Here is a 57,671-nt window from a genome sequence, read left to right on the forward strand (position 1 = left end):
CCGCTGGCCGGCAACCAGGCGGCCCTTCCCGGGCAACCGGAGGAGCCGGCCAGCGGCCGGCACTACCGGCATCGCTTCCGGTCAGCCACACATGGTGTGGCTCTACCCGTCATGCACCGCCCACAAAAAAGCCCCGGCTCGCGCCGGGGCTTTTCCGTTTCAGGGCGTCACCGCCGGATCAACGATCCGGACGGTGCGCCGTGTTGGCTTCGCCCTGGCGCTCCAGGAACTCCTTGGACGGTTCGTCCAGCTTGTCACCCAGCATGCGGCGGACCACCACGAAGAACACCGGGATCATCAGCAGACCCAGGAAGGTGGCGAACACCATGCCGCCAATCACGCCGGTACCGATCGCGTGACGTGCGTTGGCGCCGGCACCGGTGGAGATGGCCATCGGCACCACGCCCATGATGAAGGCGAACGAGGTCATCAGGATCGGGCGGAAACGCAGGCGGGAGGCTTCGATGGTCGCCTCGCGCAGGTTCTTGCCCGCCGCCCGTTGCTCCACCGCGAACTCCACGATCAGGATCGCGTTCTTCGCCGCCAGGCCGATCACCGTGATCAGGCCGATCTTGAAGTACAGATCGTTCGGCAGACCACGGGCGAGCGAGAAGGCCAGGGCGCCGAGGACACCCAGCGGCACCACCAGCAGCACCGCCACCGGGATCGACCAGCTTTCATACAGTGCGGCCAGGCAGAGGAACACCACCACGATGGACAGCACCAGCAGCAGGGTCGCGGCGTTGCCGGCCAGGATTTCCTGGTAGGACATGCCCGACCAGTCGTAGCCGAAGCCGGCCGGCAGGTCGTCGTTGACGATCCGTTCCATCGCCTGCATCGCCTCGCCCGAGCTGCGGCCTTCCGCCTGCGAACCGACGATGTTGACCGCCGAGTAACCGTTGTAGCGGCTCAGCGACGGCGGGGCGGACACCCACTCGGACTTCACCACGGTGCTCAGCGGAATCATCGCCTGCGTACCGTCGGCGTTGGTCTGCAGCGTGCTGGGCGTGTAGAAGCTGTTCAACGACTCCGCACCGGTGCGGTACGGACCATCGGCCTGCAGGGTCACGCGCTTGATGCGGCCTTCATAGAAGAAGTCGTTGACGTACACCGGGGCCAGCATCAGCTGGATGGTGCTGTAGACGTCCGAGACCGACAGACCCATGGTCTGCGCCTGCACGCGATCCACGTGCAACTGCAGCTGCGGGGCGTTTTCCAGGCCGTTCGGGCGCACGCCGGTCAGCAGGTCGCTTTCCTGCGCTGCCTTGCCGAGCAGGATGTTGCGGGCCTGCGTCAGCTGCTCATAGCCCACGCCGCCACGGTCCTGCAGCCACATGTCGAAGCCGCCGAACTGACCCAGGCCCTGCACGGTCGGCAGGTTGACCACGAAGATCTGCGCTTCCTTGATGCCGAAGAACGCGCCGTTCATGTTGTTGATGAACTCGGGCACCGTGATGTCGCGGTCCGCCCAGGGCTTGAGGCGGATGAAGCCCATGCCCACGTTTTCACCGGAACCGACGAAGCTGAAACCGGCCACCTGCAGCATGCCTTCGAAGCCATCCTGCTTTTCCAGGATGCCGCGCATCTGGGCAAAGGCGTGGTTGGTCTGCGACTTGGTCGAGCCCGGCGGCAGCTGCACGATCGCCAGCGCATAGCCCTGGTCTTCTTCCGGCAGGAAGCTGCCCGGCATGCGCGTGAACAGGAAGCCGCACAGCGCGGTCAGCACCACGAACAGGATCATCCAGCGCGGGGCATGCTTCACCGCCGAGGTGATGTGGCCCACGTAGGTGTTGCTGACCTTGTCGTAGTACTTGTTGAAGGTGCGGTAGACGATGTTCGGGTTGTCGTTGTGCGTCGGCTTGAGGAACGTCGCGCACAGCGCCGGGGTGAAGCCCAGGGCCAGGAAGGCCGAGAAGGCCATCGCGATGGCGATCGTCAGCGCGAACTGCTTGTAGATCTCACCGGCGGCGCCGCCCTGCAGGGCCGACGGAATGAACACCGCTGCCAGCACCACGGTAATGGCCACCACTGCACCGGTGATCTGGGTCATGGCCTTCTGGGTGGCGGCCTTGGGCGGCAGCTTCTCCTCGGTCATGATGCGTTCGACGTTCTCGATGACCACGATCGCGTCATCGACCACGATGCCGATTGCCAGCACCATCGCAAACAGCGTCAGCTGGTTGATGGTGAAGCCGATGATGCTCATGCCCAGGAACGTGCCCAGCAGTGCGACCGGGATGACTAGGGTCGGGATCAGCGTGGCGCGGAAGTTCTGCAGGAAGATCAGCATCACCAGGAAGACCAGCACGACCGCTTCGATCAGGGTCTTGACCACTTCCTCGATCGAGATCTTCACGAAGGTGGTGCTGTCGTACGGCGAGAACCAGCTGACACCGGCCGGGAAGCTCGGCTTGAGCTCGTCCATCTTCGAGGTGACCGCATTGGCCACGTTCAGCGCGTTGGCGCCCGGCAGCAGCTGGATCGCGAACGCACCGGTCGGCTTGCCGTTGTACTGGGTGTCAAAGCCGTAGTTGTTCGCACCGAAGGCGATCCGGGCGATGTCCTTGAGCAGCACGCGCGAGCCGTCTGCATTGGCGCGCAGGATGATGTTCTCGAACTCTTCCGGCGAGCTGAAGCGGCCTTCGGCCGACACGGTCGCGGTGAAGTAGTGCCCCTCGGGCGAGGGATCCGAGCCCAGCGAACCGGCCGCGAACTGCACGTTCTGGTCCTTGATCGCGGCCAGCACCTGCGTGGCCGACAAGCCATAACCCTGCATCTTTTCCGGGTTGAGCCAGATGTTCATGGCGTACTCGGAACCGAACTGCTGGGTGCTGCCCACGCCGGGGATACGCGAGATCTGGTCGAGCACGCGCGAACCGACGATGTCGTTGAGCGCATCGCGGTCGATCGAGGCGCTGTCGGACTGCAGGGCCACTACCATCAGGAAGCCGGCGTTGGCCTTGGCCACCACCACGCCCTGCTGGGTCACTTCAGTGGGCAGGCGAGGCGTTGCCAGCGAGACCTTGTTCTGCACCTGGACCTGGGCGATATCGGCATCGGTGCCGGTTTCGAAGGTCAGGGTGATGGTGACGCGGCCGTTGGAGGCCGAGGACGAGCTGAAGTACAGCAGGTGATCGATACCGGTCAGCTGCTGCTCGATCACCTGGGTGACCGACTTTTCAGCGGTGTCGGCGCTGGCGCCGGGGTAGGTGGCGCTCACCGTCACCTGGGGAGGCGCGATGCTCGGGTAGGACTCCACGCCCAGACCCAGGATCGAGATCACGCCCGCAAGCGAGATCAGGATCGCGACCACCCAGGCGAATACCGGGTGTTCAATGAAAAATTTAGGCATGACGGAGGCTTCCCGTTATTGCTTGTTCGGTTCGGCAGCCGGAGCGGCGTCGGACTTTGCGGCGGCGGCATCGGCCGGGGCGGCCGCGGCATCAGGCTTGGCGGCAGCCGCCGGAGCGGCCCCTGCCGGAGCAGCCCCCGCCGGGGCCTGGCCATTGCCGTTGCCGGCGGCCGGGTTCCACGGGGCAGCCTTGGCCGGTTCGCCTTCCTTGACTTTCTGTACGCCGGCCACGATGACCTGATCACCGGCATCCAGACCGCCGCTGAGCAGCCAGTTGCTGCCCTGCTGGCCTTCGCTCTTCACATTCTTGCGGGCGACCTTGCCGTCCTTGCCCACCACCAGCACGTAGCCGCCGGTGGTGTCGCGCTGCAGCGCCTGCAGGGGCACCAGGTAGGCGTTGTTGCGCTCACCCAGGGTCGCCTGGAAGCTGACGAAGGCGCCCGGCAGCAGGATCTGCTGCGGGTTGGGCAGTACCGCGCGCAGCGAGACCGCGCCGGTGGCCGGGTCGACCGTGGTCGAGGAGAAGTCCAGCGTGCCCGGCTGGTCATAGACCGTGCCGTCGGCCAGCTTCACCTGCACCGTGGATTTGCCGTCCCCGCTCAGCGCCAGGGCGCCCTTGGCCTGGGCCGCGCGCATCTGGGTCAGTTCGTCCACGCTCATCGAGAAGTTCACGTACAGCGGGTCGAGCTGATCCACGGTGGTCAGCAGGGTCACATCGCCCTGGCCAACCAGCGCACCTTCAGTGACCTGCTGCTTGCCGGCGCGGCCGCTGATCGGCGAGCGCACTTCGGCATAGCCCAGGTTGATCCGCGCGCTGGCCAGCGAGGCCTGGGCCTGCTGCACGGCGGCAGCGGCAGTGCGCTCGGTGGCTTCGGCCGCATCCAGGTCGGACTTGGAGACGTAAGCCTGCGGGGCCAGCGAGCGGGCGCGGTTGGCGGCGGCCTTGGCGTTGGCGGCGGTGGCCTGCGCCGACGCCAGCTCGGCCTGGGAGGCATTGAGTGCTGCGCGCAGCGGCGCCGGGTCGATCAGGAACAGCACCTGGCCTTCCTTCACATCCGAGCCTTCCTGATAGACGCGCTTGAGCAGCACGCCCGGGACGCGGGCGCGCACATCGGCGCTGCGGAACGGCGACAGACGGCCGACCAGCTCACGCTGCAGCGGCAGGGTCTGCGGCTTGGCCTCGATCACGCCCACCTCCGGCGGCGGCGGGGCCTGCTGCTCTTCCTTTTTGCAGGCGGTCAACGCAAGGGCGACTGCGCACGTCAGGGCAAGGGTGCGGAGTGGGGCGATCATCAGGAGAAGCTCCGGTGTTGGTTTGAATACGAAGCCGTGGCCGCATCGGGCGCAGCGAATGCGCGCAGGAAGCTGTCTACGGAGAATTCTGCCCAGCGGCGGCGCACGGCGGCGTCATCGCGGTGGGGGATGTGGAAACGCTGTTTCTCGAAATCCAAGCCGGCGATCATGCTCAATAGCAGTTCAGCCATGAAGTGCGGGTCGTCATGCCTCAGCTGACCCTTGGCGGAACGCGTTGCCAGCCATTCAGAAACATGAAGTGCCAAGGCTCCGGCCCCGTTCTGGTAGAGCGTACGGGCTTCCTGCGGGAACTGACTGGACTCGGCGGCGATCAGGCGGCGGGCCTGGACCACATGCGGCTGGTTGAAGTGATCCAGATAGTCGTTGGCGAACCGCAGCAGACTGCCGCGCAGGTCGTCACCGTCGAGTGAGCGCAGCCCGGCGGTGGCGCGGCAGACGTGCCGCTGCATCACCCGCTTCAGCAGTTCCTGTTTATTGCCATAGCGGCTGTAGAGGGTCTGCTTGGAACATCCAGCGTGCTGTGCCACCGCGTCCATGCTCAGTTGCATGCCCTGGCTGGCAAGCAGTTCGCGCACGGCATCGAACACGCGGTGATCGCGCGCGTCCAGGGTGCTGGCGGCGGGGGGTGGGGGAGTCACGGGGTGGACTATACCGTCCAGTTCAGAATTGTAGAAGCCTTGTTTTTCAGCGGCGTTTGATAGCCAACGTCAAGTGGCAACGGAAGCGGCCGATGCTGCGTCGGAGGAAACCCCGATGCGTTGATCCGTACTCGGCCGAATTGATCGTGCCGATGTAAACGGGACCCAACCCGAAAGACCTTATTCCGTCCTGCAGCAAGGTATTTCTGTGCGGTAGGCCTACAATTTCATTTTCCCAACTGAGCATCACGCACCGCTCCGTCATGAAACCGCAAAAACCAGCAGCCAAGACCGTGAAAAACAAATCCAAACCAGCCGATACGCAGACTGTTTCGCCAGTGGGCTTCTCGCTGGAGCCGGTGTACACGGCCTTGCGCAAGCGCTACCCGGCGGCCGGGCAGGCCGAGGCAGTGGCTTTTGCCGCCGACTTCTACAAGCGCATGGAGGCGGACGAGTTCCCGCACCACAGCGCCGAGGAGTGGGCCGCACTGGCAGCGGACACGCTGGAATTCGCGCGTGTGCGCAAGTCCGGCAAGGCCAACGTCCGCGTGTTCAACCCGACGCTGAAGAGCAACGGGTGGGAGTCGCCGCACACGGTGTTGCAGATCGTCAACGACGATATGCCGTTCCTGGTCGACACGGTGACGATGTCGCTGGCCGAGCATGGCGTGGGCGTGCATGTACTGGGTCACCCGGTGATCCGCTTCGCCCGTGACAAGGCCGGCAAGCTGACCGGTGTCAGCGACGGCACCGCCGAATCGGTGATGCTGCTGGAGATCGACCGCCAGCCGGCCGAGGCCATGGCCGACGTCGAGAAGGCCATCATCAAGGCGCTGGACGAGGTGCGTGCCATCGTCCGCGATTGGGACGCGATGCGTGCCAAGGCGCAGAGCCTGGCCGACGACCTGGGCAGCCGCCAGCTGCCGGTGGATGCCGCCTCGCGCGCCGAAGCGCAGGAATTCCTGCGCTGGGCCGCCGACAACCACTTCACCTTCTTCGGCTACCGCGAGTACCGCGTGGAGAAGCAGGGCAAGGAAGACGTGCTGGCGCCGCTCAACGACACCGGCCTGGGCCTGATGCGCGGGCAGGACAAGTCCGCCGCCCGTCCGGTCAAGACGCTCGCTGCGCAGGGCCTCAATGCCACCACCGGGTTGAAGGACGCGCTGATCCTGACCAAGACCAATGCCCGCTCGCGCGTGCATCGCGCCGGCTACATGGATTACATCGGCGTGCTCGAATTCGACGCCAAGGGCAAGATCATCGGCGAGCAGCGCTTCCTGGGCCTGTTCACCTCCAGCGCGTACAACCGCCGCCCGTGGGAGATCCCGCTGGTGCGTCAGCGCCACGAATACGTGATGAGCAAGTCCGGCCTGGCACCGAGCAGCCACAGCGGCAAGGCCCTGCGCCACATTCTGGAAACCCTGCCGCGCGAAGAGCTGTTCCAGTCCAGCGAAGATGAGCTGTTCCGCACCGCCATGGGCGTGCTGGGCCTGCAGGAGCGCGTGCGCAGCCGTCTGTTCCTGCGCCGTGACAAGTACAGCCGTTTCATCTCCGCGCTGGTGTACCTGCCGCGCGAACGCTTCAACACCGATGTGCGCCTGCGCATCGAAGCCATGCTCAAGGATGCCCTGCAGGGCGAGTACGTGGACAGCTCGGTCGTGCTCGGTGAGTCGCCGCTGGCCCAGGTGCACCTGATCGTGCGCCCGAAGGCTGGCCAGACCCTAGAAGTGGATACCAGCGCACTGGAGCAGAAACTGGCCCAGGTGCTGCGCAACTGGCAGGACGATCTGCGCGAAGCGCTGGTGGCCCGTCACGGTGAGGGCGAAGGCCTGCGCATCGCGGCGCGTATCGGCAAGGCGTTGCCGGCCGGTTACATCGAAGACTCCAGCACCGAGATCGCCGCCAACGACGTCAGCCAGCTCGACGCGCTGACCGGTCCGGACGACCTGCGCCTGAGCCTGCAGGCCGTGCAGCGCGAAGGCGGCGATGGCCTGCGCCTGAAGCTGTACCGCCAGCTGGACGACATTCCGCTGTCCGATGCGCTGCCGATGATGGAAAACATGGGCCTGCGTGTCATCGCCGAGCGTCCGTACCGTCTGACGGTCGATAACGCCCCGGTGTATGTGCAGGACTTCGAAGTGGAATCGGTGGCTGGTGCGATCGATGCGCCGAGCGTCGATGCCGCCTTCGGTGAAACCTTCGCCCGCGTGTGGCACGGCGATGCCGAGAACGACGGCTTCAACCGCCTCGTGCTCGCGGCCGGCCTGCACTGGCGCCAGGTGGCGATGCTGCGTGGCTACTGCAAGTACCTGCTGCAGACCGGCGTGCCGTTCTCGCAGGCCTATGTGGAAGGCACCTTCACCCGCTACCCGCTGCTGGCCCGTCTGCTGGTGGAGCTGTTCGAAGCGCGCTTCGATCCGGCCACCGGCCACGAGAGCAAGGACGCGATCGCCGAGGGCCAGGCCCAGCTGCGCGCGCATCTGACCGTGCTCGCCGGCGGTGACGAAGCCACCCTGAAAGTGCTCAAGACCGTGGTCGATGCGCGCAAGGGCGACCGCACCGTGCAGATGGACGCCGCGCGCGATGCGCTGCTCAAGCTGATGGACCGCGTCTCCAGCCTCGATGAAGACCGCATCCTGCGCAGCTTCATGGGCGTGATCGATGCGACCCTGCGCACCAGCTACTACCAGACCGATGCCGAGGGCCGTCCGGGCCACGTCATCAGCTTCAAGTTCGATTCGGCGCTGGTGCCGGACCTGCCCAAGCCGCGTCCGTACCGCGAAATCTTCGTGTACGGCCCGCGCGTGGAAGGTACCCACCTGCGCTTCGGCGCCGTGGCTCGTGGTGGCCTGCGCTGGTCGGATCGTCGCGAAGATTTCCGTACCGAGGTGCTGGGCCTGGTCAAGGCACAGATGGTCAAGAACACGGTGATCGTGCCGGTCGGCGCGAAGGGCGGTTTCTTCGCCAAGATGCCGCCGGTCAACGGTGACCGTGATGCGGTGTTCGCCAACGGCGTGGCCTGCTACAAGCTGTTCATCCAGGGCCTGCTGGACATCACCGACAACATCGTCAACAACAAGATCGTGCCGCCGGTGGACGTGGTCCGCCACGACATGGACGACCCGTATCTGGTGGTGGCCGCCGACAAGGGCACCGCGACCTTCTCCGACATCGCCAACGGCCTGGCCGTGGCGCACGGCTTCTGGATGGGCGACGCGTTCGCCTCCGGTGGCTCGGTCGGTTACGACCACAAGGGCATGGGCATCACCGCCCGTGGTGCGTGGGAGTCGGTCAAGCGCCACTTCCGTGCGCTGGGCCGTGACAGCCAGAGCCAGGACTTCACCGCGGTCGGCGTGGGCGACATGTCCGGCGACGTGTTCGGCAACGGCATGCTGTTGTCGCGCCATATCCGCCTGGTCGCGGCATTCGATCACCGCCACATCTTCCTGGACCCGAACCCGGATGCGGCCACGACCTTCGTCGAGCGTGAGCGTCTGTTCACCGTGCCGCGCTCCAGCTGGGCCGATTACGATGCCAAGCTGATCAGCAAGGGCGGTGGCGTGTACCCGCGTACGCTGAAGTCCATCGAGATCACCCCGCAGGTCCGTGAGGTACTCGGCCTGGACGAGGGCATCAAGTCGATGACCCCGAACGACCTGATGAGCGCGATCCTGAAGTCGCCGGTCGACCTGCTGTGGAACGGCGGCATCGGTACCTACGTCAAGGCGGCCAGCGAGCAGCACAGCGATGTCGGCGACCGCGCCAACAACGCGCTGCGCGTCAATGGCGGCGAGCTGCGCTGCAAGGTGGTGGGCGAGGGCGGCAACCTGGGCATGACCCAGCTGGGCCGTATCGAAGCCGCCCAGGCCGGCGTGCTGCTCAACACCGACTTCATCGACAACTCGGCCGGTGTGGACACCTCCGATCACGAAGTCAACATCAAGATCCTGCTCAACGATGTGGTGCGGGCCAAGAAGTTGACCGTCGAACAGCGCAACAAGCTGCTGGCCTCGATGACCGACGAAGTGGCCGCGCTGGTGCTGATGGACAACTACCGTCAGAACCAGGCGCTGAGCCTGATGGAACGCATGGCGGTCAAGCGCCTGGGTTCCAAGCAGCACTTCATCCGCACGCTGGAACAGCAGGGCCTGCTGGACCGCCAGATCGAGTACCTGCCCTCGGATGCGGAACTGTCCGCACGCAAGGCGCGTGGCCAGGGCCTGACCCGTCCGGAGCTGTCGGTGCTGTTGTCCTACTCCAAGCTGGTGGCCTTCCAGCAGCTGCTCGAGTCGGACATCCCGGAAGATCCGTACCTGTCCAAGGAGCTGCAGCGCTACTTCCCGACGCCGCTGCAGAAAAAGTACGCCGATGCGATGGAGCGTCACCGCCTGAAGCGCGAAATCATCGCCACGGCCGTGACCAACCAGACCATCAACCGCATGGGCGCCACCTTCCTGATGCGCATGCAGGAAGACACCGGCCGCACCGTGGCCGAGGTCGCCAAGGCGTACACGATCAGCCGTGAAACGCTGGACGCACGCGCGCTGTGGGCACAGATCGACGCCCTCGACGGCACGTTGCCGGAGTCGGTGCAGATCGATGCGCTGGAAGTGATCTGGAAGCTGCAGCGTTCGTTCGTGCGCTGGCTGCTCTCGCGCCCGGGCGCCATGCCGGGCATCACCGAAGCCGTCAACCGCTACCAGGCCGCGTTCAACGACATCCGCGACGCCTCGGGCGTGCTGCCGGATTCGCAGCGCCCGGCCTACGAGGCCAGCGTGCAGGAGTGGAAGGACAAGGGCCTGCCGCCGGCGTTGTCGCAGCAGCTCTCGGAACTGCAGTTCCTGGAGCCGGCGTTCGACATCATCGAACTGGCCCGCACCCGCAAGCTCAAGCCGGTGGACGTCTCCAAGGTCCACTTCCGCCTGGGCGACGCCCTGCAGCTGCCGTGGCTGTTCGAGCAGATCGACGCGCTGGAGGTCAACGGCCGCTGGCACGCCGTGGCCCGTGGCGTGCTGCGCGACGAGCTGGCCGCCCACCATCGCAACCTGGCCGCCCAGGTCCTGTCGATGAAGGGCAGCAGCGCCGAAGCCAAGGTCGCCGCCTGGATGGGCCGCGATGACAGCAGCCTGCGCTTCACCCTGGCGATGCTGGCCGAGCTGGCCGAGCAGAAGACCCTGGACTACCCGACCGTTTCGGTCGCGGTCCAGCGCCTGGGTCAGCTGGCTTCGCATGGTGCGTAAGCATGGTGCGTTGGCGCATTCGCGCTGACGCCCCACGGTTTGCCTTGCAAACCGTGGGCCCCATGCAAACGATGCTTCCAGACCCCCGCGCCTTCGGCGCGCCCCCCTGACTCAGGGGGGCTCTGCTCCAGAGGGATGGGCGGGGGCCGGTAACGGCATTGCATGAGAAACACACGGCTCCGCTTCGGCGGGGCCGTTTTTTCATGTCGGTTCCCGCATGTCGGTTCCCGGCATCCGGTAGGCACCGACCGTTGGTCGGTGCGGACGCCGACATGACCGGCGCCCCACGCCACGACCAACGGTCGTGGCCTACCCGGGACGTGGCGGGTATGCTCTGGCGAACCCGCCCCACCGGATGTTTGATGAGCGCTTCCCCCCGTATCGCCTTCATGGCCAGCTCCACCGAAGCGGCGCAGCTCGCCCTGGCACAGATGCGGGCCCGCTATGGCGACTACACGCCCGAGCAGGCCGAGGTGCTGTGCCCGCTGGGGGGGGATGGCTTCCTGCTGCAGACGCTGCATCGCTATGGTGCGCTGGAAAAGCCGGTGTTCGGCATGAAGCTGGGCACGGTGGGCTTCCTGATGAACCAGTTCCGTGATGATGATCTGCCCGCGCGCCTGGCGGCCGCGGAGCCGGCCAACCTGCGGCCGCTGGAGATGCTGGCGTTGACCGAGTCCGGCACCACCACCGGCTCGCTGGCCTACAACGACGTCTCGCTGCTGCGGCAGACCCGCCAGGCCGCGCATATCGGCATCGACCTCAATGGCCAGGAGCGCGTGGCCGAGCTGATCGGCGACGGGGTGCTGGTCGCCACCCCGGCCGGCAGCACCGCCTACAACTATTCCGCGCATGGCCCGATCCTGCCGCTGGGCTCGCACACGATCGCGCTCACCCCACTGGCGCCGTACCGTCCGCGCCGCTGGCGGGGGGCGATCCTCAAGGCGGACACCGAAGTGCGCTTCCGGGTGCTCGACCCGTACAAGCGCCCGGTCAGCGTCACCGCCGATTCGCACGAAACCCGCGATGTGGTGGAAGTGACCATCCGCGAATCGCGCGAACGCCGCGTCACCATGCTGTTCGACCCGGAGCACAATCTGGAAGACCGGATCCTGAGCGAACAGTTCATGTTCTGACGGCGCACGGCCGTGCTGGCCATGCACTGTGGGAGAATGGCTGGCCGGCCGCTGCGGCCGCATTGGATTGCTGATTGCCATGGGCGACAACACCCCCCGTTTGCTGACCGTTGCCGTGACGTCGCGGGCCCTGTTCGATCTGGAAGAGGGCCACGCGCTGTTCGAGGCCGAAGGCGTCGATGCCTATGCCGAGTACCAGCGCAAGCACGAAGATGATGTGCTGCGCCCCGGCGTGGCCTTCCCGGTGGTACGCAAGCTGCTCGCGCTCAACCAGGGCCAGTCGCCGGAACAGCCGCGGGTGGAAGTGATCCTGCTGTCGCGCAACTCCGCCGATACCGGCCTGCGCATCTTCAATTCGATCCAGCACTACGACCTGGGCATCATCCGCGCGACCTTCACCGCGGGCGAGCCGACCTGGCCGTATGTGAAGCCGTTCGGCACTGATCTGTTCCTGTCGGCCAACCCGGAGTCGGTGCGGCGCGCGCTGCTGCACGGGATCGCTGCCGCGACCATCCTGCCCAAGCCGCCGGGCGAGACCATCGCCGCAGCCGAACAGGTCGATCTGGGCCGTCCGCTGGGCCAGCTGCGCATCGCCTTCGATGGTGATGCGGTGATCTTCGGCGATGAGAGCGAACGCATTTCGCGCGAGCAGGGCGTGGAAGCGTTCGGCCGCCATGAGCGTGAGAACGCCCGTGAGCCGCTCAGTGGCGGTCCGTTCCGCAACTTCCTCTCGGCCCTACACACCCTGCAGGCCGTGTTCCCCTCGGGCGAAGATGCGCCGATCCGCACCGCGCTGGTCACTGCGCGTTCGGCACCGGCGCACGAGCGGGTCATCCGCACGCTGCGCGAGTGGGGCGTGCGCCTGGACGAGGCGCTGTTCCTGGGCGGCCGCCACAAGGGCCCGTTCCTGGAAGCGTTCGGCGCGGACATCTTCTTCGACGATTCCCAGCACAACATCGACAGCGCGCTGCAACACCAGAGCGTGGCCGCCGGGCACGTGCCGCATGGGGTCGCCAACGACGGTTGATGGTGTGTGGGGCCATGTACCCACCAACGGTGGCGCCCATGTACCAACCAACGGTGGCGCCTATGTACCCACCAACGGTGGGTACCTACTGGATCGGCAGGACCGACGGGGCGGTGCTTTCGGGGTTCAATGGCAGCCGGATGTCGACCAGGCGCCAGCGCAGCCCCGAGCGCTGCAGGATGAAGACCACCGGCGCGCCCTGCGGGGTATGGGTGGTGGCGGTGAACCGCGACAGCGACTCGAAATGGTGGGTGGCGTCGTTCAGCGGCCGTGCCGGCCGTGGCGCCGCGTAGGCATCGTTGCTGGGGCTGTCCAGGTCGTTGCTGGCGCGCTTCCACAGGGTGTGGCCCTCCAGCAGCGCACCGATGCCGGTGGGGGTCACCAGTGCGTCCACGGCGGTCGCGCTCAGCCGGTCACCGGCCGAGAGCAGCAACGCACCGAACAGGCTGGACTGCATGTCCGGACCCGCGCGGCGCACCACGTAATCGCTCAGCTGGGCGCGCAGGTTGGCGCGCAGCATCGGGAAATCCACGTAACGGTCGAGTCTGGCGGTGTCGCGCTGTTCGATCGCGCGGCTGAGGCCATGCACGGTCACGTAGGGGCCGCCGAACACGATGCCGGCCAGCACCAGCAGCACGGTGACCAGCAACCAGAGCAGCTTCTTCATCGGATCTGCCTTGTCGTCATGGTGCCCAGCTTGACCCAGCCGGCGTCAGCGCACGTGAAGCTCAGAATTCCAGGTCCAGCGCCGCACACAGGTAATCCACGAACGGGGCCAGCGTGACCAGGTCGGCTGCGATGGTCTGGCGCAGGCGCGGCCCGGTCATCGTGGCGTCGTCCAGCGAGCGCCAGAACACCCAGTTGCGGTGCTTGAGATCGTCGATGAACTCGAACTCCGGCTCGAACCCGCGCGGGGCCCGCACCAGCTTTTCGCTTTCCTCGAAATCGAACTTCTTGCGCAGCACCGGCGAATGCGCGGCGGCCTTCCAGCTGCCCGGGTTGTCGACGATGAAATGCCGCACTTTGCGCTGCGTGACCGGCTCGGGATGCCACAGGCCGGCGCCGACGAAGCTCTCGCCCGGCTGCAGGTGGATGTAGAACGACGGGGCTGGCACCTGCTTGCGCCGCTCATGGAACAGGCGCGCGCCCTGCCAGCTCTTGTAGGGCGATTTATCGTTGGAGAAGCGCGCATCGCGGTAGATGCGGAACAACGACCCACCCACGGTGCGCGGATCGGCGCGGAAGTGCTCGCTGACTGCGGCCAGGTCCGGCTGCAGATCGGTGATCAGGCGCAGGAACGGCTGGCGGACGTGCTCTTCGTACTTCGGCTTGTGCTCGTTGAACCAGGTCTTGTCGTTGTTGCGGGCCAGGCCGCGCAGGAAGGTGAAGGTGGCCGGGCTGAAATATGTACTCATAGGCTGCTCTGCAGGTGGGTGCCCCAGTCGCGCAGGTGCTGCAGCAGGGCGAGCTTGCCGGCATCGTCGGCGTGCTCTGCGGCCAGTGCATCCAGCTGCGCGGTGAACTGCGGCAGGGTCTGTTCGCCCAGCGATGCATCGCCGAGCAGGCGCTGGCGACGATAGTCGTTCCAGCGTGAGCGCTCGGTGGTGTCCAGGGTGTCCGGGTAGTTCCGGGCGCGGTACCGGAACAGCAGCTCGGGCATGCGCGGGTCGCGCAGGCGCTCGGCGAAGCTGGCCAGTTCGGCCGGCGGGCTGGTGCGGATGCGTGCCATCAGGGATTTGTCGCCGTCGGCCAGGAAGCCGTCGTAGAGCGAGGCGTCCACATCGCTCGGCGCCAGCGAGCGCTCACCTGAATACACCTGGCGAACTTTTTCGGCCAGGGCCGGGCCGATCTGTCGCAGGCGCTCGGCGTTGGCTTCGATCGCGGCCGGGTCGATGCCCAGCCGCGCATGGTCGGCCGGGCGTAGATGGTTCCAGGCGACCAGCGCCGGGACCTTGTTGAGGTGCACTTCCTTGAGCGGCACGCGCTGCTCACCCTCGGCCATGTCGGCCGCGCGGGTGTACAGGCGCGCGGCGATGGTTTCCGGTGGCAGATCGAGCAGCGGCTCGATATCGCCCTCCAGATCGAACGCGATGATGCGGTTGTTGATGAAGGGATGGCGCGCCAGTGGCAGCACCGGTGCCGCGCACATGCGCTGGGCCGGGTAGCGCATCGAGATGTGCAGCACCGGCTGCATCGCATCCACATCCAGCAGGCTGCCCACGAAGCGCTTGTCACGCAGCTTCAGCGCGTAGTCCCAGAGCCGCGGCTGGGCCTGCTTGAACAGCTTCGCCAGGCCGATCGTCGCGTGCACATCGGACAGCGCTTCATGTGCATCGCCCTCGCGGACGTTGTTGGCCGTGGCCAGATGCTCGAGCTTGAACGACGTGGCGCCGTCTTCGCGCTGCGGCCAGACAATCCCGTCCGGGCGCAGCGCATGCAGCAATCGCATCATGTCCAGCAGATCCCAGCGCGAATTGCCGTTGCGCCACTCGCGTTCATAGGGGTCGTAGAAGTTGCGGAACAGCCCGTGGCGGACGAACTCATCGTCGAAGCGCAGCGTGTTGTAGCCCAGCGAGCAGGTACCCGGCTGCGCCATCAGGTCGTTGATCCGCGCGAACGCTTCGGCCTCGGTGACGCCGGCGCTCAGCGCGTGCTGCGGGGTGATGCCGGTGATCAGGGTGGCGATCGGCGAGGGCAGCAGGTCGTCGGCCGGTTTGACATAGAAGCTGACCGGCGCTTCGATGATGTTCAGATCGGCGTCGGTGCGGATGCCGGCAAACTGCGCGATGCGCGTGCGGCGCGGGTCTTGGCCGAACGTTTCAAGGTCGTAGAACAGGAAGCTGTCGGCCATCAGTGCGCGCCCTCCAGGACTGGCAGTTGTTCGTGGACCAGTCGCTCCAGTGCGGTCCAGTCGATATTCGCCAGGCTGTCGTGCCCGGCGGTGGCTTCCTCCAGCATGCGCCGCTGCAGCTCGGTGCGCGCCAGCGCAACGGCATACGGGGTGCGCAGGAAGGTGACCATCGTGTAGTGCGGCACGAATCGCGTCGGCCAACGTGCTTGCAACGCCTGCTCCAGTTCACGCTGCAGCAGGAACTGCGGATCGGCCACGCGGTCGCGCATCTCCAGGTAATTCTCCAGCGCCATCTGCTGGATCGCCTCGGCATTCGGCTTGCGGTCGGTCTCGAAGGCGGCGAAGGCCTCGCCCAGCGAATCCTGCTCCAGCAGGTGCGCGGCCAGCGCGATGCAGTCTTCGAAGGCGCAGTTCATGCCTTGGCCGTGGAACGGGACCATCGCGTGCGCGGCATCGCCGATCAGCACCGCGCGGCCCTTCATGTGCCAGTGCTTGAGGTGCAGCGTGCCGAGCAGGCCCGGCGGATGCTGCTCCCAGTCACGGCGCAGGTTCGGAATCAGCGCCAGCGCATCGGGGAAGTCGCGCGCGAACAGGGCTTCGGCTTCGGCGCCACTGTTGGTGGTGGCAAAGCTCGGATCGCCCTCGTTGGGTAGGAACAGCGTGACCGTGAACGTGCCTTCGTCATTGGGCAGCGCGATGCACATGTAGTGCCCACGTGGCCAGATGTGCAGCGCGTTGGCCTCGATCCGGAAGCCGCCATCATCGGTCGGCGGTATTTCCAGCTCCTTGTACGAGTGATCCAGGAAATCGATGCGCTCCTCCAGCGGCTGCTTGCGGTTCATCGCCGCGCGCAGCGCCGAACCGGCACCGTCAGCCCCTATCAGAGTGTCGAAGCGGATATCGTGCGGCTGGTCGTCGCGGTCATCGATGAAGCGTGCGTAGCCGGCATCGAAATCCACTGTGTGCAGGCGGCGGTGGAAGTGCACGGTCGCACCCGCGTCCTCGGCCAGCTGCAGCAGAGTAGTGTTGAGGTCCTTGCGGTGGATCGACCAGATCACCTCGCTGTCATCGCGCCCGTAGCGCTGCAGCTGCGGCTCGCCTTCGCGCGGGTGGATCATCCGCCCGCGCATCATCACCGCTTTGGCCATGACCGCGTCTTCGACCCCGGCCTGGCGCAGCGCATGGCGGCCACGCTCGGCCAAGGCCAGATTGATCGAACGGCCGGACTCATAATCGCTTACGCGCGGATCGCCGCGTCGCTCATACAAGGTGATCTGCCAGCCCTGACGGGACAGCAGGATGGCCAGCAATGAACCGGCCAGGCCAGCGCCGATGATGCTCAGCGAACGGGAGGGGGTAGCGATCAAGGCGATGTCCGTGGGGGCGGGGAGGGCGGTCGGGTCAAAGACCGGCCCAGGCTTCCACTTCCTCGACGAAGTGGTGCAGGTCGAGGTAGCGGTTGTACAGCGGTGTCGGCGAGATGCGGATCACGTCGGGCTCGCGCCAGTCGCCGAGCACGCCGACCGTCTGCAGGTATTCGAACAGGCTGCGGCCACGCTCGCGGCCACCGGCCACACGCAGCGAGAGCTGGCAGCCGCGGCGCTCCGGCTCGGACGGCGTCAGCACCTCCAGCACGCCGGACAGGCGCGCACGCACCAACGCATCGAGCATGCCGGTCAGGCGCAGCGATTTGGTCCGCAGCGCGTCGATGCCACCGGCCTTGTCAACCACATCGAGCGCGGCGCGCAGTGGGGCAAGGCCCAGCACCGGCGGATTGCTGAGCTGCCAGCCTTCCGCACCGACCGCAGGCACGAACTGCGGCGCCATCTTGAAGCGGGTCGCTTCTTCGTGGCCCCACCAGCCGGCGAAACGCGGCAGCGTGGCATCGCGGTGGTGGCGTTCGTGCACGAAGCAGCCGGCCACGGCGCCCGGGCCGGCGTTGAGGTACTTGTAATGGCACCACACGGCGAAATCCGGCGCGATGTCGTGCAGCTGCAGCGGCACATTGCCGACCGAATGCGCCAGATCGAATCCGACGCGGGCGCCCTGCAGGCGCGCCATGCGGGTGATGGCGTCCAGATCGAACACCTGGCCACTGCGGTACTGCACGCCGGGCCACAGCACCAGCGCCAGGCGTGGGCCATGCTCGGTGATGGCGCGTTCGATGGCCTGCAGCGAGATCGTGCCGTTGGGCTCGTCGGGCTGCACTTCGATCAGATCGGTATCGGGGTTGAAGCCATGGAAGCGGATCTGCGATTCCACCGCATGCCGATCCGTCGGGAAGGCGCCGGCCTCCATGAGGATGACGGGGCGCTCGACGGTGGGCCGGTAGAAGCTGACCATCATCAGGTGCAGGTTGACGCTGAGGGTGTTCATCGCCACGACTTCGCTGGGCAAGGCGCCGACGACGCGGGCGAGCTGTTCGCTGACCAGGCGGTGGTAGTGCAGCCACTGGGTGTCGCCGGTGAAGTGGCCTTCGACCGCCAGCGAGGCCCATTTGTCCATGACTTCCTGGACGGCGGCACGTGCCCCGCGCGGCTGCAGACCCAGCGAGTTGCCGACGAAGTAGGTCTGGTCGCGATGGTTGTGCTGCGGGAAGACGAATTCGTTGCGCAGGGCGCGCAGCGGGTCGGCGGCGTCCAGGGCAACGGCATGGGTGCGGCTGAGGAGTTCGGACATGGTGCAACCGGCGGTGTCAGTGAGCCGACAGTTTATCCGGGTGGTGGGGGCGTGGGCTGAATCTGGCTTGCGGTGCTGATTTGGCGGGGGCTGGTGATTGGCAGCTGGCGCTCAAGGGACCCAGCGCCAATGCCGAAGCCGACGCCAAAGCCAAAGCCAAAGCCAAAGCCAAAGCGTACGGAGTGACGTTCCAGTGTACGGGCCGGTGTGGGTGGGCCTGCTGGACCCGCCGCAAGTACGTCCATGTAGGCTCGTAGTGCGGCATCCATGCCGCACACGGTCCTGCAGACCCACCCACACCGACCCGCTGACAATTGGCTGGGGCGCGCGGGGAAACGGGGGCGGGGCTACGTCTTTGATTGTGTTGGCGTGCGGCTTGAGAGCTGAGGGCGAGCCAGCAGCGGTGGAGGGTGCATCGACTCGCTACAGCGGCGTCTCTCTGGACGTGATCGAACACAACGGCGGCACTTGCTCCCCCATTTGGCCGGTGTTGGTTTCAACTTTCGAAGCTGCCCCTGACGCAGCAGAGCAGCGGTTGCCGTTGACGCTGCTCTTTCCTTGCAAGCCGGCCCACTCCCAGGCGCCTCAACCGCGGGCTCTAAAGCTCTAAAGCTCTAAAGCTCTCAGGCTTTCAAGTCCTGACGCCCTGGAGCGACCCAGCCATCACCCCTCAACAGCGACCTTCGCAGGCAGCGGATCCACATGCCCGCACGCATCGCACGTGCGCAACGCCAATGACGAGTGATAGCGATCGAACACCTTCGGCAGATCCGTCTCGATGTTCTCCAGCGCGAAAAACTCCTCGTACAACTTGTGATTGCACCGCTCGCAGAACCACATCAACCCATCGCGCTCATGCGCCAGCCGCTTGCGCTCCACCACCAGGCCCACACCGCCTGGCGGGCGGCGCGGCGAATGTGGCACACCGCCCGGCAACAGGAAAATCTCGCCCGCGCGGATCGGAATGTCGCGCACCGCGCCATCCTCCTGCACCTTCAGCGTCATCTCCCCTTCAAGCTGATAGAACCACTCCGGGCCCTCGTCGTAATGGAAATCCGTGCGGCTGTTCGGGCCGCCGACCACCATCACGATGAAATCGCCGTTCTCGATCATCTTGTTGCCGACCGGCGGCTTCAGCAGATGCCGGTTCTCTTCGATCCAAGCGAGCAGGTTGATGGGCGAGGCAAGCATGGGGGATGTCCGTAAAAGGAAGAATCAGTCGCGCCGACCGTGGCGCGGCACGTAGGACAGTGCCTTCTCGTAGGCCGGCTGCAGGTCTTCCGGTGCGCCCACGTCAATGCCCATCTCGCGCACCCGGCCGTCCTTCAGGCTGTATACCCAGCCGTGCACCATCAGCTTCTGGCCGCGTGCCCAGGCATCCTGCACGATCGTGGAGCGGCAGGCGTTGACCACCTGCTCGATCACGTTCAGCTCGCACAGGCGCGCATGCTTCAGCGCCGGATCCTCGATCGCGTCCATGATCGCCGAGTGCTTCTGCGCCACATCGCCGACATGGCGCAGCCAGTTGTCGGCCAGGCCCACGCGCGTGTTGTTCAAGCTGGCGTGCACGCCGCCGCAGCCGTAATGGCCCACGATCAGGATGTGCTTCACCTTCAGCTGATCCACGGCGTACTGGATCACGCTCAGGCAGTTCAGATCGGTATGCACCACCACGTTGGCCACGTTGCGATGCACGAAGACTTCGCCCGGTGCCATGCCGATGATCTGGTTGGCCGGCACGCGCGAATCGGAACAGCCGATCCACAGGTATTCCGGGTGCTGCTGCTTGGCCAGCTGGTGGAAGAACTCCGGGTCTTCTTTCTCGATCCGGTCCGCCCATTCGCGGTTGTTCTGCAGCAGCTTGTGGATGTCTTTCATCGTGCGGGGTCCCTGACGTCGGGTGGGGGCAAGGCGCGGCCAGGGTGGCCGCGTCGTCGCAGGAGCGGGGAAGGTCAATCGGCGGCAGCGCCGCCCTCGCGGCGCCAGCGCATCCACTGCGCCAGCTCGCGAGATGCCGGGGCGTCCAGTGCCGACAGCGCGTCGATCACGCTGGACTGGTTGGCCTCGGGGTGGTTCTGGCTGAGCTTGAGTTTGATCTGCACCTGCGCCGGGCGGAAGCGGAAACCGACGATGCCGCCGAGCATGCGCTGTTGGCGCGGCTCGATCGGCAGCAGCTCCCAGTCGCCACCGACCTGTGCTTCATAGTGCGCGCTCAGGCCGTCCAGCATGGCGATCAGTGCCTCGTCATCGGTGACCGGTTCCAGCACGCCGCGCAGTTCCGCGGCGGCGTAGTTCCAGGTCGGTACGCGCGCCTGCGCAGCCTTATCGGGATACCAGCCAGGCGATACGTAGGCGTGCGGGCCCTGCACCAGCATCAACGCCGGGCCGGCATGGCCGGCTTGCGGATTGGGCTTGGCCCAGTGGCCTTCGATCAGGATGCCGTCGGCATCGCGCCGGTACAGCACCGGCATCCGCGTGGCCTGCGGCAGGCCGTCGGCCCCGGTGGTGACCAGCGTGACGAAGGCATCGCGCGCCAGCAGCCGGTCCAGCCAGATCAGGTCGGTCTCGACGAAGGCGGACGGGATGAACATCGTCGGTTACGCGCGGGCGCCCAGGCTCTGGATCATGCGGCCGTGCAGGGCGTCATCGCTGTCGGCCTGTGGCGGCTGCACTTCATGCAGCGAGAAGCCGCGCACCAGGGCGTCTTCTTCATCCAGACCATCGTAGGCGACGAACTCGGCATCGAACAGCTGCGAGCGCGCGGTGTCTTCGCTGTCATAGCTCAGCGTGTTGCCGTCGCTGTCCAGCACCTCGGCGGTGCCGGCCGGGCGCACGCGCAGGCGGGCCCAGATCAGGGTGTTGCCGAGGCTGGCCAGGAACCACTCGTCGTGGTGGGAAGTGTCGTCGTTCATGTGATTACCATCGAAAGCAGCCAGAGCAGGGCAGCCATGCCCAGTCCAGCAAGAAGCGTAAGCAGGGAGAGCCAGGCCGGCGCGGCCAGGCCGGTCAGCGAGCGGTCGGTGCTCTGGCGATAGTCGCGGCCGAGCAGCCAGCGCAGCGCATCCGGGCGCAGGAACGCGCCCGTGCCGAAACGATCCGCCAGCGCCGGGTGGCGGTCGCGGATGTGGACCAGGGTCAGCGGCCAGAAGATCACGAAGGCACTGAACCCGGCGATCGCCACGCCGACGAAACACAGCGCGAAGAACAGGGTCATGGTTCAGTGCCTCCGTAGGTCGATCAGAATTCGGCGCTGCCCGGTGCGCGCGGGTAGGGGATCGCGTCGCGGATGTTGCTCAGCCCGCAGACGTAGACCACCAGGCGCTCGAAGCCCAGGCCGAAGCCGGCGTGCGGCACCGAACCGTAGCGGCGGAAATCGCGGTACCAGCCGTAATGCGCCGGATCCAGGCCGAACTGCGCCATGCGCGCGTCCAGCACATCCAGGCGCTCTTCGCGCTGGCTGCCGCCGATGATCTCGCCGATGCCCGGGGCCAGCACGTCCATCGCCGCGACGGTCTTGCCGTCATCGTTCAGGCGCATGTAGAACGCCTTGATGTGCTCGGGGTAGTTGGTCACCACCACCGGGCGGCCGATGTGCTCTTCGGTCAGCCAGCGCTCGTGCTCGGTCTGCAGGTCCAGGCCCCATTCGACCGGGAAGTCGAACTTCCGGCCGGAGTTCTGCAGCAGCTTCACCGCTTCGGTGTAGTCGATCTGCTCGAACGGTGCGTTGATGAAACCTTCCAGCTTGGTGATCGCGTTCTTGTCCACGCGCTCGGCCAGGAAGGCCAGGTCGTCGCCACGCTCATCGAGCACCGCGCGGAACAGGTACTTCAGGAACTGCTCGGCCAGGCGTGCGTCTTCGGCCAGATCGGCGAAGGCGATTTCCGGCTCGATCATCCAGAACTCCGCCAGATGACGGGTGGTGTTGGAGTTCTCGGCACGGAAGGTCGGGCCGAAGGTGTAGACCTTGCTCAGCGCCAGGCAGTAGGCCTCGACGTTCAGCTGGCCGGACACGGTCAGGAAGGTTTCCTTGCCGAAGAAGTCGCGGCTGAAATCCACCTCGCCCTTTTCGTTGCGCGGCAGGTTGGCCATGTCCAGGGTCGAGACACGGAACATCTGGCCGGCACCTTCGGCATCGGACGTGGTCACGATCGGGGTGCTGATCCAGTTGAAGCCGTTCTGGTGGAAGAAGCGGTGCACGGCCTGGGCCAGGCAGTTGCGGATGCGGGTGACCGCACCGAACAGGTTCGTGCGGGGGCGCAGGTGCGCCACTTCCCGCAGGAATTCCGGGCTCATCGGCTTGGGCTGGATCGGGTAGGTAAGCGGGTCTTCGACCAGGCCCACGATCTCGATGTCGCTGGCCTGGATCTCGAAGGACTGGCCCTTGCCCTGGGATTTGACCAGGGTGCCGCGGGCGATCACCGAGCAGCCCGGGGTCAGGCTCTTGATGTCGTCGAAGTTGGCCAGGGTGTCATTGGCCACCACCTGGATGGGGGCGAAGCAGGAGCCATCGGTGACATTGACGAAGGCAAGCGCCGCAGAGCCGCGCACCGTGCGGACCCATCCGCGTACTGTTGCCTCGCCGCCTTCCGGGATCTTCCCGGCAAGCGCATGTTCAACGCTGACCACCGTCATGACTTGAATCCTCTGTTGATCGACTCGATCTCTGAACACGGAGTTTAACGGGTGCGGTGTTCGGCTTGCGAGGCATTTCTCGCGTCCCCCGGGGCTGCGCGCCGTGTGAACCGCAGCTGCGGCCGCCGAGGCCGGGCCGCGCCATACCCTCTATAATGATCACGATCCGCTGGAGTTGCCCGTCATGGCCGTAAGCCTTACCCCTGTTGCCTTTGCCCGTGTGCAAAAGTTCGTCGAACAGACCCCCGGTGCGCTGGGCCTGCGTTTCGGCGTGACCCGCACCGGCTGTTCCGGCTGGGGGCACATCACCGATCTGGCCCGCGATGAGCGCGAAGGCGACACCGTTTTCGAGCAGGATGGGGTCCGCATCTATGTGGATGCCACCAGCCTGGCGCTGGTGGACGGCACCGAGATCGACTTCGGCAAGCACGGGCTGAGCGAGACCTTCACGTTCAGGAACCCGAACGCGACCGCCGAATGCGGCTGCGGCGAGAGCTTCACGACCGAGGCCGACAAGGCCTGATCGCCCGCGCGCCGGGCCTGTTCTGCCCGCCCGGCTTGCCTGCAACCCCTTCTGCTGCCACAATGCGCGGCTTCCTGCCTGATTCCGGGCAGGACCCTTGCCCCACCGCGTTCACCTGCGGGGGGCTGTCCGGCCCTCAAAGGGCCACATCCGAAAGGTAAAAACACATGAGTCGTCATTACGAAGTCGTGTTCCTGGTCCATCCGGACCAGAGCGAACAGGTCCCGGCCATGATCGAGCGCTACAAGGCGCTGGTCGAGAACGGCAACGGCACCATCCACCGTCTGGAAGATTGGGGCCGTCGTCAGCTGGCTTACCCGATCCAGAACCTGGTGAAGGCCCACTACGTCATGCTCAACATCGAGTGCGACCAGGCCGTGCTGAGCGAGCTGGTGGAAAGCTTCCGCTTCAACGACGCCGTGCTGCGCAACCTCGTCATCAAGCGTGACGAAGCTGACACCGAGCAGTCGCTGATCATGAAGAGCAAGGACGAGAAGGGTGACAAGCCCGAGCGTGGCGAGCGTCGTCGTCGTGATGACGAAGAAGGTGAAACCACCCCCGCCGCCGCTGACACCGATGCCGGCGATGACGCCGCTTCGGCCGCTTAAGGAGCACTGACATGTCCAAGTTCTTCCGTCGTCGCAAGTTCTGCAAGTTCACGGCCGAAGGTGTCAAGGAGATCGATTACAAGGATCTCAACACCCTGCGCCAGTACCTCACCGAGAACGGCAAGATCGTGCCGAGCCGCGTGACCGGTACCAAGTCGAAGTACCAGCGCCAGCTGGCAACGGCCGTCAAGCGCGCCCGTTTCCTGGCCCTGATTCCGTACACCGACAACCACGACGTCTGATGAAGGCAGGCGGCCTTCCGGCCGCCGCTTTCGCGGATCCTGCCGCCCGCGCTGTAAAGCGTCGGGCGGTTTCCGGATTCGCCGTTCGGATATTCGGACAGCCATCCGCTGCGGGGCCTGAGCCTCGCTAACGAATACATATTTGGAGCTACACCATGAAGCTGATTCTTCTTCAGAAGGTCACCAACCTCGGCGGTCTGGGCGATCTGGTCGACGTGAAGCCGGGCTACGGCCGCAACTTCCTCGTCCCGACCGGCAAGGCCGTTCCGGCCACCGCGACCAACGTGGCGGAGTTCGAAGCCAAGCGCGCTGATTACGAAGCCAAGGCCCAGTCGATCCACGCTGACGCCGAAGCCCGCAAGGCGAAGCTGGAAGGCAAGAGCGTCACGATCGCTGCGAACGCTTCGACCGAAGGCAAGCTGTACGGTTCGGTTGGCCCGCGCGATATCGCCGAAGCCTTCACCGCTGCCGGCCTGCCGCTGGAAAAGAGCGAAGTGATCCTGGGCGAAGGCGCCTTCCGCAACGTGGGCGAGTACGAGGTGACTGTTCACCTGCACGCCGACGTGGAAACCACCGTCAAGGTGGTTGTGGAAGCCGAAAAGGCCTGATCCCTGCCGAAAGGCGGGAGTCACTGAAACGGGCGCCCGCGAGGGTGCCCGTTTTTGTTTGTGGCAACGGCAACGGCAGCGGCAACGGCAACGGCTTGGCGCCTTGATGACATCGGTGGGAGGGCGCCGGGTAGCCTGGGCCGGGACCCGCCGTAAACCCGTCCATGGGGGCTCGAAATGCGCCATCCATGGCGCATTACGGTCCCGGCCCAGGCTACCCGGCACCCTCCAGCCAAATGTCCGGTCCGGGCGGTTGGAAGAGCTGGCGTCCGCCGGCTGGGGCGGGCGGTACCCAAGCCGGCATGCTCCGGGTCCAGGCCCAGGTAGATCCACGACATGCGTGGATGTTCTTGCTTCCCCGTCCCCCAGCCACGCATGGCGTGGCTCTCCCGCGCCGTTCCGACGCACAGACGATGGCGGCTCAGCTCGATTTGAGTCATTCCGCTCGGGTCAGGCCAGGCCAGGTCAATCCAAGGCTGCCATGCCTTGGCTCTCAGCCTGCACGCCAGCCATGTGTCTACGGGATGGCGTGGGTGGGGTTGCGGGACCGTAATGCGCCATGGATGGCGCATTTCGAGCCCCCATGGACGGGTTCACGGCGGGTCCCGCGACCCCACCCACGCCGTCCCGCCACGCACCAACCTGAAATGCCGGTTCTGCTCTGGCTCTGCCTACCGCTACACGGCCACGGCCAACACCAGCCACGCAGCCCGCTGAACACCCGCCCCGTTATACTCAGGCTATCGCGTCGCCCTCGAGGCCATTGAAACCCTGCAACATCAATGGCTTGAAGGGTAAATCCGCTCCGTAATCCACCATGGTGGGGGTCGCTTCAGGCCTTCGCCCGGAAAACCATCACGCCATGCGTCTGTCCACGATCAAGCTGTCCGGATTCAAATCCTTCGTCGATCCGACCACGCTGCACCTGCCGACCAACATGACCGGCGTGGTGGGCCCCAATGGCTGTGGCAAATCCAACATCATCGACGCCGTGCGCTGGGTCATGGGCGAAAGCTCCGCCAGCCGCCTGCGCGGCGACTCGCTGACCGACGTCATCTTCTCCGGCTCCTCCGCCCGTAAGCCCGTCTCGCAGGCCGCCGTCGAACTGATTTTCGACAATACCGACCACACCATCACCGGTGAGTACGCCTCGTTCAACGAGATCTCGGTCAAGCGCACCGTCAGCCGCGACGGCAGCAGCAACTACTACCTCAACGGCACCAAGTGCCGCCGCCGCGACATCACCGATCTGTTTCTCGGCACCGGCCTGGGGCCGCGCAGCTATTCGATCATCGAGCAGGGCATGATCAGCAAGATCATCGAGGCCCGGCCCGAAGATCTGCGTGTGTATCTGGAAGAAGCCGCCGGCATCTCCAAGTACAAGGAGCGCCGCAAGGAAACCGAAACCCGCATCCGGCACACCCGCGAAAACTTGGATCGCCTGGGCGACCTGCGCGAGGAAATCGGCAAGCAGCTCGAGCACCTCAAGCGCCAGGCGCGCCAGGCCGAGCAGTACCAGGCGTTGCAGGAAGAGCGCAAGGTCAAGGATGCCGAGTGGAAGGCGCTGGAGTACCGCGGCCTGGATGGGCGCCTGGGCGGGCTGCGCGAAGCGTTGTCGCGCGAGGAAACGCGCCTGCAGCAGTTGATCGCCGAACAGCGCGACGCCGAAGCGCGCATCGAAACCAGCCGGCTGCGCCGAGAAGAAGCCTCCGATGCGCTCAACACCGCGCAGGCCGAGGTGTACCAGGTCGGCAGCACCCTGGCGCGCCTGGAGCAGCAGATCCAGCATCAGCGCGAGATGTCGCAGCGACTGAACAAGGCGCGCGATGAAGCCCAGCAGGCGCTGGCCGATCTGGGCCAGCACATCAGTGGCGATGAGGCCAAGCTGATGGTGCTGCGCGAGGCGGTCGATGACGCCGAGCCGCGCCTGGAGCAGCTGCAGGAAGAGAACGAAATCAAACAGGAAGCCCTGCGCGATGCCGAGGCGCGCCTGGCCGATTGGCAGCAGCGCTGGGAAAGCCACACCCGCAGCACCTCCGAGGCCTCGCGTGCCGGGGAAGTCGAGCGCACCCGCGTGGACTATCTGGACCGCCAGGTGCTGGAAGCCGACCGTCGCCGCGAGTCGCTGCAGGCCGAACGTGCCGGGCTGGATCTGGACGCATTGGCCGAGGTGTTCGAGGAGCTGCACATCCAGCACGAGACCCAGAAGGCCTCGCTGGACACGCTCAACGAGCAGGTCGAAGAACGCAAACACGCCGTGGCCGGGTTGCAGGATCGCCAGCGCACCGGGCAGACCGAGCTGGCTGAGATCCGCAAGCAGGCCCAGGCCGCACGCGGCCGTTTGTCCTCGCTGGAAACCCTGCAGCAGGCCGCGCTGGGCCAGGAGCAGGGCGCGGCGGTGGCATGGCTGAAGGCGCGGGGGCTGGACTCCGGCGCGCGCGTCGGTGAGCGCCTGACCGTGGAGAGTGGCTGGGAAAACGCCGTGGAAAGCGCGCTCGGTCAGCTGATCGAAGGTGTGCTGGTCGATGCACCGGAAACGCTGGTGGATGCGCTGGGCGAACTCGGCGAAGGCCGCATCGCGCTGGTCTCGGCCGAGCAGGACGCGCTGGACGTCGCGCCGACCTCGTTGGCCGCGAAAGTACAGGGCCCCACCGCGATCCGTCGCCTGCTTGCGCGCCTGCATGCCGCCGAGGATCTCGAGGCCGCGCGTGCACTGCAGGCGACGCTGGGTGAGGGCGATTCGGTCATTACCCGCGGTGGCGAGCGCCTGGGTGAAGGCTGGGTGCGCGTGTCGCGCTCCGGCGCGGCCAAGCAGGGCGCGCTGCTGCGTGAACGCGAGATCGTCACCCTGCGCGAGCAGATTGAAACGTTGCAGGACCGCGAAGCGGCCCTGGAACAGCAGTTGTCCGGTTTCCGTGACCAGTTGCTGGCCGGTGAGCAGCAGCGCGAAGACGCGCAGCGCCAGTTGTATCTGGCGCATCGCAGCGTGTCCGAACTTGGTGGGCAGTTGCAGAGCCAGCAGGGCAAGGTGGAAGCCGCCCGAACCCGCATCGATCGTATCGAAGGCGAACTGGTGCAGCTGCTGGAAACGCTGGATGCCGGCCGTGAGCAGGTGCGTGAAGCACGCGCGCGCCTGGACGATGCGGTCACCAGCATGGGGGATCTGGAATCGGTCCGCGCGGCGCTGGAAGGCGAGCGCCGCCAGCTCACCGATGCGCGCGACCAGGCGCGTGACCAGGCCCGCAACGTACGCGAAGCGGCGCACTCGCTGGCACTGACCCTGGAATCACAGCGGGCGCAGATCGCCTCGCTGAGCCAGGCACTGGAGCGCATGAGCACGCAGCGCGGGCAGCTGGATACGCGCCTGGGCGAACTGCATTCGCAGCTCGACGAAGGCGATTCGCCGGTCAAGACGCTCGAAGCCGAACACCAGAACGCATTGGGTGAGCGCGTGCGTGCCGACCGGGTGCTGGGCGAGGCGCGCACGCTGCTGGATGGCATCGATGCCGAGCTGCGCACGTTTGAACAGACCCGCCATCAGCGCGACGAACAGGCGCTTGCCCAACGCGAGCGGATTTCCCAGCGCAAGCTCGACCAGCAGGCGCTGGTGCTCAGCGCCGACCAGCTGTCGGCCTCGGTGGAGAAGGCCGGCTTCGTGCTGCAGGATGTGATCAACGGCCTGCCCGAGGATGCACGCATCACCGACTGGGAGCAGACGGTCCATCAGATCGACGGCCGCATGCGCCGCCTGGAGCCGGTGAACCTGGCCGCCATCCAGGAATACGGCGAGGCCTCGCAGCGTTCGGAGTATCTGGACGCGCAGAACACCGACCTCACCACCGCGCTGGAAACCCTGGAAGACGCGATCCGCAAGATCGACCGCGAGACCCGCGGCCGCTTCAAGGACACCTTCGACCGGGTCAACGCCGGCGTGCAGCAGCTCTATCCGCGTCTGTTCGGGGGTGGTCACGCCTATCTGGAATTGACAGGTGAAGACCTGCTCGACACCGGTGTTGCGATCATGGCGCGGCCGCCGGGCAAGCGGGTGTCGAGCATCTCGCTGCTGTCCGGTGGCGAGAAGGCGATGACCGCGGTGGCGTTGGTGTTTGCGATCTTCCAGCTCAACCCGGCGCCGTTCTGCCTGCTGGACGAGGTGGACGCGCCACTGGACGAAGCCAACGTCGGCCGCCTGGCCAATATGGTCAAGGAAATGAGCGAGAAGGTTCAGTTCCTGTTTGTGAGCCATAACAAGGCCACGATGGAGGCAGCGCACCAGCTTTCCGGCGTGACCATGCGCGAACCGGGCGTCAGCCGACTGGTCAGTGTCGACCTGGAGGAAGCCGCACGATTGGCGGGCGCGGCGTGACGTGCCATCCTTAAGTACCTGAATGATTTAGCCGGAGAACCTCCCGAATGTCCGACATGGCACTGCTCCGCATCGGCATCCTGGCCGCCGGCCTGCTGTTGATCGCTGCGATCTTCCTGTTTGGCCGTCCGAAAAAGAAAGTGCAGGGCCGCCGCGTCGAGGGTGCCGAAGGCGCCAACGGCCAGCGCCGCGAGCCCGTGCTGGGCGAGGGCGAGAGCCCGGCCGACGGCGCCGCGCCCGTGGTGGGCGAAGACGGCGTGACCCAGCCCGAACTCGGCCTGCCCGAGGTGGAAGCCGGTGCGGCCAGTGACCTTGGCAAGCGCACCACCCAGGATTTCGACAAGATCGTCTCGCTGTTCGTGGCCGCCCGTGCTGGTGAGCAGCTGCGTGGCGAAGACATCGTCGTCGCTGCGGAAAAGACCGGCCTGGTGTTCGGCCACATGAATGTCTTCCACCGTCTGGTCGAAGGCCATCCTGAGCGCGGCCCGATCTTCTCGATGGCCAGCATCATGAAGCCGGGCAGTTTCGACATGGCCAACATCCGCGAGATGGAAACGCCGGCGATCGCCTTCTTCCTGACCCTGCCGGCGCCGCTGACCGCGCTGGACGCCTGGGAAAAGATGCTGCCGACCGTGCAGCGCATGGGCGAACTGCTCGACGGCGTGGTGCTCGATGACAGCCGCAACGCCCTGGGCCGCCAGCGCATCGCGCACATCCGCGACGAGCTGCGCGCCTACGACCGCCAGCACCAGGCCCCGCCGCTCACCAAAGCGCCGCGCTGGTGATCAAGGAGAGCCGACCAACGGTCGGCTCTCCATTTACCCGTTGCGGCTGACCACCGCCTCGAACGCCTCGCGGAACCGCGCCATCTCGGCCTCGGTGCCGACCGTTACCCGCACCCGCTGCGGCCAGATCGGCCAGCTGCGGCCGATGACCACGCCGCGCTTGGCCATCGCTGCGGAAAACGCTGCGCCGTCACGCTGCACATCGACCACGAAACAGTTCGCTTCGGAAGGCATGCAGGTAAAACCGCGCTTGCCCAGCCAGCCGATGGTCTCCTGCCGCACCAGGGAATTCTCCGCGTTGCGCTGCGCGATCAACCCGGGATCGAGCAGGCTCGCCAGCCCGGCGGCCACCGCCGTGACCGGCAACGGGTTGTCGCCCAGGCTGGCCAGTTCCTTCAGCCGATCCGAATGCGCAGCCGCCACGCCCAGGCGCAGTCCGGCCATCCCGTAGAGCTTGGAGAAGGTGCGCAGCACGATCACGTCATCGCGCTGCATCACCTGGGCGATCACCGAGCGTTGTTCGCTGTACTGCAGGTAGGCCTCATCGACCAGCACCCGGGTCTGCGCAGGCGTGTTGGCCAGCAGCCAGGCGATGTCGGCCGTCGGGGTGATCGAGCCGGTGGGATTGTTGGGGTTGCACAGGTACAGCAGGCCGGCATTGACCGTCGCGGCAGCCGCCGCCATCGCACGCATGTCGTGTGCCCCGTCGGCGCGCAGCGGCACCTTGACCACCGTGGCCCCACGCGCAGCGGCAAGATCGCCCAGCGCCTCGAAGGTGGGATCGGCGACCACCAGCCCCGCACCAGGCGAGGTCCAGAGCACTGCCGCCCGGTTCAGTGGCTCGCTGGAGCCCGGATACAGCCGCACGTGATCCTTGCCGATGCCTTCCTGCTGGGCGAACAGATCGCGCAGCTCGCCGGCCAGAGCAAACAGATACCGCCCGCTGCCGGCGACGATGTCGCGTGCCGCGGCCTGCGCGGCAGGCGATGGCCCATAGGGGCACTCGTTGAAGTTCAGCAGCACCGGTCCCGCACTGGCGGGGAGCGCGCGCGACGGCGTGGCCGACGCAGGCAGTACGCCCAGGCCGGACAACGCCAGGCCGGTACCGGCCAGTTGCAGAAACGAGCGACGGGAAGCGGCAAGGGCAGGGCTCACGGTGCACCGGCAAAGAGGGGTTCGACGCAACCTAGCGCCACTGCGAATCGGCGGCAAGCATTCTTCACTGCGCGCAGGAGCGGGGGGAGGGGTAAAATTGAATGCCCCACCAGGATCGCCTTCCGCATGACCCCCAGCCCCGCCGCACGTGCCGACGTCCTGCGCCGCCAGATCGAGGATGCCGGCAAGGCATACCACGAGCGCGACGAGCAGCTGATTCCCGACGTCGAGTACGACCGGCTGGTGCGCGAGCTGGAAGCGATCGAGCAGGCGCACCCCGAGCTCATCACCGCAGACTCGCCCACCCGGCAGGTGGGTGGCAAAGCCTCTTCGCGCTTCGCCGAGGTTCGCCATGCGGTGCCGATGCTGTCGCTGGGCAACGCCTTCAGCGATGAGGAAGTCCAGGATTTCGTGCGCCGCATCGGCGAGCGCCTGCGCCGGCGCACGCTTTACTTCTCCGCCGAACCCAAGCTCGACGGCCTGGCGATCAGCCTGCGCTACGAGAATGGCCGCTTCGTCCAAGGCGCAACCCGGGGTGATGGCGCCACCGGTGAGGATGTCAGTGCCAACCTGCGCCAGATCAGCGTGATCCCGCAGGCGCTCACAGGCGAAGGCTGGCCCGAGGTGTTGGAAGTACGCGGCGAGGTCTACATGGCCCGCGCTGATTTCGAGGCCTACAACGCCGATGCCCGGCTGCATGACGGCAAGGTGCTGGCCAATCCACGCAATGCCGCGGCCGGCTCGCTGCGCCAGCTGGATCCGAAGATGAGCGCCAGGCGCAAGCTCAGTTTCTACGCCTATGGCATCGGCCAGGTCGACGGCGGTGAACTGCCGCCCACCCATTCGGCCACGCTGGCCCAGCTGCGTGCATGGGGCTTCCCGGTCAGCGACCTGTGCCAGGTGGTGGAAGGTGCGGACGGGCTGCTCGCCTATTACCGTGACATTGGCGAGCGCCGCGATGGCCTGGCCTTCGATATCGACGGTGTGGTCTACAAGCTCGATGACCGTGCCGGCCAGGAACAGATGGGCTTCGTCGCGCGTGCTCCGCGCTGGGCGATCGCACACAAGTTCCCGGCACAGGAGCAGACCACCACGGTGGAGGCGATCGAGATCCAGATCGGCCGGACCGGCGCGGCGACCCCGGTGGCGCGGCTGGCACCGGTGGCCGTGGCCGGCGTGATCGTGTCCAACGCGACGCTGCACAACGCCGATCAGATCGCGCGTCTGGATGTACGTGTCGGCGATACGGTGATCGTGCGCCGCGCCGGCGATGTGATCCCGGAAGTGGTCAGCGTCATCGCCGATCGCCGCCCCGCCGGTACCACGCCGTGGCAGATGCCCTCGCAGTGCCCCGTATGCGGTTCGGAGATCGTCCGCGAAGAGGGCGAGGCCGCCTGGCGCTGCTCGGGTGAGTTGAGCTGCCCGGCGCAGCGCAAGGAAGCCATCGCGCACTTCGCCTCGCGCCGTGCGATGGATATCGACGGGTTGGGCGGGAAGTACATCGAGACGCTGGTCGATGCCGGCATCGTGCGCGGCGTGGCGGATCTGTACCGCCTGCAGCGCGATCAACTGCTGCAGCTCAAGCTGGTGCTGGATGCCGAGTCGCCCGAGGCGCTGGCCAGCCAGATCGGCCTGCATCTGCCGCCGGAAGGCAGCGGTGACTATCTGCGCGGTCTGCTCAAGCTGGATGGCAGCGATGCGGGATGGCGCGCGCAGGCGCTGGCGATGCCGACCACGTTCACCTGGAACACGAAAAAGATCGCCACCAAGTGGGCCGACAACCTGATCGCCGCCATCGACGCCAGCCGCACCACCACGCTGGAGCGCTTGTTGTTCGCGCTGGGCATCGAGCACGTAGGCGAAAGCACCGCCAAGGCCCTGGCCACCTGGTTCGGCGATCTGCAGCTGATCCGCCACCTGCCGTGGCCGCTGTTCAAGCGCGTGCCCGATATTGGCGGCGAAGTCGCGCGCTCGCTCGGCCACTTCTTCGAGCAGGCCGGCAACCAGGAGGCGATCGATGCCTTGCTGCAGGTCGGTCAGGTACGAATCAGCGATGTGCACCCGCCGATCGCCAAGCTGCGCGAGGGTCTGGATTTCGCGCAGTTGCTGGTCGAGGCGGAGATTCCGGGCATCACCCGCCTGCGCGCCGAGAAGCTGGTCGCCATGCTGCCGGACGCTGCCGCGGTGCTGGATGCCGAGCCGGTGCGCTTTGTGGCCGCCGGCCTGCCCAACGAGGTGGCCATGGGCCTGGCCGACTGGCTGGACAGCGAGGGCCATGGGCCGATGCTGCTCAAGGCCGAGGATTACCGCCAGAAACTGCTGGCGCTGGCGCCGGAACAGGCCGAGCAGGCAGCAGGTCCGCTGGAGGGTCAGACCGCTGTGCTGACCGGGACGTTGTCGCAGATGAATCGCGATGAGGCCAAGGCGCGCCTGGAAGCACTGGGTGCCAAGGTGGCCGGCAGTGTCTCCAAGAAGACCTCGTTCGTGGTGGCGGGTGCCGAGGCCGGGTCCAAGCTGACCAAGGCACAGGAACTGGGCGTGCCGGTCTGGGATGAAGACCAGCTGGTCGCTTTCCTCGCGAAGTATTGAACAAGAGAGATCGCATGCAGACCATTCCCCTTGATTTCCGTCTGGCCACCGTGGCTGACACCGCGTTGTTGATCGGGCTGATGCGCGATTTCTACGCCGAGGACAAACTCGATTTCGACGACACCCGCGTGCGCACTGCCTTGGCCGCACTGCTGGAAGATCCGCGCAATGGCGAAGTGTTGTTGTGGCTGGACGAGGCGGGCACGGTGGTGGGCTACGGTGCCCTGGCGATGGGCTTCAGCCTGGAGCAGGGCGGTCACTTCGCGCTGCTGGACGAGCTCTACCTGGCCCATGCCGCGCGCGGCCGCGGGCGCGGCAAGCAGGCGCTGGCGATTCTGGAGCAGCGTGCCAATGCGCGGGGCGTGGAACGCATGCGCCTGGAAGTGAACCACCACAACGAACTGGCGCGCCGGTTGTACCTGGCCACCGGCTATGTGGATGACACCCGCGATCTGTTGACGCTGCCGTTGGCCCAGCGCCTGAAGGACGCGCGCGCATGATCGCCGCGCTGCGCCAGCGAGCCGCGCTCAACGCGCTGATCCGCAGCTTCTTCGCCGCGCGCGATGTCCTGGAGGTGGAAACGCCGATCCTCTCCGCCGCCGGCAATACCGAGCCGAACATCGACAGCTTCCACACCCGTTTCAGTGGGCACGTGGATGCAGGCACGCCGCAGCGATGGCTGCGCACCTCGCCGGAGTTTCCCCTCAAACGGCTGCTCGCCGCCGGGGTGGGGGACTGTTACGAACTCGGCCGCGTGTTCCGTAATGGCGAGGCCGGTGGCCGCCACAACCCCGAGTTCACCATGCTGGAGTGGTACCGGGTCGGCTGGGATCACCGCCGCTTGATGGGCGAGACCGCCGAGCTGGTGCGCGCCGCGCTGCACCTGGTCCAGCGCGAGGCCACGTTGGAGGTCATCGATTACCGCGGTCTCTACCAGCGGCATATCGGGCTGGACCCGTTCCAGGCCAGCCTGGAACAGCTGCAGGCGCCGCTGGCCGAGATCCGCATCGATGCCGATGGGCTCACCCGCGACGACTGGCTCGATCTACTGATGACCCACTGCATCCAGCCGCACTTCCGTGACGACACGATGACGGTGGTGCACGACTGGCCGGCCACCCAGGCGGCACTGGCGAGGATCCGCCCCGGCACGCCCGCGTTGGCCGAGCGTTTCGAGCTCTACTTGGGCAATGTGGAGCTGGCCAACGGCTATCACGAGCTGAACGATGCGGCTGAACAACGCGCTCGCTTCGAGCGCGACCATGCGATACGCACCGCACGTGGCGATGTGCTGCCCCCGGTGGATGAACACCTGCTCGCGGCCTTGCCGGAACTGCCCGATTGCGCGGGTGTCGCGGTCGGTGTGGACCGCTTGTTGATGGCGATGAACCGCACCGGCCGGATCGCCGATGTACTGGCCCTGGATTTCGCCCACGCTTGAGGCGTTTTGACGCATTCGCGTCTTGCGCGGCCTGCATGATGATGCTCTGATCACACCGGATGTCCGAAGGTGGTCAGGTGATCGTTCAGGCGTGGCAGGGATCGAGTTGATGAAGCTGTTGGTAGGCGCGGGCATGCCCTTGTGGCCGGTGTTGCTGTGGACTGCGCTGATGCCGGAGACGGCCCTCGCGCAGGCGGGCGGCTACGCCGGCGAAGTGGTGCGCTGCGAATCGCGCGATATGGGATGGGTGCACTGCGATATTCCCACCGAGCGCGGCGTGGATCTGATCCGTCAGCTCTCCGACAACAGTTGTGTGCGTGGCTCGGAGTGGGGCACCGATCGCTCCGGCGTCTGGGTCACGCTGGGCTGCCGCGCCGAGTTCCGCGCACGCACGGCCGTGGCGGCGACCCGCAGCGATGGAGAGCGTCGCACGCGCCGCGTCGTGCGCTGCGAATCCAATGGCCGCCCGCAGAGTTGTCCGGTGGTGTTGCAGGGTGCGCCGGTGCGTCTGCTTCGCCAGCTCACCTCGCTGCCCTGCCGCGAAGGCCACAGCTGGGGCTACCGCCGCAACGAGATCTGGGTGACCCGCGGTTGCCAGGGCGAGTTCGAGGTCGGTGCCGCCGATGGCAGCGGCTTCCTCAACGTGCCGCGCATTCTCGTCTGCGAATCCAAATCCCGTCAGCGCCGCTTCTGTGGTGCCGGGATCACCCACGGTGCCACGCTCAACAAGCAGCTCTCCGGCACGCCCTGCGAGCAGGGCAGCAGCTGGGGCTGGGACAGCCGCGGGGTGTGGGTGGACAAGGGCTGCCGCGCCGAGTTCGCGGTCAACTGAGCACGCGATTCCGCCCGCATCGGCGCGCCGCTACAATGGCCCGATGAACGCATCCACCGACATCGACTACGCCCGTTACGACCATATCCGCCCGATCCTGTGGACCGGCGATACCCTGCAACTGCTCGACCAGCGCAAGCTGCCGTTCGTGGTGGAGCACGTGGAATGCCGCGACAGTGACGCCGTGGCCGAGGCCATTCACGCGCTCACCGTACGCGGCGCGCCGGCCATCGGCATTGCCGCCGCCTGGGGCGTGGTGCTGGCGGCCAACGAGGTCCAGGCCGATGATGGCGCCCAGGCGCTGCTGAAGCTGGAACCGGCCCTCCAGCGCCTCAATGCCTCCCGCCCGACCGCCGTGAATCTGGCCTGGGCGCTGGCCCGGATGCGCCGCGCGCTGGGCCCGGCCGGTGCCGACTGGCGTGAGCTGCTGGCCGCCGAGGCCCAGGCGATCGCCGAGGAGGACCTGGCCGCCAACCGTCACATGGGCGCGCTGGGCGCTGGCTTGATCGAGGCGGGCAGCGGCGTGCTGACCCATTGCAACACCGGCTCGCTGGCCACCGCCGGGTTCGGCACCGCGCTGGGCGTGATCCGCGCCGGCATGGCCCAGCACCGCATCGCCAAGGTCTTCGCCGGGGAAACCCGGCCGTGGCTGCAGGGCGCGCGCCTGACCGTCTGGGAGCTGCAGCAGGATGGCATCGATGCCACCCTGATCGCCGATTCGGCGGCCTCGCACCTGATGAAGACCGGCGCGGTGCAGTGGGTGATCGTTGGCGCCGACCGCATCTGCGCCAACGGCGACACCGCCAACAAGATCGGCACCTACCAGCTGGCCATCGCCGCCCGCCACCACGGCGTGAAGTTCATGGTGGTGGCGCCGTCCTCCACGGTGGATATGGACACCGCCGACGGCGAGCAGATCGAGATCGAGCAGCGTGACCCGGGCGAGCTGTACGGCGTGGGCGGCACCCGCACCGTGGCCGAGGGCATCGCCGCCTGGAACCCGGTGTTCGATGTCACCCCGGGCAGCCTGATCGATGCCATCGTGACCGAGCGCGGGGTGATCCTGAACCCGACCACGGCGAACATGCAGGCCGCGTTCGGGGGGGAATGGGCGGGCGTGGCTCGGCAGGGCTCCGGCCCGGGCGCCCGTCGGCCGGCAACGCTCCCGTAAGTTCCTGATTCTTGCCGGTAAAACCCCCGTAAAAGCGGGCGGGAAATGGCCTGCTGTGGTAGAATCCAACGGTTAATCGAGATTCCGGCGCAACCGCCCCGAAAGGGCGGTCGTGACGGACTGGACCGCTACCAGACAACGGAACCCGAATGGCAGAAACCGCCAAGGAAATCATCCAGGTCAACCTGGAAGACGAGATGCGCAAGAGTTACCTCGATTACGCGATGAGCGTGATCGTGGGGCGCGCACTCCCGGATGCGCGCGATGGCCTCAAGCCGGTGCATCGCCGCGTGCTGTTCGCGATGAGTGAACTCAACGCGCACGCCAACAAGCCTTACTTCAAGTCGGCGCGTATCGTCGGTGACGTCATCGGTAAGTACCACCCGCATGGCGATCAGTCGGTGTACGACACGCTGGTGCGTCTGGCGCAGCCGTTCTCGCTGCGTTACATGCTGGTCGATGGCCAGGGTAACTTCGGTTCGGTCGACGGCGACTCCGCCGCCGCGATGCGATACACCGAAGCCCGCATGTCCAAGCTCACCCATGAGCTGATGGCGGACATCGAGAAGGAAACGGTCGATTTCCAGCCCAACTACGACGAGAAGGAACTGGAACCGACGGTCATGCCGACCCGGTTCCCGAACCTGCTGGTCAATGGTTCGGCCGGTATCGCGGTGGGCATGGCGACCAACATCCCGCCGCACAACCTGACCGAATCGATCAACGCCTGCATCGCGCTGATCGACAATCCCGAGATCGACGTCGATGGCCTGATGGAGTTCATCCCGGGCCCGGACTTCCCGACCGCAGGCATCATCAACGGCACCGCCGGCATCGTTGCCGGGTACCGGACCGGTCGTGGCCGTGTGCGCATTCGCGCCAAGGCCGAGGTCGAAGTGGCCGACAACGGCCGCGAATCGATCATCGTGACCGAGATCCCGTACCAGGTGAACAAGGCCCGGTTGATCGAGAAGATCGCCGAGCTGGTCAAGGAAAAGAAGCTCGAAGGCATCAGCGAACTGCGCGATGAGTCCGACAAGGACGGCATGCGCATCTTCATCGAGATCAAGCGTGGCGAGTCGGCGGAAGTTGTGTTGAACAACCTCTACCAGCAGACCCAGATGGAGTCGGTGTTCGGCATCAACATGGTGGCGCTGGTCGATGGCCGCCCGCAGTTGATGAACCTCAAGCAGATGCTCGAGGCCTTCGTGCGCCACCGCCGCGAAGTGGTCACCCGCCGCACCGTGTTCGAGCTGCGCAAGGCGCGTGCCCGTGCGCACGTGCTGGAAGGCCTGACCGTCGCGCTGGCCAACATCGACGAGATGATCGAACTGATCAAGACCTCGCCGAACCCCACCGAGGCGCGCGAACGCATGCTCGCCCGTCTGTGGGAGCCGGGCCTGGTCGGCTCGATGCTGGGCGCCGCCGGTGCCGAAGCGTCGCGTCCGGATGATCTGCCCAAGGGTGTGGGCCTGCTCGAGGGCGGCTACCAGCTGACCGAGATCCAGGCGACCCAGATCCTGGAAATGCGCCTGCACCGCCTGACCGGGCTGGAGCAGGACCGCCTGACCGACGAGTACAAGCAGCTGCTGGAAGTGATCGCCGGGTTGATCGAAATCCTGGAAGATCCCGACCGTCTGCTGCAGGTCATCCGCGAAGAGCTGATCAACGTGCGTACCGAGTTCGGTGACGAACGCCGCACCGAAATCCGCCACAGCGAAGAAGACCTGGACATCCTCGACCTGATCGCCCCGGAAGACGTGGTGGTCACCCTGTCGCACGCCGGCTATGCCAAGCGCCAGCCGGTCAGTGCCTATCGGGCCCAGCGCCGCGGTGGCCGTGGCCGCAGCGCGGCGTCGACCAAGGAAGAGGATTTCATCGAACAGCTGTGGCTGGTCAACACGCACGATACGTTGCTGACCTTCACCAGCGCAGGCAAGGTGTTCTGGCTGCCGGTGCATCAGCTGCCGGAAGCCGGTTCCAACGCCCGTGGCCGCCCGATCATCAACTGGATTCCGCTGGAAGCCGGTGAGCGGGTGCAGGCCGTGCTACCGGTGCGTGAGTATGCCGAAGGCCAGTTCGTGTTCTTCGCTACCCGCAACGGTACCGTCAAGAAGACCCCACTCAGCGAGTTCGCGTTCCGTCTGGCACGCGGCAAGATCGCGATCAACCTCGATGAGGGGGACGCACTGGTCGGCGTCGGCCTGACCGACGGTGAGCGCGACATCCTGCTGTTCGCCTCCAACGGCAAGACCGTGCGCTTCGGTGAGGACAAGGTCCGCTCGATGGGCCGTACCGCTACCGGCGTGCGCGGCATCAAGATGCCCAAGGGCGAGGAAGTGGTCAGTCTGATCGTGGCCGAGAGTGCGGGCGGCAGTGAAGACGAGAACGAGGATGAGAGCCAGGTCGACGAGACCGTGATCGACAGCGGTGATGCCGTGATCGAGAACGGGGCTGACGACGACAATGCGCTGTACATCCTGACCGCGACCGAGAACGGCTACGGCAAGCGCACCCCGCTGCCGGATTACCCGCGCAAGGGCCGTGGCACCCAAGGCGTGATCGGCATCCAGACCACCGAGCGCAACGGCAAGCTGGTGCGTGCGGTGCTGATGGGGCCGCGCGACGAAGTGCTGCTGATTTCCGATGGTGGCACCCTGGTGCGGACCCGTGGTTCGGAAATCTCGCGCGTCGGCCGCAACACCCAGGGCGTGACCCTGATCCGTCTGTCCAAGGAAGAGAAGCTCCAGGCCGTTGAACGCATGGACGCTTCGCTGGACGAGGGTGTGGAAGAAGAGGCACCGGCAGCCGTCGAGGCCAGCCCGGTGGTGGCACCGCCGGAGGCGTAAGCCTGCCAGTGGGAGCCACACGGAGAACGCCGGCTTACGCCGGCGTTTTTCGTTGGAGGGCAGGGACTTGCCGGGTTTCATCGTCGGCTGTGCCGACGTTGGCGACCGCTGCAAAGAACGCGCAACGTTCACGACCCCGGTGGGATAAGAGCCGCGGGGCCGGCAGCAACGTCGGCGATCTTCGCGCTTCAGGAGAAACCGATGTCCACCACGACGCAGACCCGCCACCGCCGCCATTGGCTGGTGGCTGTGCTGGCAATTGTCATTCTGTTGCTGGGCGTTGTATTCACCGCGGGGGGCGCCTGGCTCGCCAGCCTCGGTGGTTCCTGGTACTACGTGCTGGCCGGTGTCGGCCTGTTGATCTCCGGCGTACAGCTGTGGCGGGGCCGTTATAGCGGCGCACTGTGGTTCGCGCTGGTGTTCGTCGGCACGTTGTTGTGGACGTGGTGGGAGTCGGGCAGCAATTACTGGCGCTGGGTGCCGCGCCTGGGCCTGATCGTGGCCATCGGCTTCGTGCTGTCGCTGCTGTTGCCCACGCTGGATCGTCCGGTTTCGCGCAAGGTCTCGCGTGGCATCGCCGGCGTGCTCGCGCTGGTGTTCGTCGCCGCCTTCACCCTGGCCTTCGTGCCGCACGGCGTCACGGCCGCGCAGGGCGCGTTTCCCGAACCGATGACCAGCACCGGCCTGACCCCGACCGCCGATGCGCCCCTGCAGCCGGCCGACCGGCCGGTCGATGGCGACTGGGCCGCCTATGGCCGCAACAATGCCGCCACGCGCTTCTCGCCCCTGCAGCAGATCACCCCGGACAACGTCGGCAAGCTTGAACAGGCCTGGTTGTTCCGCACCGGAGATCTGCCGGAGAAGCGCTGGGGCGCGGAAACGACGCCGCTGAAAGTCGGCGACAGCCTGTACCTGTGCACCGCGCGCAACCAGCTGGTCGCGCTCAACGCCGCCGATGGCACCGAGCGCTGGCGCTATGGCCCCAAGGTCAAGGACAAGTCCATTCCCTACACCGCGGCCTGCCGTGGCGTCTCCTACTACGAAGTGCCGGCTACCGCGCAGGACACCGCGCTGAACGATGTCGCCGCCGATCTTGCCGTCCCCAGTGGCGTGCCGGTGCTGACCCAGGTGCCGCGCGGCGCCTGCGCCGCCCGCATCATCGAAGGCACCCTGGATGGTCGACTGATCGCAGTCGATGCCGCGACCGGCAAGCCGTGCACGGGCTTCGGCAACAACGGCCAGGTCGACATCACCGTCGGCATGGGCGACAGCCCCGCCGGCTATGTCTCCATCACCTCACCGCCGGCGATCGTGCAGGGCGTGATCGTGACTGGCCACCAGGTGCTGGATGGCCAGCGCCGCGACGCGCCGTCCGGTGTGATCCAGGCCTACGATGCCGTCACCGGCAAGTTGCGCTGGGCCTGGGACATGGTCCGCCCGGAGCGCAACGGCGCACCGCCGCCGGGTGAGACCTATACCCGCGGCACCCCCAACATGTGGACCACCGCGACCGGCGACGACGCACTCGGCCTGGTCTACCTGCCGATGGGCAACTCGGCCGGCGATTACTGGAGTGGTTCGCGCACCGAAAACGAAAACAGGTACGCCACCTCGCTGGTGGCGATCGACGTCAACACCGGCAAGCCGGCCTGGCACTTCCAGGCGGTGCGCAAGGATGTCTGGGATTACGACATGGGCTCGCAGGCGACCCTGATCGACTACCCAACCGCCGCCGGCAAGGTCCCGGCGCTGCTGCTGCCCACCAAGCAGGGCGATATGTACATCCTCGACCGCCGCACCGGCAAGCTGCTGACCCCGGCCGAAGAGCGCAAGGTGCCCACCGGTGGCGTCGAGCCGGAACAGCGTTCGCCGACCCAGCTGTTCTCGCTGTATCACACGCTGCGCAAGCCGGACCTCACCGAGCGCGACATGTGGGGCATGACCCCGATCGATCAGCTGGTGTGCCGCATCCAGTTCCGTGAAGCCAGCTACGAAGGCTTCTATACCCCGCCGACCGTGGACCGTCATTCCATCGAATATCCCGGCTACAACGGTGGCTCGGACTGGGGCAGCGTTGCCGTGGATCCGCGCCGCGGCGTGATCGTGGCCAACTACAACGACATGCCCAACTACAACCGGCTGGTGCCGCGCGAGAAGGCGGACAAACTGGGTTGGCTGCCCCGCGAGGATGTGACCACCGACAAGGGCGGGGCCGAAGGCGCGGGCGATCCGCAGGTGGGCACGCCGTATGCCATCGACGTCAACGCCGGCTGGCGCCTGCCGTTCACCAAGCTGCTGTGCAAGCAGCCGCCGTACGGCGGCATCCGCGCCGTCGACCTGCGCACCGGCAAGACGCTGTGGGACCGCCCGTTCGGCAGTGCGCGCGGCAATGGGCCCTTCGGCATCCGCTCCGGCCTGCCGATCGAAATCGGTACGCCGAACAATGGGGGCTCGGTAGTGACGGCCAGTGGACTGATCTTCATTGCGGCGGCAACCGATGATCTGCTGCGCGCGATCGATCTGAAGACCGGCAAGGAACTGTGGCATGCCAAGCTTCCCGCGGGCGGCCAGGCCAACCCGATGATCTATGAGTTTGGCGGACGCCAGTACGTGGTCATCATGGCCGGCGGCCACCACTTCATGGAAACCCCGGCAGGCGATTACGTGATCGCCTACGCGCTGCCGAAGGGGTGAGGGGCAGGGCCGCGGTTCGCGCGGCCCGCAATGCCAGTGACACAGCACCGGGCTCTGCCCGGTGGCTGGTCAGGATCGACGCGCTACGCCGGTACCCGCACCATCTTCCGCATCAGATGCGCCACCACACCTGACGGATCGGCGGTGCGGCCCACATGCGTACTCGACATCTGCACCACCGAGCTGCGCTTGGCGGTCAGAAAATGGAAGCGTGCGCGCGCGGGCAATTGCGCGATGGGGCCTGCGTTCGCGTCGCCGCGGCAGATTGCCACGATGGCATCCAGCCACGGCTGCAGGCCCTCGATATCCAGGGCCGGCGCGAAGGCGCGCAGCCGTTCCAGATCCAGCTCGATCGCCGCTTCCAGGTGCTTGGCGCCCGGGCAGGACACGATCACCCCGACGTTGATGAACTCCTCGCGCTCGACGCGGGGCACCACGCGGATCACCGCATAGTCATACGTGTGCAGTGTGGGCACGGACGGCCTCCTGGACAAAGGCGGCGCGGACGCGAAGACGGTGTTGCAGGTAATCGATGTACGCCTGGCGGTAGGCGGTCGGGCTGTCGAAGGCGGGTTCGTCCACGAGCCAGCTGTCCGGCACCAGGCCGACGATGCGCTCGATCTCCGCATCGGGCAGCATCACCGCGAGACCGGCATCGACCTCGGTAATCTGCGTGGCGACAGGCAGCAGTACATGATCGCGGATCAGCACGAAGGGCTTCTTGCAGGCCTCGCCGGCACTGGCCCAATCGTGATGGAAGTACATCGCTGCACCATGGTCGATCAGGTACAGCTTGCGATGCCACACCATCAGGTTGGGATTGCGGGCGGTGCGGTCCACGTTGCTGGTGAACGCATCGAACCACACGATCTTCGAGGCCAGCTCGGCGTCGGGTTGCATCGCTGCCGGGTCGTAGTTGATCGCGCCGGGCAGGTAATCACTGCCCAGGTTCAGGCCTTCGCTGGCACGGATCAGGTCCTGGATCTCCGGGTCCGGCTCGGTCCGCGCGAACTCGCGGTCCAGTTCGACGAACAGGATCTCCGGAATCGGCAGGCCGAGCGTCCGGGCGATTTCACCTGCGATCAGTTCGGCGATCAGGGCCTTGGGCCCTTGGCCGGCGCCGCGGAATTTGAGCACCACCATGCCGTCGTCGTCGGTCTCGACCACGGCGGGCAGGGAGCCGCCTTCGCGCAGCGGGGTGACATATCGGAGGGCGTGCACGGTCCGCACAGCAGGGCACCTGGAAGCAGTTGAACGACAAGGGTACCGCACCGCGATACCGGTCTCGATGGCCGCCTGCGGCAGGCTTTGCCGGATCAGGTGAAAAGCCGCCGGGCATTTCTTCTGGCCCATCTTCGGGAAGGACGGCAGTGCTAGATTCGAGACGTGCCGACCGACGACCCTGCCGTGCCGGCTCCCACCATATCCAAGGGGACACGCATGCTTGCTCGTACGTTCTGGTCCACGGCGTTCACCGTGACAGCCTTCGCCACGCTGGGCACGATGCCCGCCCATGCCAGTGGCTACGCCACACCACCGGAGAGCCTGCTCAAGGTGCTCAAGGCACCGCCGCCGCCGACCCCCAGTGTCGATCCGACCGGCCAGCGCCTGCTGCTGACCACCACGCAGACCTATCCTTCGATCACCCGCGTTGCCCAGCCGTACCTGAAGCTGGCCGGTGTGCGCCTGGAGCCGAAAAACCGCAGCCGCCACGACACCCCGGGTGGCTACGGCATACCACCGTGCGTGGGCGACTTCACCGTGGTGGAGACCGCCACCGGCCGCTCCACCAAGGTGGCGCTGCCCAACGGGTGCGCCGGCATGGCGCAATGGTCGGCCGATGGCCAGCGCTTCGCGTTCCAGAACGTGGCCGATGACAGCGTGCAGCTGTGGGTTGGCGATGCGGCCACCGGCCAGGTCCGCCAGGTGCCGAACGTGGCGCTGAATCCGATCTTCGGCAGCACCGTGCAGTGGCTCGGTGGCAGCCAGCAGTTGCTGGTCAAGCTGGTTCCCGCCAGGCAGGGCCCGGCACCGTCGGCGGACGGTGCGATCGGCCCGGACATCCAGGAGTCGCTGGGGACTGCCGGTGAGAGCAGCACCTATGAGGCCCGCGATACGCTGACCAGTGCCTACGATGAAGCGCTGTTCGCCTATTACGGCCAATCGCAGCTGGCGGTGGTGGATACCGCCTCCAACACGGTGCGTACCGTCGGTGCCCCGGCGCTGTTGGACAGCGTCGGGTCCGCGCCGGATGGCGTGCACGTACTCACCAGGACGCTCAAGGCGCCGTTCTCGCATGCGGTGACCTACCAGCGTTTCGCCAATGACGTGGCGGTGCTGGATATCGCCAGCGGCCGCAGCACGCCGATCGCCAGCCTGCCGCTGGCCGACCGCGTCCCGGTTCACGGCGTACCGGAAGGCCCGCGCGATTTCGATTGGCGCGCGACCGATCCGGCCACGCTGGTGTATGCCGAAGCCTTGGACACAGGCGATTGGAAAGTCACCGTGCCGCAGCGTGACCGCGTGCTGATGCTCAAGGCGCCGTTTACTGCCAAACCGACCGAGATCGCCCGTACCACGCAGCGTTTCGAAGGCCTGGCGTGGACCGCGCAGCCTGACGTCGCTTTCCTGGACGAGAACGACGAGAACCGCCACTGGCGCCAGACCCGCATCGTCAACGTGGACAACCCGAAGCAGGAAGGTCGCCTGCTGTGGGATCTCTCCAGTGATGAGCTGTACGAGGACCCGGGCAATTTCGTGTACCAGCGCCTGCCCACCGGCGCCTACGTGGTGCGCCAGGAAGGCAATAGCGTGTTCCTGCGCGGGCAGGGCGCTTCGCCGCAGGGGGATCGTCCCTTCCTGGATGCCCTCAACCTCGACAGCCTGAAAACCGAGCGCCTGTTCCGCAGCGATGCCGATGCCTATGAGCAGTTCATCGGCTTCAGCGCCGTGCCTGGCCACCTCCTTACGTGGCACCAGTCGGTGACCGATGCACCGAATGCGTTCGTGCGCCTGCTGGGCGAGCGGGTCGCGGCCGCCAGGGCGGGCGAAGCGCAGTTCGTGTCCAAAGCGGACGCACTGACCCACCTGGTGGATCCAACCCCGGAAGTGCGCCAGATCAAGAAGCGCCTGGTCACCTACAAGCGCGCCGACGGCGTGGACCTGTCGTTCACCCTGTACACCCCGCCGGGTTACAAGGAAGGCCAGCGTGTCCCGGCGATTTTGTACGCGTACCCGGCTGACTTCGCCAACGCCGCGCAGGCAGGACAGGTGTCTGGTTCGCAGCAGACGTTCACCCGCCTGGCGCCGTACCGGCTGATGCTGCTGGCCGGCTACGCGATCATCGACAATGCCTCGTTCCCGATCGTCGGCGACCCGAAAACCGCCTACAACACGTATCTGGAACAGCTTGAAGCCGATGCCAAGGCCGCGGTGGACAAGGCGGTGGACCTGGGTGTGGTCGACCGTAACCGGATCGGTGTCACCGGGCACAGCCATGGGGGCCTGATGACCGCCAACCTGATCGCGCATACCGACCTGTTCAAGGCCGGTGTCGCCACCAGTGGGTCGTACAACAAGACGTTCACCCCGTTCGGTTTCCAGAACGAACGCCGCTCGGTCTGGCAAGCGCAGGACGTGTATCTGAAGGCCTCACCGTTCTTCTATGCCGACAAGATCAAGCTGCCGCTGCTGCTGGTCCACGGCGAGGATGACGCCAACCCGGGCACCGAGCCGTTCCAGTCGCGCAAGCTGTTCCAGGCGATCCGCGGCAACGGGGGCACCACCCGCCTGGTGATGCTGCCGCACGAACCGCACTGGTACACCGCGCTGGAATCCAATGAGCAGCTGGTGTCGGAAATGCTGACCTGGTTCGATACCTACGTGAAGAATGCGCCGCCGGCCAAGCACTGAGGTAAGGCATCGGTAGCGCCGTTCATCAGTCAGCTGCGCTTCGCATCAGACCCACGGCCGCCCTCGATGGGCGGCCGTTCTGCGTTCCGGGCGGGTGATGGAATTACACTCGGGGCAGACCACAAGGACGCAGGCATGGATATCCAGTCGTGGGGACCGGCGGGCAGCGGTGTCGTCGGCGCCGTCACCGCACCACGATCCGGGCTGCCAACGCCCTGTTCTTCGTGTGATTACCAGGGGGCGTGGACCGGGGAATGAGGGATCGAATGCAGCAGTCACCACTACAACCCACCGGTACTGCCACGCGGCGTGGGTGCAGCCGCTGGCTGTTCGTCCTGGCAGCGCTGGCGTGCGCCCCGCTCATGGCGGTGGCGCAGACCGCTCCAGCATCCGTTGATTCGGCAACGCAGGATCCCGACCGCCCCCGCACCTGCCTGGTGCTCGGCGGCGGCGGTGCCCGCGGCGCGGCCCACATCGGCGTGCTCAAGGTGCTCGAGCGCGAGCGCGTACCGATCGACTGCATCGTCGGCACCTCGATGGGCGCGGTGGTCGGCGGTCTGTATGCCTCCGGCTACACCGCCGATGAGATCGAGGCGGTGCTGGACCGGATCGACTGGGCCGAGGTGCTGCGCGACAAACCGCCACGCGATGAGCGCAGCATGCGCCGCAAGGAAGATGACCTGCGCCTGCTGGGCGGCGTCGAAGTCGGCCTGAGCAACGGCAAGATCGCGTTCCCGCAGGGCCTGATCCAGGGTCAGAAGCTGGAGATGCTGCTGCGCCGCCTGCTGCTGCCGACCTGGCAGGTGCGCGACTTCGATCATTTGCCGATTCCGTTCCGGGCCATCGCCACCGATATCGTCAGCGGCGAGAAGGTGGTGTTCGCGCAGGGCGACCTGGCGTTGGCCATCCGCGCGAGCATGTCGGTGCCGGGCGTGTTCGCGCCGGTGCGCTATGAGGACCATCTGCTGGTCGATGGTGGTGTGGTCGACAATGTCCCGATCGATGAAGCGCGGCGGCTGGGAGCGCAGCGGTTGATCGTGTCGCGGGTCGGCTCGCCGCTGATGACCGAGGCGCAGCTGGATTCACCGTTGGCGATCAGTCACCAGATGGCCAGCGTACTGATGCAGCGCGAAGTACTGGCGCAGTTGGCCACGCTCGGCCCGCAGGATCTGCTGATCACGCCGCCGCTGGGCGACATGGGCAGCCAGGATTTCAACCGCTCGCCGCAGGCCGTCGGTGTCGGTGAGCAGGCGGCGCAGGCTGAGGTCGCGGCGGTTCGTCGATTCCAGGTGGACGATACTCGCTACGCCGCCTTCCAGCGCCAGCATCGGCCGCCGGCGTATGAAACGCCGATCGTGGCCTTCATCGATGTGCTGCGCGATAAGACACGTACCGCACGCTATATCGAGCAGCGGCTGCAGCCGGAGGTCGGCCAGCCGCTGGCGCCGGACCGCGTGGAGCAGAAGGTGGCCACGGCCTACGGCGAAGGTCGCTACCAGCAGGTGCAGTGGCGGCTGGAGGAGCGCGACGGGCAGCAGGGCCTGGTGCTCGCACCGCAGGACAAACGCTGGGGCCCGGATTTCCTGCACTTCGCGCTGCGCCTGTCCGACGACTTCGACGGCAGCAGCAATTACCAGCTGATCACCGAGCTGACCCGGACCGGCCTCAGCGAGCAGGGCGCCGAGCTCAAGCTGCGCCTGGGGCTGGGCGAAGTGGAAGAGGCGTTCGCCGAGTACTACCGGCCGTTCGGCAGTAGTGGCCGGCATGCACTGTCCACCTATGCCAAGTACCGCGCCACCAATCTGGACCTGGCGCTGATGCGCGGCGGCGCACTCGCCGAGTTCCGTTACAGCCAGTGGCTGGGTGGACTGCGCTGGGCATATTCGCCACATCCGGACTGGGAAATCGCGCTGTTCGGCGAGCGCGGCCGTGAGCGCCTGCGCCTGGACGTCGGCAACCCGACCGAGCTGGGCAATTACCGCGCGGACATGGGCAGCGTCGGCTGGCAGCTGCGCCACGATTCGATCGACAGCTCGGCCTTCCCCAGTCGCGGCCAACGCGTGTCACTGACGCGCCAGCACTATCTCGATGCGCTCGGCACCGACAATTCGGCGGCGGTGACGCGGGTGCAGTGGGATGGGGCATGGGCGCACGGTCACAACCGCTGGCTGGGGGGCCTGCGCGCCTCCTCGGCACACGGCGGCGATGATCTGCTGGCCACCTATGGCTTCCTGGGCGGGTTGGGCAATCTGTCCGGGTACCCGGAAGAATCCATCTTCGCGCCGCAGACCGCGCTGGCCCGGGTGGTGTATTACCGTCGCGTCGCGCACGCCGACTCTCTGCTCACCATCCCGCTGTACGTCGGCGGCAGTGTGGAGTGGGGCGGATTCTGGCAGCGCCGTGAGGATGTCAGCCTTGATGGCATGCAGACCGCGGGCAGCGTGTTCGTCGGTGCCGATACGTTCCTTGGGCCGGTGTTCCTGGGGTATGGGCGCGCGCAGGGTGGACACGACTCGTTCTATTTGACCTTCGGCTCATTGCTGCGGACGCTGGATGGGTTCTGAGCTGACAGGCGCAGTGACGTCCCGCAGCGCGCCCCGCGCTTTATCCTGTGCAGCCGCACCCATGATGTGATGCCGATGAAACCGATGTTCCTGTCATTGTTGCTGCTGCTGTTCGCCGGCCACGTGCATGCCGCTGATGCACCGTCGTTGCCCGCAGCCTGGACGCAGATCGGTATTACCGTCGGCATGCCGTACGCGCAGGCCAAGGCATTGCTGCTCACAGCGGGCTGGATCGCCGGTGCGCCGGACAATGAGGGTGACCCCGTCTTCGCCGCGCATCCCGAGGTGGATTGCGGGCAGGGCTGGGACGCGATCTGCTCGGCAGGCTTCCATCGTGGAAACGAGGCTTACGGGTTGGTGCTCACACCGACCGATGACGACAAACTGCTGGTGCAAGGCATCTTCTGAAAGGAGCTGATACGGATGTCGCACCGAAACGTGGTGGTGTTCGATTTCGACTTGACGCTGACCCGCTGGGAAACGGCAAGCCGGTTCTTCAAATGTCTGCTGCGACGCCAGCCATGGCGGATTGCCGGTGTGGTGCTCGCGCTGCCGGTGCTGGCGCCACTGTGGGCATTGCCGCGCACGCGACACCTCCCGGTACGCTTTGCCGTGTGGATGGCGACGTTCGGACGCAGCCACGAGACACTGGCCAGGCTCGCCGTGGCACATGCCGATGAGGTGTTCGCCGGGCCTGACCCTGTATTCCTGCCCCAGGGCGTGGAGCGACTGCGCCACCATCTTGCCCAAGGCGACGAGGTTGTCATCGCCACCGGCTGCTGGGAGCCGTTGGCGCGTGCGTTGCTGGAACGCGAAGGTCTGAAGGACGTACCGCTGGTCGCCTCGACCCTGCGGCCGTGTGTCGGCGGTTGGGTCAGCGAAAAACACTGTCTTGGCGCCAACAAGATTCCCATGCTGACCGAGCGCGGTTATCCGCCACCGTGGCGCACGGCCTACACCGATCATCGCGCGGACCTGCCGCTACTGCGCAACAGCGAGCAGTGGTATCTGGTCAGCCCGGGGGAGAAGTGCCTGCGCCTGATCGAACAGACGATGATGACCAAGGCGCAGATCCTTCCCTGGCGCAACGCCTGAGCGCTCCCGTCACTGCGCGACCAGCGCGAGCCTCAGTCCTCTTTCATCGCCACTTCCGCCGCGAGCAACGCCTGCGCGGCCTTGCTCAGTTCCGGCGAAGGCACGATGGGCGCGCCGATGGCCTCCATCATCTGATCGGTGGAGACGAACCGGCGATGCCGGCGGTCGTAGATGCCGGTGATCAGCAGGGCACGCGTGGCGACCTTTTCCTCCTCGCCGATCAGCACCCGCTGCTCCATGATGATGCGCGTGCCGACCCAGCCGGCCAAACGGGTTTCCAGCACGAAGCGCTGGAACGGCTTGAGCTCCCGCCGGAACTGGATGCTGCCTCCGCTGACGATCGGGGCCCACTTGGAGCGCCATGCCACCCGGCCCAGGCCCATCCGGAACACCAGATCCAGCCGGCCCAGGTCGAAGATCGTCCAATAGCGGCCGTTGGTCATGTGCAGGTTGCTGTCGATGTCGTTGGGCAGCACCCGGAAGTTCAAGCGCGACACCGCGAACGGCGCGCTCAGCTTCGGGCGGAATGGCGAGGACAGCAGCAGGAACAGGAGGCGGAACCAGAGATTCATGGGCAGGGACGCTCATCTATAACAGGTGTCATAATCGAAATACGCTAATCTATGACACTCGTCTTAGCAAGGAGTCCGGCTCATGAGTGCACGTCATTCCGATGCACCGCAGCGCGTCGTGGCGGCGGCCGCGGAAATGCTGGCCACCTACGGACTCAATGCCTCCAGCGTCCGTGAGGTCGCCAGGCGCGCGCAGGCGCCGTTCGGCTCCACCTACCACCACTTCCCCGGCGGCAAGCAGCAGGTCCTGGCCGAAGCCACGACCTTGGCGGGCACCAAGGTGGATGCGCTGCTCGATACCTGCCTGCAGGGAGCGGCCCCCGACGGGCTGTACCTGTTCCTGGCAGCGTGGCGCGAACGCTTGATCCGTTCGGATTTCCACGTGGGGTGCCCGGTGCTTGCGGCGGCGGTCGAAGAGCCGATCGACGATGCCCCCGACGATGCACGGCGGGCCGCGGCCGAGGTATTTGCGCGCTGGGAAGCCCGTCTGACCGAAGCGCTGGCCCGCGGTGGCCGCTCGCCCGAGCAGGCCAACGGCATTGCCACCATGATCATCGCCAGCATCGAGGGTGCGGTGGCGATGAGCCGGGCCACGCGCGACATCGGCCCATTCGATCGCGTCGCAGCGCAGCTTGTTTCCCTGGTCGCCGATCGCTGAGACTGTCGGCCTGCCGCAACCGGAGTGCCGCGCTTTGACCGCCTTGATCCGTTCCACCGTGTTCGCCGCGACGCTCGCCGCGTGCGCCCTGCATCCGAGTGCGCACGCGCAGGAATCACCTGCGACCAATCCGCTGTATCGGGTGCCTGCCGAGCAGGCAACGCCCGCGCAGATCACGGAGATGCAGCAGCGCCTGCTGGACTGGCCGCAGCTGCAGCGCTACCGCGGCGAGAACGCCGCATTGGCACCGGTCGCGCCGGGGACGAAGCGCGTGGTGTTCTACGGTGACTCGATCACCGAAGGTTGGGGACCGACCGGCAGCGAGCGTTTCTTCCCGGGCAAGCCGTACGTCAACCGCGGTATTTCCGGGCAGACCACAGCGCAGATGCTGCTGCGCTTCCAGCAGGACGTCATCGCGCTGAAACCGGCGCTGGTGGTGATCCTCGCTGGCACGAACGATATCGCCGGCAATACCGGGCCGACCACGCAGACGATGATCGAAGACAACCTGCACGCGATGGTGGAACTGGCGCAGGCGCACAACATCCGCATCGTGCTGGCCTCGGTGCTGCCCGTCAGCGATTACCCGTGGCAACCCGGCGTGCAGCCCGCGGGCAAAGTGACGGCGCTCAATCGGGCGTTGCGTGCTTACGCGGAGGAGCAGGGTCTGGTCTATCTGGATTACCACACGGCCATGACCAACAAAGACGGCGGTCTCGACCCGGAACTGGCCGCCGATGGCGTGCATCCCACGCCGGCCGGTTACGCGAAGATGGTGCCGTTGGCCGAAGCGGCGATCGCGCGGGCGCAGGCGCGTTGACGATGAACAATCCCTACTCGGTGGCGGCACGAGCCGCGCTCCCGCCTGCTTCGCGCGGCTACGGCCTGCTGGCGGTGGGCGTGCTGAGCAGTGGCTTGACCGCGATCGTGATGACCGCCATCGGGTTCTTCGTGGTGCCGCAGTTCCAGGAGGTGTTCACCAGCTTCGGCGTGGCGCTGCCGTGGCTCACGCGCGCGCTGATCCACGGGTATGGCTGGGCCTGGATCGCACCGATGCTGGTGCTGCTGCAGTGGTTTCGCGGTCCAGGCGGTCTGTATCGCCCCCACTTGGCGGCCGTGCTGGGCGTGCTGTCGATGCTGGCTGGCGCGCTGGTGACTGTGTTCGGGCTGTATCTGCCGATGTTCCAGATCGGTGCGGTGGTCTGACTGCCGCCTGCGGCCGGCCGGTCAAGACCGCTGAATACGGTCGGCTGGTCCGGCAATACGCGTCGGCTTGATCCAGGTCATGTGGCCGGGCTGCGCCAGGTCGACACCCTCGGCGATGATCTGCTCAGCATCAATTCGCTGATCTACCTCGGCGCCTGCCTGAGCGCGTATTGGGCGCTGCGCACCCGCCGGCGCAAGCGCAACCAGTTCCTGGAAGGCCTGGCGGATTGGCTGTTCCTGATCGGCCTGGCGGTCAGCGCGGTCGCCACCGGTTTCATCACCTGGGCCATTACTGGCACCTAGGCGGCTGCGGGCGCAGCGGCGATATGGGGCGTGCGGCGCGTGACAGCGTCCTATCGGGCGCAGACTGAATGCTTCAGTCCGGATGCGCGGTACGGTCATGGGCAAACAGAACAAACCAGTAGAAATACTGGCCCCTGGATATTGCGCAACCGGGCCACTCAAAACAGTATGAATCGGCCATCGCAGCATCGCAGGAGACCCACGATCATGCGCATCATCGCTGGCACGCCGTCGGCGCGTTGCTGGGCGTGTTGTTCCTGTCCAGTGGCCCCGGAGTGCTTCCCGGGTGTGCTCGCCGCTGCACACCTGCAGGAGCTGGAGCGGCTCGTCGAACACACCGCGCCGGTGCATGCCGGCGGTCTGCTGTTCCGGCAGGGCGATCCGTTCCAGTACATCACGGTCATCCGCCTCGGCATGGTCAAGACGTACGCCGTCGATCGCGACGGGCGCGAGCAGACGCTCGGCTTCCATATGCCGGGGGATTTCATCGGTCTCAGCGCCATCGACGAGCAACGCTATCCCTGCAATGCGATCGCACTCGACACCGTGACCCTGTGCCGATTGCCGTTCCATGAGATTGCCGAACTGGCCACACGCATGCCATCGCTGCAGGCCAAACTGTTTCGGTTGATGAGCCGGGATATCGCGCGCGCCACGCAGCTGGCCTGCAACAGCATGGCCGACGAGCGGCTGGCCGCGTTCCTGATCGACATGGCCGACCGCATGGCGGCGCGGGGTTACGCCGCGAACCGCTGGCAGCTCACCATGTCGCGGATGGATATCGCCAGCTACCTGCGCTTGGCACCGGAGACGCTCAGCCGCTTGCTGCGTCGCTTCCAGGCCGAAGGGCTGGTGACTGTAGAGGGGCGCGATGTGGAAGTCCGCGGCCGCGACCGTCTGCAGGCAATGGCGGCCGCCGACCCCATGCGGCGGAGCGCTGCAGTCGGCGTGCAGGTCCGCAACCAGGCGGCCTAGCGCGGCATGCCGCACGGCCCTAGGCGCTCAGTCAAAGCGCCAGCGCACCCCGGCATACACACCGCGCCCATCACCCGGCGTGGAACGCGCGACATCCTTGCCCGCATCGTCGTAGCCCGGGGTCACCGTGGCGGCATAGTGGCGGTCGCTCAGGTTGCGCAGTTCCGCCCAGGCCTGCCAGCGGCCACCGGGGGCGTCGTAGCCGATGCGGGTGCCGAAGATCACGTGGCTGTCGGCGGCCATGCTGTTGGCATAGTCGACGAACATTTTCGACGCGTACTCGGTGTTCAGCCCGGCGTAGAAGCCGGCCGGGTGATCGTAGCGCAGCTCGGCCTGATAGTAGTGGCGCGGCAGGCCGGGCAGGCGGTTGCTACCGAAGCGTGCATCATCGCGGTAGCGGAAGTCGCTGAAGGTGTAGGCCTGGCGCAATGACAGCCGCCCGCCGACGCCCTGCCACAGCGCACTGTCCAGGCCGGCTTCGATGCCACGGTGCACGGTCGGGCTGGCGTTGGATTCGGCGATGAACAGGTTCGGCACCGGTTGCACTTCCACGGTGAGCAGTTCGTGGTTGAGGCGCACGTAATAGCCGGTCAGCTCCCAGCGGCCGAGCGCGCTGTCGCCGCGCGCGCCGAGTTCCAGCGTGGTCGCGGTCTGGTTGTCCAGTTCCACCGGCGCGCGCTGGCGGCCGGTGGAGGCACCGTTGCCGGCGGCGAAGTACTGGTTCGATCCCCAGATCATCGACCACGGATGCGCCGGTTCCAGCGAGCGGCTCAGGTTGCCGAACCATTGCGTCTGCGGGGTCTGCTGCCAGGTGAAGCCCAGCCGCGGCGCGTAATCCCACTGGCGCTCGGACAGTTTCTCCGGCGTCGCCGGCCAAGTGACTTGCACATCGCGGCGGGTGTGGATCAATGCCATGCCGGTCTGCAGGCGCAGCGTGTCGCTCAGCGCCAGATCATTGCCGACGTGCAGCACGCTGTCGGTGCCGTAATGCTCAAAGTCGCGGGTGTGCGTGCCGGCCGCGTACCCGTTGCTGGCGAAGCGCAGGGTCTCGCGCACGTTGGCATCCAGATCGAGGGTCACGCGCAGTCCGATCGTGGTCACGCTGTCATGCCCGAACAGCGCGTGCCGGCGGCGGTAGTCGAGCGTGCCGTTGAGGTTGGCGTAGTCCAGCTGCTGGCGGTACAGGCTCTCGTTCAAGTCCATCGGGTACTTGTGATACACGAGGCCGGCCTGCAGCGACGCATCTTCATCGATGGTGTAGGTGGTGGTGTTGCCGATCCAGGTGCTGCCCGGCTGCGGGCGGCGCGCGTCGATCGCCAAGTTGGCCGGATTGGCAGCGCGGGGATCGTTGCGGATCTGCGCGCGGGTCAGGCGCCCCGGGGTTTCGTGATCGGTCTCGCGGTAGCGCAGGAAGAAGCGCGTCTCCAGATCCGGCGTGAGCTGCCAGCCGACGTTGGCCACCGCACCCTTGCCCTTGCCGGCGGCGTGCTGCTGATAGCCGTCGTACTCGGTGTCGGTGTAGGCGATGAAGTAATCGACCGCGTCCTGCACGCCACCCAGGCTGATCCCGCGCTTCTGGTACCCGCGTGCGCCGGCTTCGTAGTGCAGCTCCAGCCCCGGCGTATCGCGGCCGCTGCGGGTGATGTAGTTGATCGCACCGCCCAAGGCCAACGCGCCGCGCTCGAACCCGTTGGCACCGCGCAGGACCTCCACGCGGCTCAGCCACAGCGGCTCCAGCAGCTCGTACGGCGTGCCACCCGGGCCGGTCAGCGGCAGACCATCCAGCGAGACCGACAGGCCGGAGGCATGCGCACCCGGCGCCCGGTTGAGGCCCGAACCGCGGATGGAGACCTTGACGCCTTCATTGCCGGCGCTCTGCGCACTGATGCCGGGCTGGTAGGCCAGCACATCGGCGGTGCCGGCGACGCGGCCCTGGCCGACCTGCGCCAGATCCACCACGTTGCCCGCGCCGGGGACCCGGTCCAGCGCACGGCGCACCGCCTCGGTGGCATCGGCGGCGGTGACGTTCACCGCATCCAGGGTGACCGCCTGACCGGCGGGCGCGGCATGGGCGACGTTGGTGGCGGCAAGGCTGGCCAGCAAGGCAGCGGCGAGCAGGGACAGGGCAGGGACGGCGGAGCGATTCGGGAGGGCAGTCATTCGTGCGCGGTATCAGTGCGGACAGCGCCCACGTCGCCGTGGCACCCTGTCAACTTTATGTTGGGCGCGCAAGTTAACAGGATGTGGGGGCGTTCGTCACCCTTGTGGGGCGTATGGGTGACGAACGCCGACGGCGGGATGTCCGTAGTGCCGGCCGCTGGCCGGCTCGCCAGGATCTACGCGATCCCGTCGCGTGAGACCCATGATCGCGTGGTTGCCGGCCCGCGGCCGGCATTACCGGGCCGCTGCCAGCGCTTTCGACTTGGCGTACAGCCGTTCGGCCTGCTTCGCGTCGCCCAAGGCGGCATACGTTTCTGCCAGGCTGTCCCAGGCATTGGCCGAGCGCGGGAACAGCGTCGCGTTGAAGGCGAACAGCGGCAGCGCGGTGGCATGGCCCAGGTTCTCGGCCACCGCGTAGCCCACGCGGTTGATGTCCTGCTCCAGCATCGGCTGATCACCGCGCCCGGTAGTGATGAGCCACTGTTTCAACGCGGTTGTGCGTGCGGCCGTCTGCGGCTCCAGTGCGTAGGTGATCAGCCTTTCCGACAAGGCCTCGCGAGGGAACTGCATCGGGGCCACCACCGCCATGGTGCTGTCCACCAGCGTGCGCGACCACACATTCGTCGCACTGCCGTTGGTGAGGTAGATAAAGCTGTAGGTATCCCCGCCCAAGCCGTCCAGGAAGGCTATCCGTGCACGTACCCGCGTGCCACCGTCATGCCCCACGAAGCGGTACTCGCCGCTTTCTTCGAATTCCCAACCCGTGGAGAAGCCGCTGCGCCGTCCGTTGTCCAGCAACTGTGGCTGCCACAGCTGCTGCAGCGTGGCACGCCCCACCAGCTCACCGCGGGTCAGGGCCATCAGGAAGCGGTCCAGATCACCGACGGTGGTATGCAGTGCGGCATGCCCGTAGGCATAGGATGGCCAGGCGATGTCGTCTTCGCGCTGCAGGGCGCCCTGTTTGCCGATATAGGCGATGGCAATGGCGTGCGGCACATCCGTTGCCGGGCCCAGCGAGGTGTGCGTCATCGACAGCGGACGAAGCACGCGGTCTTGGACGATCTGCGCATAGGGCTGCTGGTACTGCGCTTCCAACAGCGCGGTGAGGACCAGATAGTTTGTCTGCGCATACCGATTGGCAGTGCCCGGCGTGAACTGCAGTGGTGCGCCGGCGAGTGCCTTGAACACCTCCGCCGCCGTGGTCGGGAAGCGGTTGCCCTGCGAGGTGATCACCTCACCTTCCCGATACTGGAAGTACTCGGGAACGCCGGACGCATGGTTGAGGAACTGCCGCACGGTGATCGCCTGCCAGGGCTCGGGCAGATCGGGAAGATAGCGGCTGGCCGGTGCATCCAGCTCGACCCTGCCGGCCTCCACCCGTTGCATGACCAGAGCGCTGACCAGCAGTTTGGCCAGGGAGTAAGCATTGAACACCGTTTCGGCGGTCACCGCCCGATGCGTGGTGACGTCGGCCTCTCCGGCGACGGCCTGCGCGAG

General features: G+C 66.4%; 43 protein-coding genes and 2 pseudogenes (1 of these 45 running past the window's edge). 25 read left to right on the forward strand and 20 right to left on the reverse strand.

Annotated elements, in window-relative coordinates:
• Window positions 1-178: 178 nt before the first annotated feature.
• Genes ABE472_RS06460 through ABE472_RS06470 form a run of 3 tightly spaced genes read right to left on the reverse strand, consistent with a single transcriptional unit; the run spans window position 179 to window position 5,304 of the window.
• Window positions 179-3,352, reverse strand: a complete 3,174-nt coding sequence (locus ABE472_RS06460; RefSeq protein ID WP_313210660.1) for a multidrug efflux RND transporter permease subunit — start codon at window positions 3,350-3,352, stop codon at window positions 179-181.
• A gap of 15 nt (window positions 3,353-3,367) precedes the next feature.
• Complete coding sequence (locus ABE472_RS06465) at window positions 3,368-4,645, reverse strand: efflux RND transporter periplasmic adaptor subunit (RefSeq protein ID WP_346465906.1); 1,278 nt, start codon at window positions 4,643-4,645, stop codon at window positions 3,368-3,370.
• Window positions 4,645-5,304: a TetR/AcrR family transcriptional regulator gene (locus tag ABE472_RS06470; protein WP_346465907.1), complete on the reverse strand. Its 660-nt coding sequence runs from the start codon at window positions 5,302-5,304 to the stop codon at window positions 4,645-4,647. The genes ABE472_RS06465 and ABE472_RS06470 overlap by 1 nt, the downstream gene beginning before the upstream one ends.
• A 347-nt stretch (window positions 5,305-5,651) precedes the next feature.
• On the opposite strand from ABE472_RS06470, the pseudogene ABE472_RS06475 reads away from it, so the two are divergent.
• The 3 genes and pseudogenes from ABE472_RS06475 to ABE472_RS06485 all read left to right on the forward strand — a co-directional run.
• Window positions 5,652-10,544, forward strand: a pseudogene (locus ABE472_RS06475) (NAD-glutamate dehydrogenase domain-containing protein); the annotation flags it as partial.
• Window positions 10,545-10,906: 362 nt separating this feature from the next.
• A complete protein-coding gene (locus ABE472_RS06480) occupies window positions 10,907-11,677 on the forward strand; it encodes an NAD kinase (RefSeq protein WP_346465908.1) in 771 nt (256 codons plus the stop codon).
• A gap of 79 nt (window positions 11,678-11,756) precedes the next feature.
• Window positions 11,757-12,704 (forward strand): 5'-nucleotidase, encoded by a 948-nt coding sequence (locus ABE472_RS06485; protein WP_088434636.1) that lies wholly within the window; start codon window positions 11,757-11,759, stop codon window positions 12,702-12,704.
• Window positions 12,705-12,789: 85 nt separating this feature from the next.
• Here ABE472_RS06485 and ABE472_RS06490 read toward each other — a convergent pair whose 3' ends face one another.
• The 11 genes from ABE472_RS06490 to asnS form a co-directional block, all read right to left on the reverse strand.
• Window positions 12,790-13,371: a DUF2939 domain-containing protein gene (locus ABE472_RS06490; protein ID WP_346465909.1), complete on the reverse strand. Its 582-nt coding sequence runs from the start codon at window positions 13,369-13,371 to the stop codon at window positions 12,790-12,792.
• A 61-nt stretch (window positions 13,372-13,432) separates the two neighbouring features.
• On the reverse strand, window positions 13,433-14,119 hold the full coding sequence (locus ABE472_RS06495) for a DUF2461 domain-containing protein (RefSeq protein WP_346465910.1): 687 nt from the start codon (window positions 14,117-14,119) through the stop codon (window positions 13,433-13,435).
• The gene (sbcB, locus tag ABE472_RS06500; protein ID WP_346465911.1) at window positions 14,116-15,555 is read right to left on the reverse strand and encodes an exodeoxyribonuclease I; all 1,440 of its coding nucleotides are present in this window, start codon (window positions 15,553-15,555) and stop codon (window positions 14,116-14,118) included. The genes ABE472_RS06495 and sbcB overlap by 4 nt, the downstream gene beginning before the upstream one ends.
• Entirely contained in the window at window positions 15,555-16,922 is a 1,368-nt protein-coding gene (locus ABE472_RS06505; RefSeq protein ID WP_346465912.1) for an NAD(P)/FAD-dependent oxidoreductase, read from the reverse strand. Before ABE472_RS06505 ends, sbcB begins: the two co-directional genes overlap by 1 nt.
• A 34-nt stretch (window positions 16,923-16,956) precedes the next feature.
• Window positions 16,957-18,234: a kynureninase gene (gene kynU / locus ABE472_RS06510; protein WP_346465913.1), complete on the reverse strand. Its 1,278-nt coding sequence runs from the start codon at window positions 18,232-18,234 to the stop codon at window positions 16,957-16,959.
• Between the two features lie 663 nt (window positions 18,235-18,897).
• Window positions 18,898-19,425, reverse strand: a complete 528-nt coding sequence (locus tag ABE472_RS06515) for a 3-hydroxyanthranilate 3,4-dioxygenase (RefSeq protein WP_313218790.1) — start codon at window positions 19,423-19,425, stop codon at window positions 18,898-18,900.
• A 24-nt stretch (window positions 19,426-19,449) separates the two neighbouring features.
• Entirely contained in the window at window positions 19,450-20,112 is a 663-nt protein-coding gene (can, locus tag ABE472_RS06520) for a carbonate dehydratase (RefSeq protein ID WP_121037857.1), read from the reverse strand.
• Window positions 20,113-20,186: 74 nt separating this feature from the next.
• On the reverse strand, window positions 20,187-20,825 hold the full coding sequence (locus tag ABE472_RS06525; RefSeq protein ID WP_346465914.1) for an FMN-binding negative transcriptional regulator: 639 nt from the start codon (window positions 20,823-20,825) through the stop codon (window positions 20,187-20,189).
• Between the two features lie 6 nt (window positions 20,826-20,831).
• Window positions 20,832-21,146 (reverse strand): hypothetical protein, encoded by a 315-nt coding sequence (locus ABE472_RS06530; RefSeq protein ID WP_046273331.1) that lies wholly within the window; start codon window positions 21,144-21,146, stop codon window positions 20,832-20,834.
• Complete coding sequence (locus ABE472_RS06535) at window positions 21,143-21,448, reverse strand: hypothetical protein (RefSeq protein WP_102787980.1); 306 nt, start codon at window positions 21,446-21,448, stop codon at window positions 21,143-21,145. The genes ABE472_RS06530 and ABE472_RS06535 overlap by 4 nt, the downstream gene beginning before the upstream one ends.
• A 23-nt stretch (window positions 21,449-21,471) precedes the next feature.
• Window positions 21,472-22,866 carry an asparagine--tRNA ligase gene (gene asnS, locus ABE472_RS06540; RefSeq protein WP_313210690.1) on the reverse strand — a complete coding sequence of 465 codons (1,395 nt, stop codon included), beginning with the start codon at window positions 22,864-22,866 and terminating at the stop codon, window positions 21,472-21,474.
• 184 nt (window positions 22,867-23,050) lie between these two features.
• On the opposite strand from asnS, the gene ABE472_RS06545 reads away from it, so the two are divergent.
• The 6 genes from ABE472_RS06545 (at window position 23,051) to zipA (ending at window position 29,998) form a co-directional block, all read left to right on the forward strand.
• Complete coding sequence (locus tag ABE472_RS06545) at window positions 23,051-23,389, forward strand: iron-sulfur cluster assembly accessory protein (RefSeq protein WP_313210692.1); 339 nt, start codon at window positions 23,051-23,053, stop codon at window positions 23,387-23,389.
• Window positions 23,390-23,556: 167 nt separating this feature from the next.
• Window positions 23,557-23,997, forward strand: a complete 441-nt coding sequence (gene rpsF, locus ABE472_RS06550) for a 30S ribosomal protein S6 (RefSeq protein WP_088434172.1) — start codon at window positions 23,557-23,559, stop codon at window positions 23,995-23,997.
• An 11-nt stretch (window positions 23,998-24,008) separates the two neighbouring features.
• Window positions 24,009-24,239, forward strand: coding sequence for a 30S ribosomal protein S18 (gene rpsR, locus ABE472_RS06555; RefSeq protein ID WP_002804494.1), 231 nt, complete (start codon window positions 24,009-24,011; stop codon window positions 24,237-24,239).
• Between the two features lie 155 nt (window positions 24,240-24,394).
• Entirely contained in the window at window positions 24,395-24,847 is a 453-nt protein-coding gene (gene rplI, locus ABE472_RS06560; protein ID WP_123729653.1) for a 50S ribosomal protein L9, read from the forward strand.
• Between the two features lie 862 nt (window positions 24,848-25,709).
• The gene (smc, locus tag ABE472_RS06565) at window positions 25,710-29,213 is read left to right on the forward strand and encodes a chromosome segregation protein SMC (protein ID WP_313210695.1); all 3,504 of its coding nucleotides are present in this window, start codon (window positions 25,710-25,712) and stop codon (window positions 29,211-29,213) included.
• A gap of 47 nt (window positions 29,214-29,260) precedes the next feature.
• Window positions 29,261-29,998 carry a cell division protein ZipA gene (zipA, locus tag ABE472_RS06570; protein ID WP_346465915.1) on the forward strand — a complete coding sequence of 246 codons (738 nt, stop codon included), beginning with the start codon at window positions 29,261-29,263 and terminating at the stop codon, window positions 29,996-29,998.
• Window positions 29,999-30,031: 33 nt separating this feature from the next.
• On the opposite strand, the gene ABE472_RS06575 is transcribed toward zipA, so the two are convergent.
• Window positions 30,032-31,153 carry a pyridoxal phosphate-dependent aminotransferase gene (locus tag ABE472_RS06575; protein ID WP_346465916.1) on the reverse strand — a complete coding sequence of 374 codons (1,122 nt, stop codon included), beginning with the start codon at window positions 31,151-31,153 and terminating at the stop codon, window positions 30,032-30,034.
• Window positions 31,154-31,279: 126 nt separating this feature from the next.
• On the opposite strand from ABE472_RS06575, the gene ligA reads away from it, so the two are divergent.
• From ligA to ABE472_RS06610, 7 genes and pseudogenes are all read left to right on the forward strand, one after another.
• Complete coding sequence (gene ligA, locus ABE472_RS06580) at window positions 31,280-33,742, forward strand: NAD-dependent DNA ligase LigA (protein WP_313218786.1); 2,463 nt, start codon at window positions 31,280-31,282, stop codon at window positions 33,740-33,742.
• A gap of 14 nt (window positions 33,743-33,756) precedes the next feature.
• The gene (locus ABE472_RS06585) at window positions 33,757-34,242 is read left to right on the forward strand and encodes a GNAT family N-acetyltransferase (protein ID WP_313210703.1); all 486 of its coding nucleotides are present in this window, start codon (window positions 33,757-33,759) and stop codon (window positions 34,240-34,242) included.
• Window positions 34,239-35,183, forward strand: coding sequence for an EF-P lysine aminoacylase EpmA (gene epmA, locus ABE472_RS06590; protein WP_346465917.1), 945 nt, complete (start codon window positions 34,239-34,241; stop codon window positions 35,181-35,183). Before ABE472_RS06585 ends, epmA begins: the two co-directional genes overlap by 4 nt.
• A gap of 109 nt (window positions 35,184-35,292) precedes the next feature.
• Window positions 35,293-36,015, forward strand: coding sequence for a DUF3011 domain-containing protein (locus ABE472_RS06595; protein WP_313210707.1), 723 nt, complete (start codon window positions 35,293-35,295; stop codon window positions 36,013-36,015).
• A 43-nt stretch (window positions 36,016-36,058) separates the two neighbouring features.
• A pseudogene (gene mtnA, locus ABE472_RS06600) lies at window positions 36,059-37,117 on the forward strand (S-methyl-5-thioribose-1-phosphate isomerase); the annotation flags it as partial.
• Between the two features lie 218 nt (window positions 37,118-37,335).
• The gene (gyrA, locus tag ABE472_RS06605; RefSeq protein WP_313210711.1) at window positions 37,336-40,035 is read left to right on the forward strand and encodes a DNA gyrase subunit A; all 2,700 of its coding nucleotides are present in this window, start codon (window positions 37,336-37,338) and stop codon (window positions 40,033-40,035) included.
• A 201-nt stretch (window positions 40,036-40,236) separates the two neighbouring features.
• Entirely contained in the window at window positions 40,237-42,729 is a 2,493-nt protein-coding gene (locus ABE472_RS06610) for a membrane-bound PQQ-dependent dehydrogenase, glucose/quinate/shikimate family (RefSeq protein WP_346465918.1), read from the forward strand.
• 83 nt (window positions 42,730-42,812) lie between these two features.
• Here the strand turns inward: ABE472_RS06610 and ABE472_RS06615 are convergent, their stop codons facing one another.
• Entirely contained in the window at window positions 42,813-43,205 is a 393-nt protein-coding gene (locus tag ABE472_RS06615; RefSeq protein WP_313210715.1) for a DUF3037 domain-containing protein, read from the reverse strand.
• Entirely contained in the window at window positions 43,183-43,959 is a 777-nt protein-coding gene (locus ABE472_RS06620) for a HipA family kinase (RefSeq protein ID WP_346465919.1), read from the reverse strand. Before ABE472_RS06620 ends, ABE472_RS06615 begins: the two co-directional genes overlap by 23 nt.
• 273 nt (window positions 43,960-44,232) lie before the next feature.
• Between ABE472_RS06620 and ABE472_RS06625 the strand changes: the two genes are divergently transcribed.
• The 4 genes from ABE472_RS06625 (at window position 44,233) to ABE472_RS06640 (ending at window position 50,300) form a co-directional block, all read left to right on the forward strand.
• Entirely contained in the window at window positions 44,233-46,641 is a 2,409-nt protein-coding gene (locus tag ABE472_RS06625; RefSeq protein ID WP_346465963.1) for a prolyl oligopeptidase family serine peptidase, read from the forward strand.
• A gap of 266 nt (window positions 46,642-46,907) precedes the next feature.
• Window positions 46,908-49,205 carry a patatin-like phospholipase family protein gene (locus tag ABE472_RS06630; protein ID WP_346465920.1) on the forward strand — a complete coding sequence of 766 codons (2,298 nt, stop codon included), beginning with the start codon at window positions 46,908-46,910 and terminating at the stop codon, window positions 49,203-49,205.
• A 96-nt stretch (window positions 49,206-49,301) separates the two neighbouring features.
• Entirely contained in the window at window positions 49,302-49,613 is a 312-nt protein-coding gene (locus ABE472_RS06635) for a hypothetical protein (RefSeq protein WP_346465921.1), read from the forward strand.
• A 15-nt stretch (window positions 49,614-49,628) separates the two neighbouring features.
• Window positions 49,629-50,300, forward strand: coding sequence for an HAD family hydrolase (locus tag ABE472_RS06640; protein WP_346465922.1), 672 nt, complete (start codon window positions 49,629-49,631; stop codon window positions 50,298-50,300).
• 32 nt (window positions 50,301-50,332) lie between these two features.
• Here the strand turns inward: ABE472_RS06640 and ABE472_RS06645 are convergent, their stop codons facing one another.
• Window positions 50,333-50,872 carry a thioesterase family protein gene (locus tag ABE472_RS06645; protein ID WP_313210727.1) on the reverse strand — a complete coding sequence of 180 codons (540 nt, stop codon included), beginning with the start codon at window positions 50,870-50,872 and terminating at the stop codon, window positions 50,333-50,335.
• 82 nt (window positions 50,873-50,954) lie between these two features.
• On the opposite strand from ABE472_RS06645, the gene ABE472_RS06650 reads away from it, so the two are divergent.
• From ABE472_RS06650 to ABE472_RS06670, 5 genes are all read left to right on the forward strand, one after another.
• The gene (locus tag ABE472_RS06650; protein ID WP_313210729.1) at window positions 50,955-51,530 is read left to right on the forward strand and encodes a TetR/AcrR family transcriptional regulator; all 576 of its coding nucleotides are present in this window, start codon (window positions 50,955-50,957) and stop codon (window positions 51,528-51,530) included.
• A gap of 133 nt (window positions 51,531-51,663) precedes the next feature.
• Window positions 51,664-52,350: an SGNH/GDSL hydrolase family protein gene (locus tag ABE472_RS06655; RefSeq protein ID WP_346465964.1), complete on the forward strand. Its 687-nt coding sequence runs from the start codon at window positions 51,664-51,666 to the stop codon at window positions 52,348-52,350.
• Between the two features lie 2 nt (window positions 52,351-52,352).
• Window positions 52,353-52,736 (forward strand): hypothetical protein, encoded by a 384-nt coding sequence (locus ABE472_RS06660; RefSeq protein WP_313218769.1) that lies wholly within the window; start codon window positions 52,353-52,355, stop codon window positions 52,734-52,736.
• Window positions 52,737-52,817: 81 nt separating this feature from the next.
• Entirely contained in the window at window positions 52,818-53,039 is a 222-nt protein-coding gene (locus ABE472_RS06665; RefSeq protein ID WP_313210733.1) for a hypothetical protein, read from the forward strand.
• Window positions 53,040-53,246: 207 nt separating this feature from the next.
• Window positions 53,247-54,014, forward strand: coding sequence for a cyclic nucleotide-binding domain-containing protein (locus ABE472_RS06670; RefSeq protein ID WP_346465923.1), 768 nt, complete (start codon window positions 53,247-53,249; stop codon window positions 54,012-54,014).
• 27 nt (window positions 54,015-54,041) lie between these two features.
• On the opposite strand, the gene ABE472_RS06675 is transcribed toward ABE472_RS06670, so the two are convergent.
• Together ABE472_RS06675 and ABE472_RS06680 are read right to left on the reverse strand one after the other, a co-directional pair.
• Window positions 54,042-56,174 (reverse strand): TonB-dependent receptor, encoded by a 2,133-nt coding sequence (locus tag ABE472_RS06675; protein ID WP_346465924.1) that lies wholly within the window; start codon window positions 56,172-56,174, stop codon window positions 54,042-54,044.
• A 234-nt stretch (window positions 56,175-56,408) separates the two neighbouring features.
• Window positions 56,409-57,671: the 3' portion of a serine hydrolase domain-containing protein gene (locus ABE472_RS06680; RefSeq protein WP_346465925.1), read on the reverse strand. Its footprint extends 168 nt past the window's final position; 1,263 of the gene's 1,431 nt are visible here — the last part of the coding sequence; its start codon lies beyond the right edge, outside the window; the stop codon is at window positions 56,409-56,411.

The organism is Stenotrophomonas sp. TWI809, assembly GCF_039673205.1.
Lineage (GTDB): Bacteria > Pseudomonadota > Gammaproteobacteria > Xanthomonadales > Xanthomonadaceae > Stenotrophomonas.

What these genes read in the sequence shown, in the direction of transcription:
- ABE472_RS06460 (WP_313210660.1), bottom strand. Translation starts at nt 3,352, where the DNA reads ATGCCTAAATTTTTCATTGAACACCCGGTATTCGCCTGGGTGGTCGCG.
- ABE472_RS06465 (WP_346465906.1), bottom strand. Translation starts at nt 4,645, where the DNA reads ATGATCGCCCCACTCCGCACCCTTGCCCTGACGTGCGCAGTCGCCCTT.
- ABE472_RS06480 (WP_346465908.1), top strand. Translation starts at nt 10,907, where the DNA reads ATGAGCGCTTCCCCCCGTATCGCCTTCATGGCCAGCTCCACCGAAGCG.
- ABE472_RS06485 (WP_088434636.1), top strand. Translation starts at nt 11,757, where the DNA reads ATGGGCGACAACACCCCCCGTTTGCTGACCGTTGCCGTGACGTCGCGG.
- ABE472_RS06490 (WP_346465909.1), bottom strand. Translation starts at nt 13,371, where the DNA reads ATGAAGAAGCTGCTCTGGTTGCTGGTCACCGTGCTGCTGGTGCTGGCC.
- ABE472_RS06495 (WP_346465910.1), bottom strand. Translation starts at nt 14,119, where the DNA reads ATGAGTACATATTTCAGCCCGGCCACCTTCACCTTCCTGCGCGGCCTG.
- sbcB (WP_346465911.1), bottom strand. Translation starts at nt 15,555, where the DNA reads ATGGCCGACAGCTTCCTGTTCTACGACCTTGAAACGTTCGGCCAAGAC.
- kynU (WP_346465913.1), bottom strand. Translation starts at nt 18,234, where the DNA reads ATGTCCGAACTCCTCAGCCGCACCCATGCCGTTGCCCTGGACGCCGCC.
- ABE472_RS06515 (WP_313218790.1), bottom strand. Translation starts at nt 19,425, where the DNA reads ATGCTTGCCTCGCCCATCAACCTGCTCGCTTGGATCGAAGAGAACCGG.
- can (WP_121037857.1), bottom strand. Translation starts at nt 20,112, where the DNA reads ATGAAAGACATCCACAAGCTGCTGCAGAACAACCGCGAATGGGCGGAC.
- ABE472_RS06525 (WP_346465914.1), bottom strand. Translation starts at nt 20,825, where the DNA reads ATGTTCATCCCGTCCGCCTTCGTCGAGACCGACCTGATCTGGCTGGAC.
- ABE472_RS06530 (WP_046273331.1), bottom strand. Translation starts at nt 21,146, where the DNA reads ATGAACGACGACACTTCCCACCACGACGAGTGGTTCCTGGCCAGCCTC.
- ABE472_RS06535 (WP_102787980.1), bottom strand. Translation starts at nt 21,448, where the DNA reads ATGACCCTGTTCTTCGCGCTGTGTTTCGTCGGCGTGGCGATCGCCGGG.
- asnS (WP_313210690.1), bottom strand. Translation starts at nt 22,866, where the DNA reads ATGACGGTGGTCAGCGTTGAACATGCGCTTGCCGGGAAGATCCCGGAA.
- ABE472_RS06545 (WP_313210692.1), top strand. Translation starts at nt 23,051, where the DNA reads ATGGCCGTAAGCCTTACCCCTGTTGCCTTTGCCCGTGTGCAAAAGTTC.
- rpsF (WP_088434172.1), top strand. Translation starts at nt 23,557, where the DNA reads ATGAGTCGTCATTACGAAGTCGTGTTCCTGGTCCATCCGGACCAGAGC.
- rpsR (WP_002804494.1), top strand. Translation starts at nt 24,009, where the DNA reads ATGTCCAAGTTCTTCCGTCGTCGCAAGTTCTGCAAGTTCACGGCCGAA.
- rplI (WP_123729653.1), top strand. Translation starts at nt 24,395, where the DNA reads ATGAAGCTGATTCTTCTTCAGAAGGTCACCAACCTCGGCGGTCTGGGC.
- smc (WP_313210695.1), top strand. Translation starts at nt 25,710, where the DNA reads ATGCGTCTGTCCACGATCAAGCTGTCCGGATTCAAATCCTTCGTCGAT.
- zipA (WP_346465915.1), top strand. Translation starts at nt 29,261, where the DNA reads ATGTCCGACATGGCACTGCTCCGCATCGGCATCCTGGCCGCCGGCCTG.
- ligA (WP_313218786.1), top strand. Translation starts at nt 31,280, where the DNA reads ATGACCCCCAGCCCCGCCGCACGTGCCGACGTCCTGCGCCGCCAGATC.
- ABE472_RS06585 (WP_313210703.1), top strand. Translation starts at nt 33,757, where the DNA reads ATGCAGACCATTCCCCTTGATTTCCGTCTGGCCACCGTGGCTGACACC.
- epmA (WP_346465917.1), top strand. Translation starts at nt 34,239, where the DNA reads ATGATCGCCGCGCTGCGCCAGCGAGCCGCGCTCAACGCGCTGATCCGC.
- ABE472_RS06595 (WP_313210707.1), top strand. Translation starts at nt 35,293, where the DNA reads ATGAAGCTGTTGGTAGGCGCGGGCATGCCCTTGTGGCCGGTGTTGCTG.
- gyrA (WP_313210711.1), top strand. Translation starts at nt 37,336, where the DNA reads ATGGCAGAAACCGCCAAGGAAATCATCCAGGTCAACCTGGAAGACGAG.
- ABE472_RS06610 (WP_346465918.1), top strand. Translation starts at nt 40,237, where the DNA reads ATGTCCACCACGACGCAGACCCGCCACCGCCGCCATTGGCTGGTGGCT.
- ABE472_RS06625 (WP_346465963.1), top strand. Translation starts at nt 44,233, where the DNA reads ATGCCCGCCCATGCCAGTGGCTACGCCACACCACCGGAGAGCCTGCTC.
- ABE472_RS06630 (WP_346465920.1), top strand. Translation starts at nt 46,908, where the DNA reads ATGCAGCAGTCACCACTACAACCCACCGGTACTGCCACGCGGCGTGGG.
- ABE472_RS06640 (WP_346465922.1), top strand. Translation starts at nt 49,629, where the DNA reads ATGTCGCACCGAAACGTGGTGGTGTTCGATTTCGACTTGACGCTGACC.
- ABE472_RS06645 (WP_313210727.1), bottom strand. Translation starts at nt 50,872, where the DNA reads ATGAATCTCTGGTTCCGCCTCCTGTTCCTGCTGCTGTCCTCGCCATTC.
- ABE472_RS06650 (WP_313210729.1), top strand. Translation starts at nt 50,955, where the DNA reads ATGAGTGCACGTCATTCCGATGCACCGCAGCGCGTCGTGGCGGCGGCC.
- ABE472_RS06660 (WP_313218769.1), top strand. Translation starts at nt 52,353, where the DNA reads ATGAACAATCCCTACTCGGTGGCGGCACGAGCCGCGCTCCCGCCTGCT.
- ABE472_RS06670 (WP_346465923.1), top strand. Translation starts at nt 53,247, where the DNA reads ATGCGCATCATCGCTGGCACGCCGTCGGCGCGTTGCTGGGCGTGTTGT.
- ABE472_RS06675 (WP_346465924.1), bottom strand. Translation starts at nt 56,174, where the DNA reads ATGACTGCCCTCCCGAATCGCTCCGCCGTCCCTGCCCTGTCCCTGCTC.